The organism is Mycobacterium sp., assembly GCF_046091765.1.
Taxonomy (GTDB): domain Bacteria; phylum Actinomycetota; class Actinomycetes; order Mycobacteriales; family Mycobacteriaceae; genus Mycobacterium.
This window is the reverse complement of record NZ_JBJTCF010000056.1, coordinates 1-51152: the sequence shown is the minus strand read 5'-3', so window position 1 is coordinate 51152 and position 51152 is coordinate 1. Positions and strand designations below refer to the sequence as shown.

Sequence of the window (51152 nt, the reverse complement as noted above, 5' to 3'; positions counted from 1 at the left end):
GGGGGAACCGGGCCGGCCGGGGCGGGCCGGGGGGGGGGGTTGGGGGGGGTCCGTGAGCGGGTGTCGGGGTGGGCTGGAGCGGTCCGGCGGGAGGCCGGTCCTTCGGCTGTCGAAACACTACACCTAGTGGGTGACACCACGAGCCGCTACCAGATATTCCGAATAACAATAGTGAAACTCCCTGGTCGTAAGCCTGCCGGCGGCCCTTTTCCCGGCGTGTCGCGCGTCACAGCGCGCGTCGCCGCTAACCGCGCCGCAGCGCCCGGGTGAACAGCACGTTGACCCGCGTCATCACCCAGCTGTAGGGCAGCCAGGCGTGGCGCTTGAACGCGTACAGCGCCCGGATATCGGCGGAGGTGTAGATCAGGAATCGGTTGCGGGCGACGCCGGCGAGGATCTTCTCGGCGGCCTTCTCCGGAGTGATGGCATGCCCGCTGAACCGGCGGACCCAGCGCTGCACCCCGGGGTCCTCGCGGTCCACCCCGGCGATCTGGACGGTCTGCACCAGCGGGGTGTCCACCGCGCCCGGCACCACCACCGAGACACCGATGCGGTGGCGGGCCAGGTCGAAGCGCAGCACCTCCGAGAGCCCGCGCAAGCCGAACTTGCTCGCGCTGTAGGCGGCATGCCACGGCAGTGCGACCAGCCCAGCCGCCGAGGACACATTGACCAGGTGTCCACCGCGGCCGGCGGCGACCATCGGCGGGACGAAGGTCTCGATGACGTGGATCGGCCCCATCAGATTCACGTCGACCATCGAGCGCCAGTGCCGGTGGGTGAGCCGGTCGACGGTACCCCAGGCCGACACCCCGGCGATGTTCATCACCACGTCCATCGCGGGGTGGCGGGTGTGCACGTCGGCCGCGAAGCCGGCGACCGCGTCGTAGTCGGCGATATCCAGTGCACGATGCTCGGCGACGTCGGCCCCCAGCGACCGGGCCTCGGCGACGGTTCGCGCCAGACCCTCGGCGTTGACATCGGTCAGATAGAGTTCGGCACCCACGCCGGCCAGTCGCAGCGCCACGGCGCGACCGATGCCACTGGCCGCGCCGGTGACCAGGATCCGCCGACGCCTGAAATCCGAGAAGTCGTGTGCCACTACACCACCAGCCACCGAGCCACCAGCCACCGAGCCACCGAGCCGCCTAGCCGTCGGCCGGTCCGCCCCAAAGGGCATGCAGCCATAGCGTTTCCAGCACCCGCACGGCAGCATCGAGGTCACGCTCGGGTCCGACGAACAACGACTCACCGGACAGCGTCATCGCGGTGGCCGCCGCCAGCATCCGGACCAGTCCGCGGACGTCATCGGTGATCGGGTCGGCGGTGCCGTTGGCGATCTCGGCCTCCACGATCGGCACGATCTGATCGATCACCGAGTCGGTGAATCCGTCGAGGATCTCGCGGATCTCGGCGTCGGTGCCCCGGGCCACATTGCACGCCGAGATCACCGGATCGTTGTGCGCGTACACCGCGGCCGCGCTGCCGATCATCCGCCGGGCGAACTGCTCGGGTGTCTCGCCCGCGCCGCGCGGCGCGAAGTCTCCGGTGAGCTCTTCGAGTTCCTCGGCCACCTCGCCGAGGATGTGCGCCAGCACCGCGTACTTGGAGTCGAAGTAGAAGTAGAAGCCTGAGCGGGCCACCCCCGCACGGTCGCTGATGGTGCTCACCGACAACTCGGCGAAAGGCTTCTCGGTGAGCAGTTCGCGCACCGCCCCCACGATCGCCAGACGCTGCCGGTCGCCACGCCGGCGCGGGCCGGACCCCTGCGGAGCGGTCACCTCCCCACCCTGCACCACGCCACGCCGGAACGGAAACTTGACAGGCGTCAAACCCGGCGGTCAAGATAGGTCGCGATGGCCTTCAGCACGCTTGATTACGTCCGCGACCAAGCCCGCCGCCGACTGACCCCGACGCTCAACACCGTGCCGGGCATGGCCGCCGTCGAGCAGCGGTTACGCACCCGGGACTGGCCGCAGTACGTCTTCGCCGACCCGCCCCCCGGCAGCGGTCTGTCCCCGGTCATGGGCGACTCCGGGCTGCCGGTCCTGGGCCATCTGATCGAGCTGTTCCGCGGCGGCCCGGACTACGTGCTGCAGATGTACCGCAAGTACGGACCGCTGCACTACAGCGTGATGCCCGGCCTCAACGCGGTCGGCGCGCTGGGTCCCGACGCCACCCACGCGGTGTTCGCCACCAAGGCCAAGGACTTCTCCCAGCGAGCCTGGCAGCCGGTCATCGGACCGTTCTTCACCCGAGGTCTGATGATGCTGGACTTCGATGAGCACCGCTACCACCGGCGCATCATGCAGGAGGCCTTCACCCGCAGCAGGCTGTCGGGCTACGTCGGGCACATCGACCGGGTCGCCGCCGACGTGGTGTCCCGGGACTGGCCGGCCGACGAGCCGCGGTTCCTGTTCCACCCGGCCGCCAAGGAATTGACCCTGGACATCGCATCGCTGGTGTTCATGGGACACGACCCGGGCACCGACCGCGAGCAGGTACGCCGGGTCAACCGCGCCTTCAGCACCGCCACCCGTTCCGGCGGCGCGATCATCCGTACCGCCGTGCCCCCGTTCAAGTGGTGGCGCGGGCTGAGGGCACGCGCGGTGCTCGAGGAGTACTTCGCCGCGCGGGTCGCTGAACGCCGACGCGCGGAGGGGGCGGACATGCTGACCGTGCTCTGCCACACCACCGATGAGGACGGCAACGGCTTCACCGACGACGACATCGTCAACCACATGATCTTTCTGATGATGGCCGCGCACGACACGTCGACCTCGACGCTGACCACGATGGCCTACTACCTCGCCGCCAACCCGCTGTGGCAGGACCGCTGCCGTGACGAGAGCGCGCGGCTGGGTGACGGGCAGTTGGACCTCGAGGCGCTGGAGAAACTGGAAACCCTCGACCTGGTGATCAACGAGTCCCTGCGCCTGGTCACCCCGCTGCCGTTCACGGTGCGCCAAGCCGTGCGCGACACCGAGATCCTCGGCCACTACATTCCGGCCGGCACGAATGTCACCCTGTGGCCGGGCATGACCCATCGGCTGGCCGAGTTGTGGACCGATCCGGAGCGCTTCGACCCCGACCGGTTCGCCGAACCGCGCTGCGAGCACAAGCGGCACCGCTTCGCCTTCGCGCCCTTCGGCGGTGGGGCGCACAAGTGCATCGGGATGATCTTCGGCCAACTGGAGATCAAAACCGTCATGCACCGGCTTCTGCGGCACTACCGACTGGAGCTGCCCTACCCGGGTTATCAGCCGCGCTATGACCACGCCGGAATGCCGGTGCCGATCGACGGCATGCCGATCACGCTGCGGCCGATCCGGTAGTCGGCGTCAGGCCAGCGAGAGGAACAACTTCTCCAGCTCAGCCTCGGTCATCGGGGCTTTGCCGCTGGCGGCGTCGCCGAGCACGCACTCCCGCAGACCGGTGGCCACGATCTTGAACCCGGCCCGGTCCAGCGCACGCGAGACCGCGGCGAGCTGGGTGACGACGTCCTTGCAGTCCCGGCCCTGCTCGATCATCGAGATCACACCGGCCAACTGGCCCTGCGCTCGGCGCAGACGGTTGAGCACCGCCATGATGGCGTCCTCGTCACCGACCATCGGAACCCTCCTGTCTTGGTGAGGCCAATCTTACCCTGGGGGGTATCACGCCACGACGTAGTGGGCAGATGCCCAGGTGCGCGCAGGCGAACACCACACCGCCGGCCACCGCGGTCAGCGCGCCCACGGTCAGACCGATGCGCACATCGGTTTCCTCGGCCAGCACCACCGCCGCCATGGCCAACACGAACCATCCGAAGGCTTTGCGCAGCACCGCGGGGGCGACGTGACCGCTCAGCACACTCCCGATCACCGCGCCGACCACCGCGGCTGCGGTGACCAGACCGGCCAGCCTCCAGTCGATCGACGTCCCGGCGAGCTGGCCGGCCAACCCGGCGAAGGACTGCAGCGAGATCACCACCAGCGACGTCCCGATGGCCGCCGGCATCGGCAAGCCACTGAGCAGTGCCAGTGCGGGTACGAGCAGAAACCCGCCGCCCGCTCCGACCAGACCGCTGATCATCCCGACCGCCGCGCCCTGCGCGACGATCTTGGCCACTGCCAAGCCCCCCACGGACCGCCCGGCAGGTTCAGAGTCGGCACCGTCGCGGCGCCCGCGCAACATGGCCAGTGCCGCGGCGATCATGAGCACCGCGAAACCGATCAGAAGCACCGAACCGGGCACGAAGATGGCCACTCGGCCCCCGCCGTAGGCGCCGGCCATCGCCGCTGCACCGAACAGAGCGGCCACCCGCCAGTGCACCCGCCCCGCGCGGGCGTGGGCGACCGCCCCGACAGCGCTGGTGACTCCGACCACCAGAAGCGACGTGGCGATCGCCTGCCGGGGTTCCAGGCCGGCGACGTAGGCCAGGAGCGGCACCGTGAGAATTGCCCCGCCGCCGCCGAGCAGGCCCAGGCAGATCCCGACGAGCACGGCCAGGCCCACCGTCATCACCACCATGATACCCATAGGGGTATAGTACACCCATACCCATGGGGGTAATGACACGTCGGGCGTACCCTGACTGCAGACCGAACGGAGAAGGATCTATGTGCTACCCCGTCGAATGTCCGCACTGCCACAAGACCACGTGGGCCGGCTGCGGCGAGCACGTCGATGAGGTCATGCGCACCGTGCCGACCGCCCAGCAGTGCACCTGCACCGCTGCGCGCTGAGGGCCTGGTTAGTCGAGCACGTCCTCGGCGGCCCGCGTCTCGCCGTTCGCGCGCAGCGCCGAGCGCAGGAAGAAGGTCCCGGTCACCTCGTTGAGCACGATCGTGCCGATGATCACCGCTGACAGCAGCGGACCGATCTTGGGGAAATCTTCGGTGACGGTCGCCGCCAGCGCGAGCGCGATGCCCGCCTGGGGAACGAAAGCCCGCCACGCGGATCGCCGGACCGCCGCCGGTTGCCCGGCTGCGGCCATCGCCGCGGTCGAGCCGACCCACAGCCCGAGGATCCGCAACGCCCACAGCGCGACCGCCGAACCGAAGGCCGCCACCAGGGTGTCCACGTGCAACCCGAGGCCCACCAGCGTGAAGAACACCACGTAGGCCCAGGGCGCGAGCCGGTCCAGAAGCTCGGCGAAGGCATCCCGGGCCGGCGAGAAGTTGGCGACCAGCAGTCCGGCGACCGTGGCGACCACCAGCTCCTCGATCTCCGGGTAGACCCCGAACCGGTCTGCTGCCAGCTCCTCCATGGCATTGACGAGCCAGACGGCCAAGCCGGCCAACAGGATGCTCATCACCACGGCCTGCGGGCGGGGTGCTCGTCGCATCACCTGGTCGATCAGCGCGCCCAGGAGTACCCCGCAGACGATGCCCAGAGCCAAGCCGAGGCCGATCGTGCCGGCCACAGTCAGCGGCGACGCTGCTTCGGAACGCCCCAGCAGCACCTTCGCGACCGTGATCGCCACCGCGAACAGCGACACCACGATGACGTCCATGACGACGGTCGTGCCCAGAACGAAGCGGGTGAACGGCCCGGCGGCCCGCACCTCTGACACCACCGCGATCGCGACGGGGGGCGAGAGCGCGAGCAGCACCGAGCCGGCCAGGACCGCCACCGCGAGCCGACCCGCCGCCGGCTGGGAGGAGCCGATCGCGAGGAACAGGTAGATACCGACGACGAGCGGGACACTGATGATCAGGCCGACCGCCTGAAAACTGATCGGCTTGAGTTGCGGCCTGATCTCTCGCCAGATCAGATGACTGCCGGCGATCATGCCGATCAGAACCAGCATGGCCGGGCTGACGACCGGCAGGCCAAGGTCAGCGGCATCGTCAGCCTCGGCGTTGATCACCCCGACGACCGCTCCCACAGCCATGTAGACGGGCAGGCGCGGGATGTGCAGGCGAGCAAGGGCTTCCCCGACCAGATAGGAGACCGCGCAGATAGCCGCGAAAGTAGCGACCTGGTCGTGGTTCACTGCCGTCCACTCCCCCCCGGCTTCGAGCCGGCGGCGAGGGCGTCGTAGATCGGTTCACCACGCAGCAGGTTGGACATCGCGTAGGCACCGAAGCAGGCCGCGAGCATGGGCAGGAAGAGCTGGTAGCAGCCGGTCATCTCCAGGCAGATCACGATGCCGGTGAGCGGGGCGCTGATGGTGGCGGTGAAGAACGCCGCCATCCCGGCCACCGCGAACGCCGCGGGTGAGGGCGCAAGTTCGGGCGAGACCGACTCGAGCAGCGACCCGAACGACGCGCCGGCGAGGGCGCCGAGGGCGATGATCGGCGCGAAGATGCCGCCGGGGGTTCTGGCGGCGTAGCTCAACGGCCCGGTGAGGAAGCGGACGGCGGCGACCGAGACCAGCAGCCACAGCGCCAGATCGCCGGAGAGGACCTCCTCGGTTAGCACATCCCCGCCGGTGACGTCATAGGGCAGGAACCAGCCCACGAGGGCCACGACCGCACCGATGGCGAAGGCGCGCGGCACGGCGGCAATCCGGTTGATCGGGTTGTTCGCACCGTCGAGAGTGAGGATCAGACGGTTGTAGAGGATGCCCAACGCCCCCAGCAGGACTCCCAGCACGACGTAGGCCCACAGGTTTGCGATGGGACCGGCCACGGCGTCGGGTGCGGAGTACTCCTCGTTCATGCCGAAGATCCCCCGCTGCACCCCGGCGGCCGCGACCGATGCCGCGGCGGCAAGGGTGAACGGCAGCGGCGTGGCCTTCCTGAGCACCTCCTCGAGAATGAACACCGTCGCTCCGACCGGGGCGTTGAACGCGGCGGCGACGCCCGCGCTGGAGCCGGCCGCCATCAGCGGCTTCCAGGCGTCCTCCAGTCTCTCGAAGAAGCGTCCGAAGCGATCCCCGATCACCGCACCCATCTGCACCAGCGGCCCTTCCCGGCCAAGGACGAGTCCCGAGGACAGCGCGACCAGGCCGCCGAAGAATTTCACCGGCAGGACCCGGCGGTGATCGGGATGGCCCGAACCCCGCAGGATCCCCTCCACGTAGGGGATGCCGCTGCCGGCCGCATTCGGCGAGAACCGGAGAACCAGCCAGGCGGCGAATGCCGCGCAGCAGCCCGCGGCGGCGGCGAAAAGCGCCAGCCCGACCCCGGTCGGCAGCATCGAGAGCCGGTCGATGAGTCCGAGGCGCAGGTTGTTGCCGGCCTGCAGGCCGCGCATGAACGCGACGCCGACGAATCCGGTGATGGTGCCGATGGCGATGGCTCCAGCGATGAGTGCCAGGGAGTCGCGTGTCCCGGGCGGGAAGTCGTCGGGAAGGGTGACGGGCTCGATCACCGCGGTCGTCCGTCCGCGCTCGCAGTCCGGTGCATCGACTCAGCCGAACGGGCTGTCGCCGGCGGCCACCGCACACCCCAGGCCCATCAGCGTGACCGCCGACGCGTGCAGGCGCTCGCCTGCCTCCCGGCTCGCCCGTCCGGCCAGGTAGCGCACCCAGGTGCCCTCGATCACGACGCCGAGCTTAAGGCAGGCCAACGCCAGGAACCAGTCCACGTGCCCGGTGCGCCGCCCGCCGGCGTCGAGATAGGACTGCAGCAGTTCTTCGCGCGAGGCCAGACCCCCGAGCTCGGCGAGGTATCCGGCCGACCCGAGCGGGTTCGGCTCGGCCGGCCAGCACACCAGCATCCAGCCGAGATCGAGCCGCGGGTCACCGATGGTGCACATCTCCCAGTCCACGAAGGCCGCGACCTCGGGAACCTCGCGGCGCAACATGGTGTTGTTGAGGTGAATGTCGCCGTGTACGATGCCCGGGCGGTCGTCGGGGGGTTGCCGGGCCGCCAACCAGTCACAGAGATCATCCACACCGGGCAGTGAGTCGTGGGCGTAGCCCTCCTGCCGGCGATAACTTGCCACCGCCGAACGCCACTGCGGCACTTGGCGTTCCAGGAAGGAGCCCGGGCGCTTCCAGTCCTCCAGCGCGCTGCCCTCCCATCGGGCCTGACCGAGCCCGGCCACGTCGGCGGCGTAGTTCAGCCCGACCTGATAGCGCATCGCGGGATCGGTGAGGTAGGCCGGGGCGATCTCGTTGCCCGGGTTGAACCCGTCGACCTCCTCCATCAGATAGAAGACCACGCCGAGTACGTCGAGATCTTCGCAGGCGGCCACGATCGGCGGGTGCGGCACCGAACTTCCGGCCAGGGTGCGCAGGACGGCGATCTCACGCTGCATGGTGCGATCGCTGTTGGGCCGCGGGTGCGGGGGTGGTCGGCGCAGCACCAACCGTCTCCCGTCGATCGTCAGCCGCACCACGACGTTCTGCGAACCGCCGGCCAACGGCACGACGTCGGTGACGTTCCGGCCGATGCCCTGCGCGCGCACCCAGGCGGTGAGTGCGACGACCGCGGTGTCGTCGAGCGTCCCGGTGACCCCGGGCACCATCGGCTCCGGCAAGATCAGCAGATTCGCGGAAGTTGTTCGCCCAGTTCGCGTTCGACGACGCGGGTGGTGCCGAACGGGGTGCGCGCGACCACCATGCCGGGATGCTCGGCAACCACCCTGCCGATGATCGCCGCATTCACCCCCTCGGGGCGGGCCTGCACGGCGGCCAGCACCGCGTCGCTGTGGGCGGGGTCGACGAAGGCGACCATCTTGCCCTCGTTGGCGACAACAAGCGGATCGAGCCCCAGGAAACTGCACGCCGAGGCCACCGTCTCGGGCACCGGGACGGCGTGCTCGTCGATCTCCACGCCGACGCCCGAGGCGCGGGCGATCTCCACCGCGGTGGCGACCAGTCCGCCGCGGGTCGGGTCGCGCAGGACGTGGATCGCGTTCGATTCGGCGGTCGCCGCCAGCATCGCGGCCACCAGTCGGTGCAGCGGTGCGCTGTCGGTGGTCACCGTGGTGCCGAAGTCGATGCCCTCACGCACGCTCATGATCGCCACGCCGTGTTCGCCGATGTTGCCCGACACGATGATGTGATCACCCGGGCGCGCCCGTTCGGGTCCGATGTGCACGCCCTCGGGAACGACGCCGACACCGGCGGTGTTGATGAAAAGCCCGTCGGCGCCGCCTTTTCCGACGACCTTGGTGTCGCCGGTGACGATGCCGACACCCGCGTCGGCGGCCGCCTTGCCCATGCTCTGCGCGATCGCGCCGAGGACCTCCAGTTCCAGCCCCTCCTCCAGGATGAAACCGGCGGTCAGCGCGAGCGGCTGCGCACCGCTGCAGGCCAGGTCGTTGATGGTGCCGTTGACCGCCAGGTCGCCGATGTTGCCGCCGGGGAAGAACAGCGGGTTGACGACGTAGGAGTCGGTGGTCAGCGCGATGCGCCCGCCGTGGGCCTGAAGGATCGCGGAGTCGCGCGAGGGGCCGCCCGCCGATCCGAACGCCGGCAGGAAAAGGTTCTCGATGAGTTCCTCGGAGAGGATCCCGCCGCCGCCGTGGCCCAGGACGATGCGTTTGGTCTCGCGCAGCGGCAGCGGGCACACCCAGTTGGCGGGATCCACCGGCAGGTCAGACACTCGCCGAGGACTCCAGCCGACGGAACTGGTAGTAGGCCGCACAGGCGCCCTCGCTGGACACCATGGTGGCGCCCAACGGGGTGCGCGGGGTGCAGGTGGCGCCGAAGGCCGGGCACTGGTTGGGCTTGAGCAGTCCCTGCAACACTTCGCCGCTGCGGCACTCGTCGGACTCCTGCACCTGAAGGTGGCCCACCCCGAACTTGCGCTCGGCGTCGAACTCGGCGTAGCGCGGCGACAGCGTCCATCCCGACCGCGGGATCATCCCGATGCCGCGCCACTGCCGGTCGGTCACCGCGAACACATCGGCCAGCGCCTCCCTGGCGACGGTGTTGCCGACGGCGGTGACCGCCCGCGGGTAGGCGTTGCGCAGTTCGACCCGACCCGATTCGAGCAGCTCGACCACCTGCCGCACACCCTCGAGCAGGTCCAGCGGCTCGAACCCGGTGACCACGATGGGCACGCCGAACTTCTCCACCAGCGGGCCGTATTCCGAAGTCCCCATCACCGTGCAGACGTGGCCGGCGGCCAGGAAGCCCTGCACCCTGTTGGTCGGCGAGCTCAGGATGGCCGTCATCGCCGGGGGCACCAGCACGTGGGACACCAGCATCGAGAAGTTGGTCAGGCCCAGCCGCTGAGCGTGCAGCACCGACATCGCGTTGGCCGGCGCGGTGGTCTCGAAGCCGACGCCGAAGAACACCACCTGCTTGTCGGGGTTCTCCGCGGCGATTCGGGTGGCGTCCAGCGGGGAGTAGACGATCCGCACGTCGCCGCCGCGGGCGCGCACGCCGAACAGGTCCTGGCTGCTGCCCGGCACCCGCAGCATGTCACCGAAGGAGCAGAAGATGACATCCTCGCGGGCGGCGATCGCCAGCGCGCGGTCGATCATCTCCAGTGGTGTGACGCACACCGGACATCCCGGCCCGTGGATGAATTCGACCGCGCCGTCGAGCAGTTGGTCGATGCCGTTGCGGATGATGGAGTGGGTCTGCCCGCCGCAGACCTCCATGACCGTCCAGGTGCGGGTGGCCGTGCGACGGATGGAGTCCACCAGCGCCTTGGCGGCGGTGGGATCGCGGAATTCGTCGAGGTATTTCATGCCGTCTCCAGACCGCCCAGTTCCTCTTCGAGGATGCCGAGGTCGGCGAACATCTGCAGGGTCTCGTTGGCCGACGCCTCGTCGAGCCGGGTGATCGCGAAGCCCGCGTGCACGATGGTGTACTCACCGATCTCCATGTCCGGCAGGTAGGCCAGGCAGACGGTCTTGGTGGTGCCGCCGAAGTCGACGGTGGACATCCGGGTACCCGACTCGTCCCAGATGCCGATCACCTTGCCGGGGATTCCGAGGCACATGCGCCGCTCCTTTCCGCACCCGCCGCCCGCAGTGCGGCGGCGATGGCGGCCTGGCCGAGCGCCAGCCCACCGTCGTTACAGGGAACGATACGGTGACTGAGCACTTCGTATCCACTGTTGGTCAGGGTTTCCCGCAGACCGCCGAGCAGGATGCGGTTGGCGAACACCCCGCCGGTCAGCCCGATCACCGAGAGCCCGGCGGCCTCGGCGCAGTGCCGCGCGGCGTCGGCGGTGGCCCGGATCACCGCCTGGTGGAAGCCGGCGGCCAGGTCCGCGGGGTCGGTCCCGGCCCGCAACCCCGCGACGAGGCCGGCGATCAGCGGATCGGGATCCAGCACCCCGTCGGTCACCGCGAAGTCGACCGGGGCCGGCATCCCGCGGCGGGCCAGGTGCTCGAGTTCGATCGCCGCCTGGCCCTCGTAGCTGACCTGCTGGCAGACCCCCAGCAGGCTGGCGACCGCGTCGAAGAGCCGCCCCATGCTGCTGGTCGGCACACAGCCCACCCCGCGCGGGATCTGCTGGGCCAGCACGCGCAGGCCCGCCTCGCCGACCGCGGCGGCCGGCGGCAGATCAGGGCCCCAGTCCAGTCCGGCGCGGGTGAGCAGGTCCAGGGCGATGCGGGCGGGCTGGCGCACCGCGCCCTCGCCGCCGGGCAGGGCGAAGCTCCCGAGATGCCCGGCGCGGGTGAAGTGAGCCGGGTCGGTGACCGCCAGCAACTCCCCGCCCCAGATGGTGCCGTCGGTTCCGTAGCCGGTGCCGTCATAGGCGATCGCCAGGATCGGGGTGTCCAGCCGCCGGTGGTCGGCCAGCAGCGCCACAGCGTGGGCGTGGTGGTGCTGCACGGCGATCACCGGCCGGCCGTCGGCGTGCCGGGCGGCCCAGGCGGTGGTGGCGTAGCCGGGATGCATGTCGCGGGCGATGACCGCCGGGCGACGGTCGGTCATGAAGGCCAGATGGTCCAGCGCGGCGGTGAAGGCGGTCTGGGTGCGCGAATCGGCCATGTCACCGAGGTGGGCGGACAGGTGCGCGTAGCCGTCGGGCCCCATCAGGGCGAAGGTGGTCTTCAGGTCGCCGCCGGTGGCCAGGATCGTCTCGCCGGGCGGGGGTGACACCGACACCGGCAGCGGCGCGTAGCCGCGCGAGCGCCGCAGCGGTAGCTCGTCGCGCCGGTCGTCGAAGGTGACGACGGAGTCCTCGCACGGCACCCCGATGGGCCGGTCATGGGTCAGCACCGCGTCGGCCAGGCCGGTGATCCAGTCGAGGTCCTCGTCGCGGAAGACGATCGGCGAACCGCCCCGGTTGGCCGAGGTCATGACGAGCGCAAGCGGGCCCAGGCGGTCGAAGAGCAACTGGTGCACCGGCGAGTAGGCCAGCATCACGCCGAGGTCGGCCAGACCGGGTGCCACCGATGCGCTGACGGCATCGTCGGCGGTGTCACCGCGGCGCGCCAGCAGCACGATGGGCGCCGCCGGACTCGTCAGCGCCGCTGCGGCCGGCGCGTCGACCTCGGCGACCGCGCGGGCGGCATCGAGGTCGGCGACCATGACCGCGAAGGGCTTGGCGGGGCGGTCCTTGCGGGCCCGCAGCAGGTCGACCACCCCCGCGTCGTCGGCCCGGCAGGCCAGGTGGAAACCGCCGATGCCCTTGACCGCGACGATCTTTCCCGCCTTCACCGCGGCGGCCGCCGCACCGATCGGGTCACCGGCGTCGCCGGGTCCGCGCCACACCAGCGTGGGGCCGCAGTCCGGGCAGGCGATGGTCTGGGCGTGATAGCGGCGGTCGAGCGGATCGTGGTACTCCGCGGCGCACGCGGTGCACATCGGGAAGCCCGCCATGGTGGTGGCGGGCCGGTCGTAGGGCAGGTCGGTGATGACGGTGTAGCGCGGTCCGCAGTTGGTGCAGGTGATGAAGGCGTGGCCGTACCGGCGGTCGGCGGGGTCGCGCATCTCGCGCCGGCAGTCCGCGCAGATCGCGATGTCGGGGGGCACCAGCGTCCGTGCGGCGTCGGCGGTGCGGCTCTCGGTGATGGCGAAGCCGGTCTCGCCCGTCGGCGGCAGGCTGGTGACCTCGAGGGTGTCGATGCGGGCCATCGGGGGCGGGGTGCTGCGCAGCGCGGACACCGCCGCCGCCACGTCCGCGGCCGGTCCCTCCAACTCCGCGTGCACCGAACCGGCGTCGTTGTACACCCACCCGGCCAGCCCGTGCTCGGCGGCGATCCGGGCCAGGCCGGGCCGGAATCCCACACCCTGCACCACACCGGTGATGTCGAGGCGAACCCGGACGGTCACGCCGCCCACGCTAGACCTAGGGTGACGGTCGATGCATGAACTGTCGCTGTGCCAGGCGATCGCCGGGGTGGTCAAGCCGCACGCGGCCGGCCGCCGGGTGGACGTGGTGCGGGTGCAGATCGGCGCGCTGCGCCAGGTGGTGCCCGAATCGCTGTCGTTCTGCTGGACCCTGGTCCGCGATCACGCCGACATGCCGGGCGCCGAACTGGAACTGGAGTTCGTCACCGCCGAGGTCTGCTGTGGCGGCTGCGGGGAGCAGTCGGAGATCGCGTCGCGGTTCTCGGTCTGCTGCCCGCGGTGCGGCAGTGCTGATGTGACGGTGGTGCATGGCGAGGAGTTTCTAGTGACGTCGGTGGACGTGTCCTGAGGAGGCGAAGAGTTGGGTCGATTCCATCGTCATGACGACGGCACCGTGCACAGCCATGACCACAGCGAGCACGGGCATGAGCACGAGCACGAGCACGGCGACCACAGCGGGTACGCGACCGGCGACCAGCGCATCGAAGTGCTCGAGTCGATCTTCGCCGAGAACGACAACCGGGCCCAGATCAACCGGAAGCTTTTCGAGGACCACCAGATCCGGGCGCTGAACCTGATGAGCTCACCGGGCTCAGGCAAGACCACCCTGCTGGCCGCGACGCTCGACGAGCTGGCCGGCGAACTGGCGGTCGGTGTCGTCGAGGGCGACATCGCCACCGATCTCGACGCCGCCGCACTCGGCGGCCGCGGCGCCCAGATCTCGCTGCTGAACACGAGCAACGGGTTCGGCGGCGAATGCCACCTGGACGCCCCGATGGTCAACCGGGCACTGGCCGGCCTCGAGCTGGGCGCCCTGGATCTGGTGATCATCGAGAACGTGGGAAATCTGGTGTGCCCGGCGGAGTTCGACGTCGGCGAGCACGCCAAGGCGATGGTGTACTCGGTCACCGAGGGCGAGGACAAACCGCTGAAGTACCCGGTGATGTTCCGCTCGGTGGATCTGGTGCTGCTGAACAAGATCGATCTGGTGCCCTATCTCGACGCCGACGTCGCCACCTACGCCGATCGGGTGCGCCAGGTCAATCCGGGCGCCGCAATCCTGCCGGTCAGCGCGCGCACCGGCGAAGGTATGGCCGCCTGGTTCGACTGGATACGCGCCTTCGCCGCCGGCCGGGTGCAGAAGCCGTCGGCTACCTGATCAAGGGATCACGCGGCATACCCAGGATTCGCTCGGCGATCTGGTTGCGCGCCACCTCCGAGGTGCCCCCGGCGATGGCCATGCCGCGCGCACCCATGGCGGCCATGGCCGCCAGTTGCCCCTCGCCGCCCTCGAGCGCGAGATCCGGACCGACCAGCGCGGCGGCGATGGCCCCCTGCTCCTGAAAGTGCTCGGCCAGTTTGAGTTTGGTGATGTTGCCCTCCGGCCCCGGCCCGGCACCCTCGATGCTGCGGGCGGCGCTGCGCAGGTTCAGCAGCCGAAGCGCGTGGTCATCGGCCAGGAAGCGACCGACCCGCTGGCGGGCATCGACGATGCGCGCGCCGCGCGTCGTGGCCAGCTGCATCAGCCACGCGGTGGCCGGTGCGATGCCGCCCGCCCCGCCGCCGATGCTGACGCGCTCGTTGCCGAGGGTGGCGCGAGCGACGGTCCAGCCCGCGTTGGGTTCGCCGACGACGTCCTCGTCAGGCACGAACACATCGTTGAAGAACACCTCGTTGAACTCCGACTCCCCGACGATCTGACGCAGCGGACGGACCTCGATCCCGGGCGCTTTCATGTCGAGGATCACCATCGTGATCCCGGCGTGCTTGGGCGCGTCGACGTCGGTGCGCACCGTCGCCAGGCCGCGGCGGGCGTAGTGCGCGCCGCTGGTCCACACCTTCTGTCCGTTGATCGTCCAGCCCCCCTCGACCCGTGTTGCCCGGGTCTTGACCGCCGCGGCGTCCGAGCCCGCCGACGGCTCGGAGAACAGCTGACACCAGATCTCGTCCTTGCGCAGCGCCGGGTCCACGAAACGCTCGATCTGCGAGGGGGTTCCGTACTGGATCAGGGTCAGGATCACCCAGCCGGTGATTCCGTAGTCCGGTCGCCTCACGCCCGCCGCGGCGAATTCCTCGTCGGCCAGCAGCTGCTCGACCGCGCCGGCGGCCCGGCCCCACGGCTTGGGCCAGTGCGGCATGACGTAGCCGGTGGCGATCAGTTCGTCGAGCTGGACCGCGGCGTCAAGGGCGCCGATGCGCAGCGCCTCGGTCCGGATCTGTTCGCGCAGCGCGTCGGCTTCCGGCGGCAGATCGAGGCTGTTGGCGCGGACGACCCCGGCCGCGGTCAGGTCGAACACGTCGGTCGCCGGACCGTCACCGCCGAGCAGCGCCTGCAGGGTCAGCGCGCGGCGCAGGTGCAGGTGCGCGTCGTGCTCCCAGGTGAAGCCGATCCCGCCGTGCACCTGGATGTTCAGCTCGGCGTTACGCACATAAGCCGGCAGCGCCAGGGTCGCCGCCGCCGCGGCGGCCAGCCGGAAGGGGGCCTCGTCGGGATCGCCGTCCGCACCGCAGGCCCGGGCCGCGTCCCACACGCAGGCCACCGCCGACTCGGCCGCCACCAGCATGTTGGCGCAGTGGTGCTTGACCGCCTGGAAGGTGGCGATGGTGCGGCCGAACTGCTCACGCACCTGGGCGTAGGCGACCGCGGTGTCCACGCAGTCCGACGCGCCGCCGGCGGCTTCGGCGGCGAACAGGGTGCGCGCCCGGGCCAGGGCGCCCGCCCGGGCGCCGGGCAGGCGTGCGGCGGTGACGTCGCGCAGGCTCACCCGTCCCGACCGGCGAGCGCGGTCGAGGCTGCCGGGCATCTGCACCGAGACGCCCTCGGCGGCCCGCTCCACCACCACCATGTCCTCGCCCGCGGCGAGCAGGAACACGTCGGCGAGCCCGGCGCCGAGCACGACACCGGCGTCACCGGACACGTGGGCACCCGAACTCTCCAGCGTCCCGCCGAAACCGATTGCCGCGCAGAGTGTTCCGTCCACCAGCCCCGGGAGCAGCCGCGCCTTGAGGTCGTCGTCACCGTAGGCGTCGAGCACCGCCGAGACCACCACGGTCGGCACGAAGGGACCGGGTGCGGCCACCCGGCCGAGCTCCTCGATCACCACCGCGAGCTCGGGCAGTCCGAAACCCGAACCGCCGTACGTCTCCTCGACGTGCAGCCCCAGCCAGCCGAGTTCGGCCAGCTCCGCCCAGAACGGCGGACGGGTCTCCTCGTCGGCGTCGAGCAGTTCCCGGGCGACCCAGCGCGCCTTCTGGGCGGTCAGGAAGGCCCGGGCCACCTCGCCGAGTTCGCGGTGGTCGTCAGTGAGCGCGATGGGCATCGAAACCTCCTCGGGGGGTCAGCGCCGGGTGTGCGCTTGTCTCCAGCTTCCCATCCGCCGCGGCGGTAGGTTGAGCGGCGTGACCGTTTCCCACAACGCCCGGATGGGCGCCGGTGTGGCGGCGGCCGCGGTCGGTGTCGGGGTGTCCCAGCTGCTGGCCATGTTCTTCTCCCCCGCCGCCGATGTCCGCACCGCCGTGGGGACGGCGGTAATCAACCTCACCCCGGGTCCGGTCAAGGAATGGGCGATCCAGACCTTCGGCACCGCCGACAAGTTGTTCCTGTCGGTGATGGTCCTCGTCGTGATCGCCGCCGTCGCCGCCCTCACCGCCCTCGGGGAGCGCTCCCGCATCCCGCTGGGCAGCCTGGCCATCCTGGCCGGCGGGGCGGCCGGCTGCGCGGCGGTCCTGGGCCGCCCGGGCGCGCGGATCAGCGACCTGATCCCGACGCTGGCCGGGATGGCGTGCGCGGTGGCCGTGCTCCGGCTGCTGACCCGGGACGGGCGCGACCCGCAGGCCGGCGCCCCCGACCCGGACCGCCGCCGCTCGCTGGCCGCTCTCGGCTTCGCCGCCGCCGGCGCGCTCGGCGGCGTCGCCGGGACGGTGCTGACCCGCCGGGCGCGCTCGGTGACCGCCGAACGCGACACCCTGACCCTGCCCACCCCGGCAGTCCCGTCCCCGCCGATCCCCGCCGACGTCACCCCGAAAGGGGTCGACCTGCCCGGATTCATCACCGCCAACGACGAGTTCTACCGCATCGACACCGCGCTGAGCGTGCCGCAGCTGTCCCGCAACGACTGGCAGCTGCGCATCCACGGCATGGTCGAGCGCGAGATCACCTACACCTTCGACGAGCTGTCGACATTCGAACCGGTCGAGAAGACGGTGACCCTGACGTGCGTGTCCAACCCGGTCGGCGGGAACCTGATCTCCAACGCCACCTGGACCGGCTACCGGGTGAAAGACCTGCTGGCCGGTGCGGGAATCGGCTCCGAGGCCGACATGGTGCTGTCGACGTCGGTGGACGGCTTCACGGTCGGCACCCCCGTGCAGGCCCTGACCGACGGGCGCGACGCGCTGCTGGCCATCGGGATGAACGGGGTGGCGCTGCCGGCCGAGCACGGCTATCCCGCGCGGCTGGTGGTGCCGGGCCTGTACGGCTTCGTCTCGGCGACCAAGTGGGTGGTGGACCTCGAGCTGACCCGCTTCGACCGCGCCGAGGCCTACTGGACGAAGCTGGGCTGGGCGGCCCAGGCCCCGATCAAGACGCAGTCCCGCATCGACGTCCCGCGCTCCGGCCAGCGCCTCAGCGCGGGTCGGGTCGGCGTCGGCGGGGTGGCGTGGGCCCAGCACCGCGGCGTCAAGGGCGTCGAGGTGCGCGTCGATGACGGACCCTGGCTGCCCGCCGAGCTGGGGGCGGCCTACTCCGACGACACCTGGCGGCTGTGGAGTCTGGTCTGGGACGCGACCCCGGGCCCGCACACCCTGACCGTGCGGGCGACCGACAACACCGGGGCCGTGCAGACCGGCGACACCGCCGGCGTCATCCCCGACGGGGCGACCGGCTGGCACACGGTGTCGGTCCAGGTCGGCTGAGTCGGGTCTCAGAGGCGGGCGAACTCGGCTTTGCCCCGCGCGAACTCGGCCAGCATGTCGGCGGTCAGCGTCGGTCTGATCTCCCCGATCGCCCGCAGGTAGTCCTCGGTGGTGGCCGGCTGGCCGAGCCCGTCGCGCATCTCGCGTTCGAAGGCCGACTGCGCACCCTTGCGGGCGGCGAACTCGATGTCGGCCGGGGTGAAGAACTCCGAGGCGGACACCAGCCGGTCGGTGTCGATGTGGGCGTTGGTCTCCCCCAGGTAGCGCTGCCACACCGCCTTGCGGGCCGGCTGGTCGGGCGGGCCCACCGGGATCACGTAGTCGAACCGGCCGGGCCGCAGGAACGCCGAGTCCAGCGAGTGCACGGCGTTGGTCGCACAGACCAGCAGTCTGCTGTCGTGCTGGCGGAACGCCGGGATCAGCTTGAGTAGTTCGTTGGTCACGCCCAACTCGGTCGTGGAGGCCCCGGCGCGGGCGGTGGCGATCTCCTCCACCTCGTCGATGAACAGCACGACCTCGTCGAGTTCGGCCAGTTCGGCGAAGGCTTCGCGCAGCGACGTGGCCAGTCCGCCGTTGCCGGTGGCCGCCAGCCGCGACGGGAACAGTTCGACGAACGGCCAGCCCAGCCGCGACGCGATGGCCTTGGCGAAGCTGGTCTTGCCGGTTCCCGGCGGCCCGAACAGGATCACCGCCTTGGGCGGGCGGACCCCGTAGCGCTCGGCGACCGCCGGGTGGGCCAGCGGGTCGACGATGCGCCGCTCGATGATCTGCTTTTCGCTGTCCATGCCCGCCAGCCCCGACCACAGGTCCGGCGGCACGATGATCCCCCCGAGCTCGTCGAGCAGGTTGGCCTGGTCCGGTCCGAGGTGCTCGAGCAGTTCGTAGTAGACCAGTCCGTCTCGCCGGGCGTAACCGGAGTGCTCCAGCGCCGCCGTCCCGGTCACCCCCTCCGGCAGCACCGCACAGATCCGGCGCACGCCCTGCGAGCGCAGCCGCCGTTCCAGGTCGGCGAGCAGCGCGCTGCCGATGCCGCGCTGGCGCCATCGCGAGCCGATCGCGACCAGCAGGATCCAGGCCCGCTCCCCCTTGGTCTGGGCGACGGCCATCCCGACCATCTCCTCGCCCACCTCGGCCACCACGGCCGGCTCGCCGGAGCGGGCGGCCGCCATCACCTCCGCCACGCTGAAGACGGGCTCGGCCGAACCGCGGCTGGCATCCCAGATCACGATGGCCTGGTCGAGGTCTTCGTCGTGGTAGTCGCGCAAGCGCCAGGGCGGCATCGGCGGCACCTCCGTTCGCTCACGGCCGACGGCGAGCGTCGACTTGGTGTGGCGGGCGGGGCGACTCGGCGTTAACAACTCGACGCTCGCGGCCCGATCAATGAAAGTATCGCAGGTTATGGAGATCATCGAGGACACCCGGGACGGGGTCAGCTACCTGCGCACCGATCCGGACCTGCCGCCGGTGGCGGTCATCGACCGTTCCCCGATCTCCACCCGGCACAAGCTCGTCTTCGGGGTCATCGCCCTGCTCGGCGCGACCGCCTGGGCGGTGATCGCCGGTGTGCGCGGGGAGAAGGTCAACGCGGTGTGGTTCGTCATCGCCGCGCTGTGCACCTACATCATCGGCTACCGGTTCTACGCCCGGCTGATCGAGATGAAGATCGTGCGCCCGCGCGACGACCTGGCCACCCCGGCCGAGATCTTCGAGAACGGCGTGGACTACCTGCCCACCGACCGCCGGGTGCTCTTCGGGCATCACTTCGCCGCGATCGCCGGCGCGGGCCCCCTGGTCGGCCCGGTGCTGGCGACCCAGATGGGTTACCTGCCCGGCGCGATCTGGATCATGATCGGGGCGGTCTTCGCCGGCTGCGTGCAGGACTACCTGGTGCTGTCCATCTCCACCCGGCGCCGCGGCCGGTCGCTGGGCCAGATGGCCCGCGACGAGCTGGGCCCGGTCGGCGGGGCGGCGGCGATCATCGGGGTGCTGGTCATCATGGTGATCCTGCTGGCGGTGCTGGCCCTGGTCGTCGTCAATGCCCTCGCCGAGAGCCCGTGGGGGGTCTTCTCCATCGCGATGACGATCCCGATCGCCGTCTTCATGGGCCTGTACCTGCGGTTCATCCGGCCCGGCCAGATCTCCGAGGTGTCCCTGATCGGCGTGGTCCTGTTGCTGGCCGCCGTCGCCGCCGGCGGCTGGATCGCCGAAACCGATTGGGGCGCACAGTGGTTCACCCTGTCCAAGGTGACCCTCTCGTGGTGCATCATCATCTACGGTCTGGCCGCCTCGGTGCTCCCGGTGTGGTTCCTGCTGGCCCCCCGCGACTACCTGTCGACCTTCATGAAGGTCGGCACCATCGCGCTGCTCGCGCTGGGAATCCTGATCGCACGGCCGCTCATGGAGGCACCGGCGATCTCGGAGTTCGCCAAGACCGGTGCCGGGCCGGTGTTCGCCGGATCGCTGTTCCCGTTCCTGTTCATCACCATCGCCTGCGGCGCGCTCTCCGGCTTCCACTCGCTGATCTCCTCGGGGACCACCCCCAAGCTGCTGGAGAAGGAAAGCCAGATGCGCATCATCGGCTACGGCGGCATGCTGACCGAATCTTTCGTCGCAGTGATGGCCCTGGTGACCGCCTCGATCCTCGATCAACACCTGTACTTCGCGATGAACGCCCCGGCCGCCGCGACCGGGGGCAGCGCCGAGAGCGCCGCAACCTACGTCAACGGCCTCGGCCTGGACGGGCCCCCCGCGACCGCGCAGGACTTCACCGACGCCGCCGCCAGCGTCGAGGAGCGCTCGATCGTGTCCCGCACCGGCGGGGCTCCGACGCTGGCCTTCGGGATGTCCAACGTGCTCAGCCAGGCATTCGGCGGGACGGCGTTGAAGGCCTTCTGGTACCACTTCGCGATCATGTTCGAGGCGCTGTTCATCCTGACCACCGTCGACGCCGGCACCCGGGTGGCCCGGTTCATGTTCTCCGACGGCCTGGCCAACCTCGGCGGCCCGCTGAGCCGGCTGCGCGATCCCAGCTGGCGGGTGGGCGCCTGGGTGTGCAGCCTGATCGTGGTGGCCGGCTGGGGCAGCATCCTGCTGATGGGGGTCACCGACCCGCTCGGCGGGATCAACACGCTGTTCCCGCTGTTCGGCATCGCCAATCAGTTGCTGGCCGCGATCGCGCTGACCGTGGTGACCGTCGTGGTGGTCAAGAAGGGTCTGCTGCGGTGGGCCTGGATCCCCGGGGTCCCGCTGCTGTGGGACCTCACGGTGACGCTGACCGCGTCGTGGCAGAAGATCTTCTCCGGCGACCCGAAGCTGGGCTACTGGACCCAGCACTTCCAGTATCGGGAGGCCCGGCAGGCGGGCGAGACCGCGTTCGGTGCGGCCAAGAACGCCGACCAGCTCGATGCCGTCATCCGCAACACCTTCATTCAGGGCACGCTGTCGATCGTGTTCGCGGTGCTGGTGATCATCGTCGTCACCACCGGCCTGATCATGATCCTCCGGTCGGTCCGCGGCGGCGGGCGACCGCTGACCGAGGAGGAACCGATCCCCTCGCGAATCTTCGGACCGTCGGGCCTGGTGGCCACGCCGACCGAGAAGGAGGTGCAACAACAGTGGGACGCCTTATCGGCCTCGTCCGCCAGATCCGTTGGTACGTCGGTGCACTGATGGGCGACAGCCACTACCGCCGCTACCTCGAGCACCACCGCCGCACCCACCCGGGCACCCCGGTGCTCAGCGAGGGCGAGTACTGGCGGATGCGCCATCGGGCGGCCGATGTCAGCCCCAGTCCCCGTTGCTGCTGACTACCCGAACAGGCTCGCCGCCACCGCGTGCAGGGGAGCGAGGGTGACTCCGGAGCGCAGCGCGAACGGGTAGGCCAGCGCCAGCACGACGGCCATCGACAGCGCCGGGATCGCACACCACAGGTAGGCCAGTGTCGGCCGGCGGTAGGTCACCGTCGTGATCCCCACGATGACGCACCCCAGCAGCGCGATGATCGTCAGCAGCCCCGCCAGCGGGCGGGGAATGGCGCGGCTTGCCACCGCCGAGACGGTGGCCGAGGCGCCCTCCAGCGCCGCCGCCGCCGCGCCCAGCGGGGCGACGGCGCGATCGGGTACCTGCGGTCCGTAGGTGTAGGCGTGCAGCGCGTTCTCGAAACGGTCCAGGGCGGCCGTTGACGGGAGTTCGGCGGTCTTTCCCCGGATCAGATAGCGCTCGTCGTCGTTCGCCGCGGTCTGGACGTAGTCCCGCAGTTTCCCGCTCAGGTCGGCGGAGGCCGCGCGGTCGGGAATGTTGTTGAGCTCCCAGACCATCTGCCTGATCGCGGCGGCCTGCTGCTCGACAGCCGACTGCGCCGTCGTCACCGCGCCCCAGGTCACGGTGATGGAGAACCCGACGAAGAAGGCGAAGGTGGCCGCCACGCTGATGAACAGGCTTCTGGCCTGCTCGGCGAGTTCCTCGCGGGCCTCCTCGTCGCGGCGGCGAAGCACGAAAGCACGCGAGAGGTAGGTCACCGCACCGAAGAGGATCAGCAGCACCGCGGCGATCAGCGCCGGCGGCGTCGAGACGACGAGCTCCCTCACGCAGCGCAAACTATCAGTACCGGGCGCGACTAGGATCGAGTGCATGTTGAGCAAGATCACCGGCGCGCTGGGCCAGATCTCCGAGGCGGGCGGCTCGATCGTCGGGATTCGTCACACCGAGGAGCCGTCGTTCACCGTGCAACGCACGGTCGACGGCGTCCAGATCCGCCGCTACGGCCCGCGGCTGGCCGCCGAAACCGTCATCGACGCCGACGAGGAGCCCGCCCGCAACGAGGGCTTCCGGCGGCTGGCCCGCTACATCTTCGGCGGCAACAAGGCCAAGACGAAGATCGCGATGACCGCGCCGGTCGCTCAGCAGCAGGGCGAGAAGATCGCGATGACCGCGCCGGTGGCCGCCCAGCGCGGAGCGGGCGATCAGTGGGTGATCCGGTTCTTCATGCCCGCCGGCAACACCCTGGACACCCTGCCGACCCCCGACGACGAACGGGTGCACCTGGTGGAGGTCCCGGCCGAGACCGTCGCGGTGCTGCGTTTCTCGGGTCTGGCGACGCCCTCGGCGGTGGCCGCACACACCGACGACCTGCTGACCATCCTGCGGACCCACGGTCTGAAGCCGGCCGCCGAGCCGGTCACCTGGTTCTACGACCCGCCCTGGACGATTCCGTTCCGGCGGCGCAACGAAGTGGCCGTCAGCCTGGGCCCTGCGGACTGAGGACCAGCCCGGGTACCGCTAGGACGGCTCGGGGGTCGCGGCCTCGGCCAGCAGCACCGGGTCGGGGGTCGCCGGCGGCGCGGCCTCGGCGGGCAGCACGCCCGGGGCGCTCGGCGCGGTCTGGTCAGGCGTACCGCTCGCCGTGAGGTCGGCCGTCGCCGGCGCCGACGACGCCGGCGGTCCCACCGGACGGCCGGATACGCCGGCCGGCGGCACCGCGTGGGCGTTCATCGGCCGCTGGGTGAGCAGCAGCAGAGCGTCGGCACCGGTCACATCCTGGGTGCGGACCGCGTGCCAGAGGTCGCGCAGGTAGCCCAGTGTGCGGCCCTCAGGGGCCGCCTGGGTGGTACCCGGCGGCAGGTTGTCCGGGCTGGGCAGGTGCGGCACCCCGTCCGGCGGGGCGGCGGACAGGGCCGGTTGGGCCTGCGGGGTGCCGGCCGTCGTCACCGACTCCGGAGCCTCGGCCAGCGCGGGGGTGGCCGCCTCGGCGGGAGGTTCGATCAACTCCATCGGCGCGGCCGGGTCGGCGGGGTCGGCCGGATCGGGATCGGCGCCGGCTATGGGGGCGCCCAGCAGTGCCAGCGCGCACCCCAGGGCACCCAACCCCGCTGCAGCGCGCCGCCAGCCCGCACCGTTCATGCTCCACCCTCCATCGCCCCGCCAACCGCCTGCGCGGCCCACTGCGTGCATCAGATCATGCCTGCCTTTTGTTACGTCCGCCACCCGGGACCGGGGGATCCCGGGGAACAATGCAGGTATGCCCGGATTTCGCCCCCGTGCCGCAGTGGCGGTCTGCCTGGCTCTGCTGGCGCCGGTGGGCACAGCCGGGACCGCCCCGGACGGCGGGGTCCCGCCGGTCAGCCCGCAGGCCCGGGCGGCGGGACTGCTCGACGTGCGCAGCGTGGTCCCCGATGCGGTCGTGGACCTGCGCTACGCCACCGCGGAGAACTTCGTCGGCGTGCCGCTGTATCCCCCCACCGCCCGCTGTCTGGTGCACGAGTCGCTGGCGCCGGGGCTGGCGGCAGCCGCGGCCGCGCTGCGCGCGCAGCGCGCCCGGCTGGTGTTCTGGGACTGCTACCGGCCCCATGAGGTCCAGGTCCGGATGTTCGCCGCGGTGCCCGACCCGGCCTGGGTGGCCAGACCGGGCGACTACGCCCGCAGCCACGAAGCCGGCCGGTCGGTGGACGTCACGATCGCCCGCGACGGGCGCCTGGTCGACATGGGAACCGACTTCGACGATTTCACCCCCCGGGCCACGGCCTTGGCGACCGAGGGAGTCAGTGCCGCCCAGCAGGCCAACCGCGCCCTGCTGCGAACGGCGATGGCCGCCGGCGGGCTGGCGGTCTACCCCGGGGAGTGGTGGCACTTCGACGGGCCCGGGGCGGCCGAGCCCCGCCCCATCCTCGATGTACCCCTCGGATAGGCTGACAGTCTCGGCAGGGGGTTTGCTGTGGATCGACGCAGCCGCTGGTTAGCAGGATCGGTGGCGATTGCTGCTGCGGCCATCACCCTGCCGGTGGGCGTTCCGGTCGGCATCCCCAACCAGCTGGCGGCGACCGCGCTGTACATGGGCGGCACCGACCACCCGCTCAGCATCCCGCAGGACACCCCGGCCTACATCCAGACCTACGTGGACTGGGCCCGCGACGACTTCGTGAGTCCCTCGGGTCTGTGCGTGGGCGGCGATCCCGGCTGCTCGCCGGTCGCGGTGTACACCCCCGAACAGTTCTGGCCGATCACCGGCCTCAGCGACACCCGGTACGACGAGTCCGTCGCGACCGGCCTGAGCAATCTGGCCGACTGCGTGCGCGGCGCGGTGTGCACGGTGACCGACCCCCCCTTCACCTCGACGGGACCCCGCGCGCTCACCGACACCTCCTTCACCGTGTTCGGCTACTCGCAGAGCGGCGCGATCGCCTCGCTGATCAAGAGCGACCTCATCGCGCACCCGCCGGCACCGTCGTCGGTCAGTTTCGTGTTCGTCTCCAACCCCAACCGGCCCAACGGCGGGATCCTGGAGCGTTTCGTCGGCGTTCAACTGCCGCTGCTCGGCGTCACGTTCGACGGCGCGACGGTCACCAACTCCCCGCAGCCGACACCGCTGACGACCGTGGACGCCGCCCACCAGTACGACCCGGTGGCGGATTTCCCGCTCAATCCGCTCAACCTCATCGCCGACCTCAACGCGGCTCTGGGGTTTCTCTACGAGCACCCCGAGGAGGGTGCGGGCACACCCGTGCTGCAGGGCCAGTTCCAGGATTCGACGTACTACCTGATACCGACGGACATCCTTCCGCTGCTGCGGCCGATCGCCGCGCTCCCGGCGGTGGGAACCCTGCTGGCGGTGGTTTTAGACCCGCCGCTGCGGGTACTCGTCGAGACCGGGTACGACCGCACGATCAACCCGGGAGCGCCGACCCCGGCGAAATACCTTTACTTCCCCAACCCGGTCAAGGCCGCCGCCGACTTCCTCACCGCCATTCCCACCGGCTGGGACAACGGTGTCGCCTACCTGACCGCCGACCCGGCCAACCGGCCGTTTCACACCACGCCGCCGGGTCCCTACGGTGTCGGCGGACCGCCCGTCTACGCCGGCGCGGTCGATCCCTACGGCCCGCCCACGCCGGTGGTCGAAGCTCCCGCGCCGACGCGCAGCACGGCGGATCGAGCCGCATCGGCCCTCCCCCGCGCGCACGCCCGCAACCGGGCGGCCGGAGAGGCCGGGAAAACCGGAAAACCTCAGCCGGCCGCTGCACCCGCCCGCGCCGGCGCGCGGTCGACGGTGCCGAACCGCAGAGCGGCGTCGACGACCGAACCCTTGCGCAGCCGCTCGTAGTCCGACCAGTAGTCCATCGCGATCGTCCACGGTCCGCTGCTGCCCTGCCGCGGGAACCCGTCCATCGAGCGCAGCACGAAGCCGGCTGAGAAGTCCAGCAGCGGTCGGCGCTCGATCGTCGGGTCGTCGGCGACCGGCACCACCGAGGAGAACCCGTGCTGGTCCATGTAGGCCAGCAGGCGGCACAGGTGCTCGCAGACCAGATCGACCTTGAGCGTCCACGACGAGTTGGTGTAGCCGATGGCGAAGGCGAAATTGGGGACGCCCGAGAGCATCAGACCCTTGTAGGCCAGGCAGCCCGCCAGGTCCACCGGCGCGCCGTCGACCGTCAGCGCGATACCGCCGAAGGCCAGCAGATTCAGTCCGGTGGCGGTGACGATGATGTCGGCGGCCAATTCCCGGCCGGACTCCAACAGCACGCCGGTCTTGGTGAAGCGGACGATCTTGTCGGTGACCACCGAGGCCTTGCCCCGGGAGATCGCCCGGAACAGGTCGGCGTCGGGCACCGCGCACATCCGCTGATCCCACGGGTTGTAGGCGGGGTTGAAGTGGGTGTCGACGTCGTATCCCTCGGGCAGAGCCTTGACGTTGATCGACCGGATCAGCTTGCGGGCCAGCTGCGGGCGACGCTGGCAGAGGTTGTAAATGAAGCGCTGCTTGCCGATGTTGAACCGGCGGGCGGCGGCGTGGGCGGCCTTCTTCGGTAACACCTTGCGCAGCCCGTTGGCGATCGGGTCCTTGCGCGGTAGCGGCATCACATAGGAGGGCGAGCGCTGCAGCATGGTGATGTGGCCCGCCTTGTCCGCCATCGCCGGGATCAGCGTGACCGCGGTGGCGCCGCTGCCGATGACCACGACCTTCTTTCCGGCGTAGTCGAGGTCCTCGGGCCAGGCCTGCGGATGCACGACGACGCCCTCGAAATCCTCCCGGCCCTCGAAGTGCGGCGTATAGCCCGCCGCATAGTCGTAGTAGCCGGTCGCCGCGAACAGGAAGTCGCAGGTGACCTCCCAGCTGCGGCCGTCGCGCTCCAGGGTCACCGTCCAGCGCGCGGTCTGGGCGGAGTAGTCGGCGCGTAACACCTTGTGGTGCAGATGAATTCGCCGGGCCAGACCGTCCTCGTCGATCGCGTCGTGCAGGTACTCAAGGATCTCGTCGGCGTCGGCGATCGCGTTGTCGGAGGTCCACGGCTTGAACTCGTAGCCGAAGGTCTGTAGGTCGGAGTCCGAGCGGATGCCCGGATAGCGGAACAGATCCCACGTCCCGCCGATCGCGTCGCGCGAGTCGACGATCGCGAACGTCGTGCCCGAAAGTCGGCTGACCAGGTAGTGACCCAGGCCGATCCCGGTGATTCCGGCGCCGACGATGAGTACGTCGACGTGGCCGGTCAGCGGCTCGACCGGGCGGTCTTTGAGCACGGTGCGTTGCGGCTGGTGCGGCGAGGCGGTCATGGGCACTCCCGGGTCGGAACGAGACGCTGTGCTAAACACTAACAATGTTATAGTTTTATCGACAGCTGTCAAGATTCGCCGGAGCCGAAGGATCGCCGATGACCCCGCCCACGACCGAGGTGAGCGCCCCCCGTCGGGCGCCGGTCCAGGCGCGCAGCCGGCAGACGGTGAACCGGATCCTCGACGCGGCCGCCGCCATCGCCGACGAGCAGGGCGTCGACGCCGCCACCACCCGCGCGATCGCCGACCGGGCGGGGGTCTCCTACCCGTCGCTGTACCGGTTCTTCGCCGACCGCGAGGCCATCCTCGACGAGTTGCTCCAGCGGCACTGCGCCGAACTCGACGCCCGCTGCGTGGAGGCCGAGCAGACCTGGGAGATCCGCTCGATCGCCGAACTGCTCAACAACGAGCTCGAACTGCACGTCGCGCACTACCGCCTGCACCCGGGCTCGGCCCGGCTGTGGATGGGCGGGCGCACCTCGCCCACGGTCACCCGGCATGTCCGGGCCCGCATGCGCACCCTCGCCGGCCGCGTTCACGCGATGCTGGTGACCGCCGGACTGATCCCCCCCGACACCGACCCGCGGGCCATGCTGGTCGCGGTCGAGATGGCCGACCGGGTGCTGGAACTGGCGTTCCGCGACGACGAGGGCGCCGGAACCGGCCAGCGCTCCTTCGACCCGGAGATACTCGACATGGGCCGGCGAGCACTCATTGCGTTCGGCCGTGACCTCGCCGGGGACCTTTCCCGGGGCTCGACCACATGATCGCCATCAGGTCCGCACCCGGGGTGGCGTCGACCAATCGGTCGAAGGCCGCCTCGAAGCCGTCGACGATGGTCTCGTGGTCGGGCACCAGCCGGGTGTCGCAGGCGATCCCGACGATCACCGAGCCGTTGTAGCTGGAAATCGTGAAGCTCATCGGCTGGTCGCCGGACACCGGCGCCCACCCGACGATTCCCTCCACCATGCTCCCCGCCAGGTAGACCGGAACCGGGGGTCCGGGCACGTTGGTGAGCGTGCCGACCGTGCGGTTGCTGAAAAGGTCCACCGACGCCTCGTAGAGTCCGCGGCTCAAGCCGGCAATCCCCTCCTGCAGCCGGAACGCCAGCGCGGCCTCGTGACCGTGCTTGATCCGGTCCATCCGCCGCTTGGCGGTGGCCAGCACCCGCGCGGCGTCGGGCTCGTCGGTGGGCAATTCCAGTTGCACCAGGGCGAATTCGTTGCCCAGCGTGTCGGGCAGCGCGAGATCGAGCGGCTTGAGGTTGACCGGCACCATGAAGGTGACCGAGGAGCAGCGGGCGTGGTGGGCTTTGAGGTAGTCGTGCAGCGCGCCCGCCACCGTCGCCACCAACACGTCGTTGACGGTGCAGTTGTTGGCCTTGGCCACCGTCTTGACCGCGTTGAGCGGCAACGAATCCGACCACGCGACCGCCTTGTCCGAGCCCGCGGCACCGGTCCAGATCGTCACGTCGTTGCGGGTTCCCAGCAACAGCTTGCGCGCGGTGTCGACGTCGCCGGGCGCCGCGGAGAGGACGTCGACCACCGAGCCGCCACCGGGCAGCGCGGCGCGCACGGCGGTCGCGATACCCGCCCCCGCCGCCCGGGCGACGGCGACCACCGAGTCCCCGGCGCCCACCGGGTTGCGCAGCGCGAACCGGCCGAGCCGGCCGGCCTGCCGCAGCAGTCCCGGAGCGGTGGCCGCCTCGCCGAGGGTGCCCGACACGCGGGCGGCCGCGGCGGCGGCCCGCCGGCCCGCCTCGGCCGCACCCGAGCGCACCCGGCTCGTCAGCGGCTGGCCGGGCGGGTGCAGATGGGCGCCGTGCTGGCTGACCCCCGGGCCCAGGATCGGCCCGCCCTGCGGGGTCGCGTCGAACAGGCTCATCGCCAGCTGCACCATCCGCATGCCGTCGGCGATCCCGTGATGGCTGCGCAGAATCATCGCGCTGCCCTTGCCGTAGCGCTTGATCCAGATCGCCTGCCACAGCGGATGGTCGAGGGTGAGCATCTCCGAGCGATGCGCGGCCACCAGGGCCTGCAGCGCGCGCGGGTCGTTCGGCTTTTTGAGGCTGACCAGCGCCACGTGCCGGTCGAAGTCGAAGTCCGCGTCGGGCTCCCACCACCAGGAGCCGTCCTCGTCGCGGACCGCCCGGCTGCGGAAGACCGGGTAACGGTCGAGCAGTCGCTCCTCGATCACGCTGCGCAGCCGGGCGAAGTCCAGCGGCTCGGCGGTCCACACCACCGAGTCGACCACCATCGGGTTGTGCGGGCGATCCATCTCCAGCCAGAGTGCGTCCTGTACTCCCAGGCGCCGCCGGGCTGCAGAGTTCATGTGTTTGTTCTACACGCCGTGCCCGCTGCAGGAGCGCCTACCCGGGTTGGCGGTGATAATGATCTTCGATGTCACCGGCTGCCTCACCCCCCTCCGGGTCGGCGACGCGCGCGCCGCTGCGCCGGGCACTGGCTCTGGTCTTCGCCGTCGTCGCGGCTGCCGGGACCGTGCTCACCGCCGCCGGCCGGCAGACCGGGCCGGCTCAGCCCGAGGTGATCACCGGGCCCTACGCCTCGCTTCTGGCCTCCTCGGCCGATCTCGGGCCGGCCCGCGGGGCGAGCGTCCAGATGATCGCCGCCCTGCACGCCCAGGACCGCCCGACGGCGCTGATCGGATGGGCGGACAGCCGCGATCTGTCGGTGCGCTGGCGGCCCGGCGACCGGTGGGCGGTCATCGAGGGCCGGCCCGCCGCGGTCGCCGAGGCTTTCGACGTCGCGGTGCGCGACTACCGGGGCCGGCGGGGCCAGGTGTTCTACGCCTCGCCGCAGCAGCCCGAAGTCCCCGCCCCGCTCGAGGGCGAGGTGGACGCGCTCGGACGGATTCTCGGCTACACCCCGTATCACGAGTCACTGCCGTTCATCTCTCCCCTCGACGTACCCGACCGGGGGCTTTCGCCGACCGCGCTGCTGCGCACCTACAACGCCGAGTCGCTGCGCGAGCGCGGGCATACCGGCAAGGGCGTGACGGTACTGGTGTTCGCCTTCGACGGCTTCGATCAGGTCGATCTCGACATGTTCGCCTCGACTTTCTCCCTGCCGCGGTTCACCCCGGAGGTACTGGGCGGCATGCCGACCCAGCGCAGCGGCGAGGCCACGATGGATCTCGAAGCGATCCACGCCATCGCACCCGACGCCAGGAAGGTCCTCGTCAACGCCCGGCCCACGGTCGAGGGCGACGGCTCCTACGCCAAGATCGGCGCGATGATGGAGGAGGCGGATCGCCGCTATCCCGGCGCGGTATGGAGCTTCTCGATCGGTTGGGGTTGCGACAAACTCATCACCGAAGCCGATCTCGTCCCGGCACGGTCGGCGTTGATCAAGGCGCTGGCCAACGGGACCACCGCCTTCAACGCCAGCGGTGATCTCGCCGGCCTGGAGTGCAAGGGCGGCCATGAATGGTCCGCGCCGCCCGGACCCGACGACGTCGGCCTCGACGCGGTGGCGTCGATCCCGGAGATGACCGACGTGGGCGGCACCACGCTGTCCACCGACGCCGACGGTCGCTGGCTCGCCGAGCAGACCTGGTTCGACGTCCCGCTCTCCCACGGCACCGGCGGCGGGGTGTCGAACCTGTTCGAACGACCCGCCTGGCAGGCACTGCTCGACCTGCCGGTGCCGCCGGGACGGCGTCTGACCCCGGATATCGCGGCGCTCGCCGATCCGACCACCGGTATGCGGATCGTGTTCCGGCAGCAGTTCGCCCTCGGCGGCGGGACGTCGCTGTCGGCACCGATCTGGGCCGGCCTGACGGCATTGATGAACGACTACCTCAGCGCGAATGGCGGACGGCCGATCGGCGACCTCAACCCCCTGCTGTACGAGATCGCCGAGGGCGCCCGGCTGCCCGCCTTCCAGGACATCACCCTGGGCGGCAACGCGGTCGACAACGCCACCCCGGGCTATGACCTGGTGACCGGTTTGGGCACCCCGAATGTGGCGAATCTGGCCGCCAATCTGCTTGCCCTGCAGCGCCGGATCAGCGGACGATGAGCGCCCCGGCTCAGCTGGTGTGCCCGGTCTGCACCGACCGGGTGCCCGTCGGCGTGTTCTGCGGCGCGTGCGGAGCGCACCTCAATCCGCAGCCCGGCGACGGTCCGCCGTGGCTGCGCCCCAGGGCGTTCTGCGTCGCGCCCGAGGAAAACGTGTTCCAGCCGGCACTGACCAGCTCGCTGTTCCCGCATCTGTCCCAGCTGTCGCGCAAACCGTTCCGGCTCGGGCTGCTCGTGATGCTGGCGGTGATGGCGTTGGCCGTCGAGACGCGGGTTTCCGGTGTCCTGGTGGTCACCGCCGTGCTGGGCCTACCGCTGCTCTTCCTGATCTATCGGCAGCAGTCAGGTGTCTACCGGGATCTGCCGCGCTGGGCGGTGATCACCACCGCGGCACTGGGCATCGCCCTGGGCGTGAGCTGGGTGCTGCTGACCGGGGATCTGGTGATCCGCGAAACCGGCGCGCCGTTCGACGCGGGCGCGGCCGGCAGGCGAGTGCTGCGCGACGGGCTGGGCGTCGCCCAGGGCGGTGCGGTCCTGATGCTGCTGCCCGCGGTGGCGGTGCGCCTGCTCACCAGAGCGAACACCCGCAGATCGCTCGACGGTTTCGTGATCGGTGTACTCAGCGTGTTGTCTTTCACCGCCGCGGCGACGTTCACCCGGCTGGCCCCGCAGTTCGCGGCCGGCCCGGTTGCGCGGGGACAACCGGTGGAGTGGCTGTTGGTGGAGGCCGCCGTACGCGGAGTGACGGTACCGATCACCGCGGCCTGCGTGGGCGGGCTCTTCGGTGCAGCCCTGTGGTTCACCCGGGCGTCCGGCGCACGGGGCATTCGCCGCTCGACGCTGGTGGGCGCAGTGGGACTCTTCGGTGCCGGTGCGCTGAGCCTCTACGCCGTTCTGGGCGCAATCGACGTGGCCGGGCTGCCCCAGTTCCAGATGCTGGCCTGGCACGTGGTGCTGATGCTGCTCGCGGTCGTCGCACTGCGGATCGGTCTTCAGCTTGCCGTGCTGCACGAGGACCAGGGCCCCGAACCCGGGGTTCCCATCCTGTGCCTGCACTGCCGAAACGTGGTGCCCGACAGGGCATTCTGCCCGGTGTGCGGCGCCGCCGAATGCGCCTCCTCCGAACAGTCGCGTGCTGAGCGCCGAGGGGTTCGTCCGCTGACTGCCCCGTCTCTGTGCGAACCGGAAGCGCAGATCTGGCCCGGCTACGCCGTCGCCGCAGCACGCTACGAACTCCCGGACTTGTCCCGGATCTCCGGTTCGCGCGTGCTGGGCGCCTGGGGTCTGACCGTTGCGACCATCAGCGCATCGGCGGTGGGCGTCGCGGCGTTCATCGCCCAGCCCGCCGTCACCTACAACTGCCCGCCCGACTGCGGTCGTCCCCCCACCGGGATCCCGGTGACCACCAACCCGAGGTTCGTCTCACCGGGTGGCGACTTCTCGGTCGCCTACCCCGCCGCGGGAACGGCCTATGAGGTCACCACCGGAGCCGACGGCGTCACCGCGCGCCATACCGCCGGAGATCGCGGGGTGATGCGGCTGTGGAGTCAGCCCGCCCGGGGGCGGTCGGCCGCCGAGGTGGTCGCCGACATCATGAGGGACAGCCACCCGAATGCGCGAACCGCCTACGAGGTACCCAACACGATGGTCGGCTACCAGCCGGGCTTCGGGGTGGTCGCCGACATCTGGCCGCAGGACGAGGATGCCCGTTACCGGCATCTGCGGGTGATGCTGCTCGTCGCGGTGCGCAACGACCTCGCCCTGGTCGCCGGGGCGGTCGGTCCCTTCCGCGAGTTCGGCCCCGCCTTCGGGCCCGGGCGACCGTCGGGGGCGAACCTCGAGATCGCCCAGGACCTCGGTCGCTACGTCAACAGCTTCATGTGGCGGGGCGATCCGCCCCGGTGAGTCAGCCGAATTCGAAGTGCTGGTAGTCCACGGGTTCGCGCCAGTGCCCGCCCCATCGCCAGCCGCGGCCGGTGAACGCGACCACCGCGGCGTCGCCGTCGTGCAGCAGACCGAGATCGTCTCGGGTGCGGTCGAGATAGCGCGCGGCGGTCACCGGCTGCAGATCACCCGCGCCGTCCAGGTAGGGGTTGACCAACGGGTTGAGGTCGATCGCTCTTCCATAGGCGTGCTGTGACCAGCGTTGGCTGTCGGGCAGCGTGCGGCAGTTGAACGCCGAGGTGTTGTTGTCGCGCATCGACAGTTCGTCATCGGCTTGCGGGTAGCGATCGACGGTGCGCATCCGTTCAATCGGATAGCGCAGCCGCAGCAGCTCATCGAAGATCGCGGTCACGCTCTCGGCGAGGTCCTCGTGCACGATGAGCTGCCCGCGGTGGATGCGACCGTCGAATCCCAGGTGGTCGACCTCGACTCGGCGCAGCTGCTCGGGACCGACCGGGCAGCCGGGGCGCCAGCTGGCGCCGAGGTCGGCCGCGCTCACCCGAGACACGACCGGCGCGGGCGACGCCCCCGCCCGAGGCGCGTCGGCGGCGGACCACATGCTCGCTGCGAACGGGAACCCAGCGGTCAGCGCGACGGCGACGACAACTCGGACCGGGGCAACCACAATTCCTTGATCACATCACGGACGCGGCGCGGCGCGGCGTAGCGCCACGCGCCGGCGTGCGCGCCGCACCCTTGCCGGCCGGCGCCTCGGCAGACGGCCCGCCCGCCGGCTCGGCGGCGACCCGCCGCGGGCTCACCGCCGCGCGGGCCGGACTTCGGCCGGGACGCGGGGCGGCTGCGGTCGACGAGGCACCTGGCGGCGCAACGGCTTTGGCCGGGTCGTTGCGCGCATACCCGGCGTCGACGATGCGCCGCAGCGGGACCTCGAGCGCCGCGACGGCCGATTCGGGCACCCCGATGTCACGCAACGGTTGGACCAGGGGAAGCCGTTCGGTCGGGATCACGTAGGTGGTGGTGCGCCCGCCCAGGGAGTTGGTCACGGTGGAGATGTTCTGCTCGGGCACGGCCGTCAGGTCCAGTCCGTCCGGCAGCAGTTCGTACCGGCCGTGCACGTAGATCACGCCCAGGAGCGCATTGGCCAGGCTGATCAGATTCCACGGCCGGTCAGGGAAGTCGGCCCACCCGTCGTACTCGCCGGTCACCACGATCGAGTCGTACGGCGTGTCGGGAACCGCGATCGGGGAGAGCCCGAGCACGGGAATCGGGAACGGCAGGAATCGCATGATCCCGCCCGCCGCGGTGGGGTCTCCGACCGTCACGAAGGTGAGTCGGTCGGCTTGCGGGCGCTGCGCCGGCGGGCGATCCATCAGCAACCGCTTCTCGTAGGCCACCGCGATCGCACCCTGGCTGAAGCCCGCCACCACCAGCGGTCCGTCGGTCTCGTCGACCGCCCGTGCGACACCGGCGGCGGCCGTCGCGATCGAGCGGTCCATCCCGAGGATCGCCGCCGGGTAGTCGACGTCGATCACGGCATCGCCCGCGAAGTACTCCGGCAGCAACTGCACCGGTCCGGGGGGCGCGTGACCGATCCGGGTGCCACTGACGGTGATCGCGGTCGCCCCTGAGGCGGCGGCGGCCGTGCCGACCGCCACCAGCGCCGCTGCGGCGATCGCCGTGGCAAACCTATGGACCATCTTTGCCATGATATTCGCGACCCCAAGCAACCACATCCACCGGCAGGTCGCGGTTAGATTCCGTTATGGCGGACCGGCCCAACATCCTGCTGCTCCTGACAGACGAGGAGCGCGAGCGCATATGGTTTCCCGACCACGTCCGATTCCCCAGCCGGGAAAGACTGGCTCAGCGCGGGATGCGGTTTACCAACCACCACGTGCACACTTTTCCGTGCACGCCGAGTCGTGCCAGCATCCTGACCGGCCGTCACGCCGCCGGCACGGCTATGTTCGACAACGTCAATTTCAACTGGCAAAAGCCGTTGGAACCGACGATCCCGACCCTCGGGCATCTGCTGTCACAGGCCGGATATCGGTGCGGATACCTGGGCAAGTGGCACCTCGGCGGCGAGTCCCGCCGACATGGACTGACGCCGTACGGATTCACGGACTGGAAAGCCCCCGATGCTCACGGCACTCCCTATCTCGGACACTTCATCGACGGTCGCACCGCAGCGCAGGCGGCCAAGTGGATCACCGGCCGCACAGGCGAAGACGAACCTTGGGCGCTGGTCTGCTCATTCGTCAACCCGCACGACATCATGCTCTACCCGCGCTTCCGTAAACCCCGCGTGCGCGATCACGGCGCAACCTTGCCACCGAGTTTCAGCGATGATCTCCTCACCAAACCCATCACCCAGCGCTACTGGCGGGTGACCTGCGACATCACCGGTGGGACCATCGTCGGCGAGAAAGCCTGGCGCCGTCTGATCAACGCCTACATTGACCTCAACCTCGAGGTCGATCGGCATATCGGCACGGTGCTGGACGCTCTCGCCGCCTCCGGCGCCGAGTCCGACACCCTGGTGCTGTGCACCTCCGACCACGGCGACCTTGCCGGCGCCCACGGACTGCGCCAGAAGGGTGCCAATCTCTACCGGGAGAACGCCCAGGTACCGCTGACGATGGCCTGGCCCGGCGTGATTCCGGCGGGCGGATCGACCCAGCGGTTGTCCGGCGCTATCGATCTTCTCCCGACCGTATTGTCGGTCGCACAGGCAGCGACGTCGGTGCCGGCGCTGCCCGGACGCGACCTGAGCCAGCTTTGGTCAGACGCCGATCGGGTGGTCCGCGACGAGATCCTGATAACCAGCGACGCGTTCTCCAGCATGGGACCCGCCGGGCCGCACCGCGGATTCCTGCGCGGCATAGTCACTGAGACGCACAAGTACGGTCGCTATTTCCTTCCCGGTGAGCAGCGCCTGGGTCGCGCGGCTGCCGACCTCGAACTCTACGACCGCGCGGCAGATCCCGCCGAGTTATGCAACCTCGCACACCCCGACGTCGGGGGACCGGACGTCGCCTCGCTTGTCGTGGACCTCGATCGCCGTCTGGATGCTGTGATCGCCGCCGAGATCGGTTCCGACGACGTCGACCTACCGTTGCCCAAGAGCAAGCTGGCCGCACTGGGTTACCCGTGGCGGCGTCGGGCCCGAGCCGAGAACGTCGTGTGACTGGAGATGACCATTGACCGTCAAAGTGACCACCGAAGCGCTCCGAATGACGCTGGCCGTGCTGGCGGCGTTGACGGGCGCCTGTAGCGTGACCGGCCCGCCACCGGCCCGCGCGCTGCCCGCCGGGCAGATGGTGTTCATGGTGATGTCCGCCGGCGGCATGGTGCCCCCGGTGCTCTACGCCCTGCAGTCCCCGTCCCTGGTCGTCTACGGCGACGGCCGGGTGCTCAGCGTGGCCAATCGCCTCGCCCGCGATCCGGTTCCGGCGCGATACGACCTCAGCCGCACCGATCCCGGCGCGGTCGCGTCCTTCGCCGCCGAAGCCCAGGCGAAGGGGGTGATCACCGCCGGCACCGATTTCGGCACCCCGCGCTACACCGACCTGGGCACCACGACCGTGCTGCTGCACGGCGACCAGGGCCCCTCGGAGGTGCGGGTCTACGCCCTCAACGAGCGATTCGAGACCAAGCTGAGCGCCGGGCAACGGGCCGCGCGCGCGGCGCTGCGCGAGGTGATCGGCGAAGCCTCCGGTCTGGCGGCGGGCGCGGCGCCGCTGCCCTACTCGCCGGATTCCGTCGTGGTCTACGAGGTCACTCCCGGTCGCTCCAGCGAACCGGCCGCGGTGACGTGGCCGGGCCCGGCCCCGCAGAGCTTCCTGACCGCCTCGGCGAAACGGCGTTCCCTCGCGTGCGGCGTGCTGAGCGGCGACGCCGCCCGCACGGTCTACCAGGCGGCGCTGGACAACCCCGGGGCGGCATGGCTGGTGGACGGTGAGACGAGAATCCTGGCGGTCAATCCCGTGCCGCTCCCCGATTCCTGCCCCTAGCACGCGCTCAGGTCCGCACGACCGAACCGGGACCGACGACCTGTGTTTGGATGGTCGGCGTGGAGAGCGTGTTCAAGTCCCTGCTGGCCCTCACCGAGCGCGGGCTGCTGCCCGATGCGGTCTTCCGCCTGCTGGTCCGCCGGATGTGCCGCGCCTGGGTCGCCACGCTGGAGTGCGGTGGGGACCTCGACGAGCAGGCCTTCTACAAGAAGAAGTACTTCGACAAGCTTCGCGTCAGCGCGGGGGCCACCCACCAGGCGGAGGCGAACATCCAGCACTACGAGGTGCCCACCCGCTTCTTCGAGCTGATGCTCGGCCCCTACCTGAAGTACTCGTGCTGCCTGTTCGCCGGGGCCGACACCGGCCTGGCCGACGCCGAAGTCGCGATGCTGCGGACCTTCCTCGAGGAGCGATTGGGACTCGGCGAGCTCATCCGCACGCGCGGTCCGATCCGCATGCTCGACCTCGGCTGCGGCTGGGGTTCGCACGGTGGCTACGCACTGGACAACTACGACGGGGTGCACGTCACGTTCCTGTCCAACAGCGCCACCCAGCAGGACTTCATCTCGGCGCGAAACCAGCGGCACTCCGGACGGTTCACGACCGTCAAGGCCGATGCCAGCACGTTCGACGACCCATCCTTCGCCGAGGGATTCGACGTCATCGTCTCCTGCGAAATGCTCGAACACATGAAGAACTACGAGGTGGTGCTCAGGCGGGTGAGTTCCTGGCTGAAGCCCGACGGCCGCATGATGGTGCAGATTCTCGGCAACCGCAGGTTCGCCTACGACTTCAAGACCACCGACTGGATGGGGAAGTACTTCTTCGCCGGCGGCACCATGCCCAGCCGGGATCTGTTCGAGAACTTTCTCCCGCCCGAACTCACCCAGACCAGGGTGTGGGACATCGACGGTCGCCAGTACAGCCGGACGCTCGAGGCATGGCTGCGCAGACTCGACGACCGGCGCGCGGAATGCCTGCACGCGCTCGAGGGTGGGCCGACGAGTGCGTCGATCGCCCTGCGTCGGTGGCGGATGTTCATGCTGTTCTGCTCCGAGGTGTTCGGCTACGGCGGGGGCCGGGAGTGGATGGTGTTCCACTATCTGTTCGAGAAGAGCCCGCTGTTCGAGAAGAGCCCGGCCGCAGTCCGGTCCGGCGGGGCGGAATAGCACCGGATGCGCCGTCTCGCCGCTCTGCTCTGCGCGCTCGTGATGCTGAGCGCGGTGTGGGTGACGGCGTGGATGACGGTGGCGGCGCCGGCCCGCGCGGACTCCAGCCCCGACCGGGTCGTCGCCGGTGTGTACATCAACGACATTCAGGAAACCGATCTGGCGTCCAACAGCTTCACCGTCGACTTCTACCTGTGGCTGCGCTGGAAGGATCCGGCGATCGATCCGTCGGCCACGATCGAGGCGATGAATGCCAACTCCAAGGACAACACCACCACCTCCTCGACCGGGGGCGTCGCCGCCAAGCTGCTCTTCGAGACCCCGCTCGACATGCCCGACGGGTCGAAGTACACCGCTCTGCGTTATCAGGGCGTCTTCAGCAAGGAGTACAACCTGGAGACCTTTCCCTTCGACGTGCAGAACCTGCAGATCGTCTTCGAAGACCAGCAGGCCACCGTCGACCTACTCGAATTCGTCCCGGACACCAACCCGGTCACCATCAACGGCGACGTGACGCTGCCCGGCTACCGGGTCGGCACGCCGACCATGACCGTCACTCCGCACCAGTACCCCACGAATTTCGGCGACATCTCCGGCCCGCCCACCGTCACGTACTCGCGGATGGTCATCACCATCCCGATGGAACGCGACGTGCTGCCGTATCTGGTCAAGATCATGCTGCCGATCTTCATCGTGGTGCTGATCACGTCGCTGATCTACATCATCCCGGCGCGTCTCGAGGAAGCCCGGGCGGGCATCGGGGTCACCGCCATGCTCACGATCGTGGCCCTGCAGTGGAGTACCGACAGCAGCCTGCCGTCGGTGGAGTACCTGACCATGCTCGATCTGATCTACATCCTGGCGATGTTCTACATCCTGATCGCGATGGTCTACACGGTGCTGGCCAGCCGGCGAAACCGGCACGAGGTCGCCGAAGCGCTCGCGACCGCGCTGGACCGCCGGGTCGGCATAGCCGCGCTGGGCCTTTATGTGGCACTGACGGCACTGACCATGCTCTTCTACGTGCAGAACTTCCGCTGATCCGCCCCCAGGTCGCGACTCAGGCAGTCCGCGGCGGCCAGACCGGACAGGGCCACCATCGGCAGCCCGCCGCCGGGATGGGCACTGCCGGAGGCGAGATAGAGACCGGGCAGTCCGGCCACCCGGTTGGGCGGGCGTTTGAAGGCGGCCATCCGGTCGTTACTGGCCGCACCGTAGAGCGCGCCGCGGCTGCCGGGGAAGGCGGCCGCCAGATCCGCGGGGGTGCGCCGCCACACCAGCGTGTCGCCGTCGGCCCACAGGCCGGCCTTGCGCACCGCGTGCTCCACCGCGGTCTCCAGGGCGGTCCACACCTGCGGCGACCGCTCGGCGCCGGGCGGCTCGGGCGGGGCGTTGGCCATGACGAAGACCGGCTCGGCCTGCGCCCACCCCGTCAGTCCGTGGCAGCGCTCCTGCGCGCACAGGTACACCGTCGGCGCGGCCGGCGGGCGGTCGTGGTCGACGATGTCGGCGAACTCCGCGTCGTAGTCGGCTGAGAACAGCACCTCGTGCGGAAACCGGTCGGTCCCCCGGGCGGCCCGCAGCACCGCGGTCCAGCCCGACATCGACGGTGCCGCCTCGGCGGGCAGGTGCGCCGCGGCGCCGGGCAGGCCGCCCTCGCGCAGCCAGCCCACGTCGGCGTTGACCACCACCGCACGCCCGCGCCGCTCGCCGCCGCCGGTCAGCGCGACGCCGACCGCCGCGCCGTCCTCGATCAGGACGCGCTCGGCGGCCACCCCGCACTCGATCACCCCGCCGTGCGCCTCGATCGCCGCGACCAGTGCCGCGACCAGCGCGTGGATGCCACCCTGCACGCCGTAGCCGCCCAGCGACAATTCGACGTGGGCGATGCAGTTCAGCGTCGCCGGCGCCCGGCGGGGGTCGCTGCCGTTGTAGGTGGCGTAGCGGCGTAGCAGCAGCCGCAGGTGCGGGTCGCGCACGTGGCGGTCGATGCCTGCCGCCATGCTGCGCAGCGGGTCGATCGCCCCCAGCGCGCGCGGGTGACGCAGCGCGAGACCGGCCATCGCCGGCCAGGTCGGGGCCGGCCCCATCACGAAGTGCGGGGCCGCCGCGTCCCAGATCCGCCCGGCGTAGTCCAGGAAGGCGGCCAGTTCGGCCTCGGCGGCCGGCCCGAGTGCCGCGCGGACGCGTGCGAGCGTGTCCTGCGGATCGTGAGCCACCTCGAGCACGCAGCCGTCGGGATAGTGGTAGCGGAAGCCGGGATCGAGGCGACGCAGGCCGACGACGTCCTCGAGGCGCCGGCCGGCGCGGGAGAACACCTCGGCGAACACCTCCGGAAGGGTCAGCACACTGGGGCCGGTCTCGACCGCGACGCCGTCGATCTGCACGACTGAGGCCTTGCCCCCCGGGCGCGGTGCTGCGTCGAGCACCCGCACCGCAGCCCCGCGGCCCGCCAGCGCCAGCGCTGCCACGAGTCCCCCGACACCGGCACCGAGCACCAGGATCTCCGCGCCGCGCTCAGCCGGCACGGGGTCCGCCTCGGCCGGGAAGCCGCAGCCTCGCCGGCGGCAGCAGCGCGACGAAACCGGGCAGCGGTTCGCGCGGGTGGGTGCGGGCTCGCCGACCGTCGGTCGCCGCCGTGGCGGCGGCGTCGATCACCTCCAGTCCGTCGAGCAGAGCGCTCTCGACTGTCGGCAGCAGCGCCGCGGTGTCCACGCCCACGCCGGGGATCGCGGCGGAGAACCGGACGACCGCCGCCGGGCGGCTGCGTTCCAGAAAGACGTAGTTGATGCTCACCGCCACGAGGTCCACCGGGTTGCGGGCGTGCAGGGTCTGCAGTCCGGGTTTGAGATCCAGCGGCCGAAGATGAGCCGGACGCTGGCGGCCCTGCGGGAAGATCCACAGTCCGCGTCCGGGCCGGTCGAGCAGCGCGGCGCAGTTCTCCAGGCACTGCCGGCTGCGCTCGGGGCTGCTGCGATCCAGTGGCAGGGCGCCCAGCCAACCGAGGAACGGCAGCGTGCGCAGATTGCGGGCGTCCATGACCGCCCAGCCGAGTCCGCCCAGTGCGCGGTCGAGTACCACCAGCAGCAGCGCATCCCACCAGGCGACGTGGTTGGACACGAAGATCAGGGGTCGGTCGGCCAGAGCGGCGCGAGTCTGCTCCAGCCCGGACACCCAGACGCCGTCCAGTTCGCGGGAGACCCGGCGCCGCACGTACCCACGGGCCAGGGCGAGGAAGGCCGGGCGCCGGGTGTCCCCCGCCCGGGCCAGGGCCGCGTGATCGGCCGCGCCCCCACCGGCGTCGGGTCTCACGCAGTCTCCCGCCGGGCGCGCGCGGCGTACGAGCGCCCCCGCCAACGAATGTCGCCGCGTCGGCTCCACCGATAGCTGTCGATCAGGATTCCCATCATCGCCAGCACAGCCACCGGGTGCAGCAGCACACTGAGCAGACTGTGCCCGTGACGCCGGGCCATGATCAGACGCAGACACAGGTTCGCGCCCACTCCGACCGCCGCCGCCGCCGCCAGACCCCAGGCTCTGGCCAGCACCGCGATCGGCAACGCGACGTAGGGCACGACGAAGAGCACCAGGTGCAGCAGCACCACGACGATCAGCGCCCATGGGTTGCCGCCGATTCCCTCGTACATGTTCTTGGCGAACCCCCGCCACAGCGAGGCGCCGTCGGGATACATGCGGCAGTCGGCCATCCGGTCGCCGTCGGCGAACACGACGCGGTAGCCCGCGTCCTTGACCGCGCGGGACAGTGCCATGTCGTCCACCAGCGCCGTGCGCACCCGGCTCCAGCCGCCGACGGCGTCGAGGGCCGAACGGCGCACCATCAGCAGCTGGCCGTTGGCCGCCACCACCCGGGGGTCGCTCGTGCGGTACACCAGCGGCATCGGCAGCCACGCGAGGTAGGACAGGTGCAGCAGCGGCATCATCAACCGCTCGACGAAGCTGCCGCTGTGCTGCCGGGGCACCGCCGTCACCAGCTCGGCGTCCAGTCCGTGCGGGACCTGCCCGGGTGAGCCCAGCAGCGAGAGCAGGCGCAGCACGCCGTCGGGCCGCAGGACGACGTCGGCGTCGATGTTGAGCAGCACCTCACCGCCGGCCGCCGCGCTCAGCCGGTGCAGGGCGTGCGGCTTGCCGACCCACCCGGCCGGCAGCCCCCCGCCGCTCAGCACCCGCAGCCGCGGCACGTCGGCCTGCAGCCGGGCCAGCACCTGCGCGGTTCCGTCGGTGGAGCCGTCATCGTAGACGATGATCTCGGTGATCGGGCCGCGCGCAGCGGCGGCGGCGCGCACGCAACGCTCGATGTTGGCCACCTCGTCGCGCGCCGGAATCAGCACGCTGACACCGCCGGGCGCGGCGTGCGCCGCGGCGGGCAGAGCGCGGCCCCGGGTCCAGAACACCGCGTTGAACGCCACCAGGCCGAGCGGCAGCAGGGCGGGCAGAGCCAGCAGGGCGGCCAGCGCCCGGGATCCGGCACCCTCGAGACTCACGACCGCGCTGTCCCCGACCGGCTCAGCAGTGCGCGCACCCGGCCCGCGCTGTGGCCGCTGAACAGCGGAAGCCACATCGAATTGGGGCCACTGGCCTGGTGCACCCGCATCCGCACCAGCGGACGCAGCAGGTCGCCGTCCACCCGGTCGGGAACCAGGTGCTCACCGATACCCTGCCCGTATTCCTGCCCGTATTCCTGCCCGCAGCGGCCGCGGAGCAGGAAGCGCTGATAGAACGGCCCGTTGTCGAGCAGTGACGCGACCTCGACCGAGACCGGCCGCCCGTCGGGGTCGGCGAAGGTGGCGCTGCCCGGCCAGCGCAGTCCCCACAGACTGCGGCGTCCTCGCCCGGTCTGCAGCCCGGCGTCCTCCCGGGTGCGACAGGAGCCGTCCTCGGCGATCTCGATGACCAGGTCGCGGGGCGCCGCCCCGGTCTCGGCGGGGGTGAGCCGGTAGAAGATGAGGTCGCGGCCGGGCAACGCGATGCGACCCCACCACCAGCTCTGGATTCCCAGCGCGTGCAGGGGCTGGGCGGCACTGTTGCGGTCGTGGTACCCGCGCCCCTCCACCCGCAGCGGGCCCTGGGGGGTCTGTAGCTCCAGACACCCCCGGGCGGCGGCGACGATCGGGGTCCACAGGTGGCTGCTCGCCGCCGGTGCGGCGGGCTGCCGGCCGGGCGCATCGCGCCGAAGCGGGCCGGACAGCCACAGTTTTCCGGTGGCCCGCCCGCCGGTGGGCAGGGCGAGGTCGAGGGTTCCCTGCAGGGTGCGGGTCGGGGACGCTCCCGCCGGACCCTCATCGGTGTCAGTCCAGCTGAACGAGCTCTCCCCCAGCCGCCAGGTGCGACCGTCCTCGCCCCAGGCGCACTCCTCGGCGGGCAGTTCGGATAGCAGGTAGAAGCGCTCGCGGAAGTCTTCGTAGACGACGACGTTGAGGCTGGGACGGTTGATCGGTTGCTCGGGCCGCCCGATCCGCGCGGCCCGGGCGTAGCCGGGCAGGAACGGCAGCCCCCAGGACCAGATCAGGGTCGCGCCACCGCCCCGCCCGTCCACCAGGTCGACATAAAACCAGGTGAACCCGCCCGGGCTGGACAGCACGGCGGGGTCGGGCGCAAGCTCGGCCGAGCACAGCGAGATCAGGAGGCCTCCCACGTCGATCGATCACGTTTGCAATCACGCTTGCAGATGTCGTTCCGGGTGACAGGGTATAAGCAATGCAGGCCGGGATAGCCGTGAAGGTGGTCGGGGTCGCCCATGCCGAGGATCGCTCACGTGGCGGGCGCCGCCGCCGTCTGGATCTCGTTCGCGGCCTGGATCCTCACCGGCCCGCAACCCGGAGCCGTCCGGACCGTTGACAACCTGCTGTTCGGGCTGCTCGCGCTGGCCAACCTCGTTCTCGCGGCCACCGCGGCACGCTCCGCGGCCGCACGGCTACGGAGCGCCTGGACCCTGCTGGCCATCGGCGCGGCGGGCTGGGCTCTCGGCAATGTGCTGCTGGGGTACTACGACATCTCCCGCGGGCTTCCCCGGCCGTCGTGGGCCGATCTGGCCTACCTCTCGTTCCCCCTCGCCGCCTGCGCGGCGCTGCTGCTGTTTCCCAGCGCCCGGACCGGTCAGAGTCGCAGCCGGCTGATCCTCGACGGCGCGCTGGTGGCGGGTTCCTTCCTGCTGATCTCCTGGCTGGCCGTCATGCACCCGATCCTGTCTTCCGGGGAGATGACCCCGGCCGAAATCGCTGTCTCGCTGGCCTGTCCGATCGCCGCCGTTCTGCTCCTCACCGTGGGATCGATCGTTCTGTTTCGCGCGAGGCGAGACCTGCGTCCGACGCTCACCCCGCTGGTCGCCGCGCTGTTCTGCGTGGCCATCGCCGACAGCGCGTTCGTCTACGTCTCGGAGATCGGGGCCGAGTACCTGGTCTTTGTGGATATCGCGAACTTCACCTGGATGCTGCTGTTGGCGGTCGCCATCACCGTCGGCGGCCACCTCGAACCCGACCGCGACGACGCCGCCGCGCCGGCGCTGCCCGGGCGGGTGTCGCTGTGGCTGCCCTACCTGCCGCTGCTGATCGCCGCGGGTGCGGTGGCACTCGCGCCCCGCGACGTCATCACCGAAGCGCCCGTGCTCATCGTCGGCGCCGGCCTGATCGTCATCGCCCTGGCCCGCCAATTCGTCGAGGCCTGGTCGAGCCGCCGGCTGTTGATCGACGTCGCCGAGCAGGGTGCGCGCGACCCGCTGACCGGCCTGGCCAACCGAACCCAGTTCAACGACCGGCTGAGCCGGGCACTGCGCCGGGCGCCGGTCGGCGTGATCGCACTCGACCTGGAGCACTTCAAGGCCGTCAACGACAGCCTCGGCCATCAGGCCGGAGACGACCTGCTGCGCGCGGTGGGCGCCCGGATCCGCGACTGCGTGCGCGCCGGTGACACGGTGGCCCGAACCGGGGGCGACGAATTCGGCGTCGTCGTCGAAGGCGGGGCCGGCGCGACCTATCGGATCGCCGACCGGATCCAGCGGGCCTTCGAGCAGCCCTTCGCCGTCGCCGAGGGTCAACTGCCCATCCGCCCGAGCATCGGAATCGCAATCGCCGACGACCTCCCGCGCCCGTCGGCGGAGCAACTCCTGGCCCGTGCCGATCTGGCCATGTACGCCGCGAAGCGGTCGCGATCGGGCGGCATCCATACCTACTCCCCGGAAACCGAACTGATCGGGCATGCCGAGCCGCAGGCGATGACGACCGACTCCCCCGCGCGCGTCGCGGATATCTCCCTGCTCGCCGAGCTGCGCCTGGCCATCACACACTCCGCGCTCGACATGCTCTACCAGCCGATGATCGACCTTCGAACCGGTGAGGTCACCGGCGTCGAAGCACTGCTGCGGTGGAATTATCCCCGACGCGGCGTCCTCGACCCCGACAGCTTCCTGCCGCTGGTGCGCGACCACGGGCTGATGGGAGCGGTGACCGACTTCGCCGTGAACAGAGCACTCGACGACGCCACGCGGTGGCTCAGCGGCGGCACGGGTCCCTACGTGGCGGTCAATGTTTTCGCGGCGCTGCTGGAAGATACCGCTCTGCCCGGGCGCATCGACCGCGCTCTGGCCGCTCGGGGTCTGCCCGGAGGTTCGTTGACCCTGGAGATCTCCGAGGACGGCGTGTTCGGCAAGACCCCTGCGAGTCGCACGGCGCTGGAAGAGCTGCGCCGACGCGGCGTTCGCGTCTCGATCGACGACTTCGGGACGGGTCACTCCGACCTGTCCTCGCTGCGGGAGCTGCGCGTGGACGAGGTCAAGATCGACCGCGACTTCATCGCCGCCATGACCACCGATTCGCGCTCGCATGCGATCGTGCGCACCCTTGTCGGGCTCGCCCACGAGCTGGGCCTGGTGGCGGTCGCCGAGGGCGTCGAGGACGCGGCCACCGCCGAAGCGCTGCGCAGCAGCGGATGCGACCTGGCCCAGGGTTTCCATTTCAGCGCACCGTTGAGCCTCGATCAGCTGCTCGACCTGATCGGCTCGCAGCAGCCAGGCCAGGCTACGGCCCGTAACCGCCGCGGCTGATCCCGGCGATCCAGAACTGCTCGAGGTTGCGCAGCGCCTGCATGAGGGAGGCGAAATCCTTACCCTTCAGGTTGGTGCGCGCCAACGCGTCGACATGACGGGCGAACACAGCGTCGAGTGACTTGTGCAATTTCAGACCTGATGCGGTCAGCTTGATGTGCACCGCGCGGCGGTCGTGGGGGCTGGGGGTTTGGGAAACGTACTTGTTCTCCACCAGCTTCTTGAGGTTGTAGGTCACATTGGTGCCGAGGTAGTAGCCGCGCTGAGTGAGCTCGCCGACGGTCAGTTGGTCCTCGCCGATGTGATAGAGGATCAGCGCCTGCACGTTGTTGATGTTGCGCGCACCGATCCGGTCGAGCTCCAGCTTGACGATTTCCAGAAACTGCCGGTGCAGCCGCTCGATCAGCGACACCGAATCGAGGTAGTCCTCTTTCACCGACACTCTGGCCAACCCCTTGCGCGCGACAGAGAACAACCGGTCACCCAGCAAGCTACCCGACGACGGCCCGATTCAGCCGACCAAAACGCATGCGGCCGCCGGGGTCTACCGCTTGGGGCGGCGCGGTTTGGCGATGAATTCCTGCTCGGGACGTCCGGTGGCGCCGTAGCGCAGTTCGACCTCGACCTCACCGCCGGTGGCCAGGCCCGACAGGTAGCGCTGGGCGGTCGCCCGCGACACCCCGATCGCGGCGGCGACCTCGGCCGCCGACATCGGCGACGACGCGTCGGTGAGCACCTCCATGATCCGGTCCTTCGTGGGTGATGCCGCCGGGCCCGAGGGCTGCTGGGCCACCGCATGGGGGCGCAGCGCGTCCAGTGCGGCGTCGATCGCACGCTGATCGAGGTTGCCGCCGGCCAGGATTCGCCGGTAGCGGGCGTAGCCGGACAACCGCGCCGCCAACTCGGTCGGAGCGAACGGTTTGACCAGGTAGCTCAGCGCGCCGGCCGACACCGCGGCACGGACCGTCTCGGTCTCGGTCGCCGCACTCAACACGAAGCTGTCGCACCGCAGGTCCCGGATCAGGTCGATGCCGGATCCGTCCGGCAGGTACACGTCGACCAGGGCCAGGTCGACCGGTTCCGCCTTGCGCGCGGCGGCCACGGTGGAGGCGGTCGCGCTGACCGTGAAGCCGGGCAGCGCGGAGACGATACCGGCATGCATATTGGCGACACGGAAGTCGTCTTCGACCACCAGGACCCTCAACTCGGCGCCGCTCACAACTCGGCCCTCGCCATCACGCCCGGCAGTCGGGCGATGAATTCCGCGCCGCAGAGTTCGGCGTCGGCGTTGCCGGGACTGCAGAGCCGGACGTCGCCGCCCAGGCCCCGGGCGATCTGCCGGGACAGCGCCAAGCCGACGCCGCGCCCGCCGGGCAGGTCGGACTGCTCCTTGGTCGAGGTGCCCTCGAGGAAAACCTGATCGACGAAATCCGAGCGCACGCCGTCACCGCTGTCGGCGACCGTGATGTGCAGGGTCGAGTCGTCCTGCAACAGTTCGACGTCGACGAGCTTGACGGCTCTGCCACTGGTGCGCACGGCGTCGATGGCGTTGTCGAGCAGGTTTCCTATCACCGTGGTGACGTCGACGGGCAGCGTGAGCCGACCGGGAGCCCACGAGTTCGCACCGACCCGCAGCGTCGCCCCGGCCTCCCGGGCCGCCGCCGCTTTCGCCGCCAGGAACGCCTGCAGGAACGGGTCGCGGATGGTCTCGATGTTGGGCAGTGCGGAGCTGAGCGGGCCGGAACCGAGCAGCTCTTCGAGGTAGCGGATGGCCTCTTCGGTGTTCCCGTTGTGCAGCAGCCCGTTGAGCAGATGCAGCCGGTTGGCGAACTCGTGTCGCTGCGCGCGCAGCACGGTGCTCATCAGCTTGACCGCATCGAGCTGGCGGGTGAGCAGTTCGACGTCGGTGCGGTCGCGAACGACCAGCACGGTTCCCAGTTCGCGGCCCTCCCGCGACACCGGCCGGGCCGACACCACCAGGACGCGATCACCCACGGTGGCCAGCGTCGGTGTCGGATCGCTGGACCGCAGCACGTCGAGCACCCGGGGCGTCAGCCCGATCTGATCGGCCCGACGGCCGGTGCCGGAGGTGATCTCGAGCAGTCGGCATGCTTCGTCGTTGACGAACGTCGTATTGCCGTCGGTGTCGGTGGCCAGCACGCCCTCGCCGATACCGTGCAGCACCGCCTCCTGGGTGCGCACCAGTTCGGTCATCTCGGGAGGCTGCAGATCCAGCGTCTGCCGGCGCCAGCGGCGCGCCAGCAGCACGGAGAGCACCACGCCGGTGAGCAGCGCGGGACCGCCGGTGAGGGTGGCCAGCCGCTGTTCGCTGCGCAGCAGGTCATAGACCGACGACGTGGACATCCCCACGCTGACCTGACCGGCGACCTTGGTGGAATCCGGCACCAGGACGGGCACTTTCGCCCGGATGGAAGGCCCCATGGTGCCGGTCTGCTCGACGACCTCCTCGCGACCGGACAACGCCGCGGACGGGTCTGTGCTCACCCGCTTACCGAGTTCGCCGGTATTGGGGTGACTGAGCCGGATGCCGCGGTTGTTCGTGATCACCACGAAGAGGACGCCGGTGCCTTGGCGTACCTGGGAGGCGAGTCGCTGCAGCGGGCCCTGGGCAAGCTCATCGGCCGGCGGCGTCGCGTCGTCGTAGCCGGCGACCTCGGAACGCACGTTGGGGGCGGCGGCAACCACCTGGGCGATGGCCAGGCAGCGATTGCCGTACTCGTCGATCAGCCGGTGGTGGTAGATCAGGGCCAGCAGCCCGTAGGCGATGCCCAGGGTGACGGCGACCACGGCCAGCTGAAACAGCAGGATCTGCGTCGCGAGCCGCACGTCGATGCGGCGCTTGCTGGACACCCGGCGAGCTTAACCGGGAGCGGCTCGGGGAAAGAGGAGACCGACCGGAGGTGGTTCTCCGGTCGGTCTCATCCCTCCTGTGCCGTGCGGGGGTTTAGGCGGCTTGGCGCCAGTGGCCTCGCTCGGCGATGGTCTCGAACGCTGTTTTGAGCGCCGAGAGGTAGCGCTCCACGGAGGCGCGCGCTTCGGGGTTGTCGGGGAACATCACCGTGATCGCGGTCTCCTCGGCCACCCGGGCGACCCAGATCGAGAGCTGGTAGGAGTAGCGGCCATCGCCGTACACCCCGACGTTCATGGTGCCCAGATCCGCGGTCAGCAGCGCCGAGAGCGGCGCGGTGCCGGCATCGAGGAAGTTGATCACCGGGAAGTTGGGCCGCGGCCCCCGCAACTCGGGCTCAAGCTCCAACACCCGATCCAACGGCACCGCCGCCAGCTTCTTGCCCTCATCGAAGGACTCCTGAGCCGCGCGCGCCGCCTCAGCGAAGGACTTGCCCGCCACCGGCACCGTCACCGGGCTCAACCCGGTGAACCAGCCCAGCGTCATCGCATCCGACGCCTTACGGCGGGTATCACGCGGGGTCAACCCGTGATAGGTCGACGCCCCGGTCAACTCGTACTCCGCCTGAGCGAAACACGCGAACACCCCACCGATGAACCGCGCACCGGCATCCACACACGCCGACTCAAACCGCGCCATCTGCTCGTTGTCCATGATCGACATCGTCACCATCTCCGAACCCGAGGGCACCGAGGCATCACCAAGGCTCAACGGGAAATCCGGATAACTGTTCTGATTGCCCTCCATGAACGCCTTCCACGACCGGATCTCCGGGGACTGGGCATCCAGCGACATCGCATACTCAAAACGCTGCTCACAGAACTGCGCATAACTGCCCGCCTCGGGCAGACTCAACGGCCCACCACCAGCCACCAGCGCGTTGTAGGTCATATAAAACTCCAACAACGTCACCGTCACGATCGTGGCATCCAAATGCACATGGTCCACACTGGCCCACAACGTGAACTTGTCCTGACCCTGGATCACCCCGAACCGGAAACAATCCCAATTCAGCGGATCCGGCGTGGACACCACCAGATCCCGAATCTCATCCAACGTCAACTCACCCTCACGCACCGGGCGGAACTCGATGTCATTGGCGTCCTCCATCGTGCGCCGCACGATCTGACCACCCTCGCGATACTCAAACCACGACCGATACGTGTCCTGACGGCGCAAATGAGCATTGATCACATACGTCATCGCCCGCTCATCACACTGACCCGGGAACTCACAACTGACCACCATCAACCGCGAATAATCCAAACCCTTCGCGCGCTGCTCACAAATCCCACGAATGTGCTGAGCCTGCATAAACCCCACCGGCACCGAACTCACCGGAGCCGCCGCAGCACGCTCCAACGACCGCGCCGAAGGCTGCCAGGACGTCACAACACCATCAACCGGCTTCCACTGGTCGATCGAACCAATCTCCAACGGGCC

45 protein-coding genes are annotated in these 51152 nt (G+C 70.2%); 18 read left to right on the top strand and 27 right to left on the bottom strand.

Translation table 11 applies throughout. From position 1 onward, the window contains the following. Window positions 1–244: 244 nt before the first annotated feature. Entirely contained in the window at window positions 245–1099 is an 855-nt protein-coding gene (locus tag ACKOB8_RS05765; RefSeq protein ID WP_526376260.1) for an SDR family oxidoreductase, read from the bottom strand. A gap of 46 nt (window positions 1100–1145) precedes the next feature. After that, window positions 1146–1778 (bottom strand): TetR/AcrR family transcriptional regulator, encoded by a 633-nt coding sequence (locus tag ACKOB8_RS05760; protein ID WP_526376256.1) that lies wholly within the window; start codon window positions 1776–1778, stop codon window positions 1146–1148. Between the two features lie 75 nt (window positions 1779–1853). On the opposite strand from ACKOB8_RS05760, the gene ACKOB8_RS05755 reads away from it, so the two are divergent. Beyond that, on the top strand, window positions 1854–3332 hold the full coding sequence (locus ACKOB8_RS05755; RefSeq protein WP_526376255.1) for a cytochrome P450: 1479 nt from the start codon (window positions 1854–1856) through the stop codon (window positions 3330–3332). Between the two features lie 6 nt (window positions 3333–3338). Here ACKOB8_RS05755 and ACKOB8_RS05750 read toward each other — a convergent pair whose 3' ends face one another. Both ACKOB8_RS05750 and ACKOB8_RS05745 read right to left on the bottom strand, forming a co-directional pair. Next, window positions 3339–3608: a metal-sensitive transcriptional regulator gene (locus ACKOB8_RS05750; protein WP_526376254.1), complete on the bottom strand. Its 270-nt coding sequence runs from the start codon at window positions 3606–3608 to the stop codon at window positions 3339–3341. Beyond that, window positions 3598–4509, bottom strand: coding sequence for a sulfite exporter TauE/SafE family protein (locus tag ACKOB8_RS05745; protein ID WP_526376259.1), 912 nt, complete (start codon window positions 4507–4509; stop codon window positions 3598–3600). The genes ACKOB8_RS05750 and ACKOB8_RS05745 overlap by 11 nt, the downstream gene beginning before the upstream one ends. An 89-nt stretch (window positions 4510–4598) precedes the next feature. Between ACKOB8_RS05745 and ACKOB8_RS05740 the strand changes: the two genes are divergently transcribed. Continuing rightward, window positions 4599–4724, top strand: coding sequence for a DUF8730 family Cys-rich protein (locus ACKOB8_RS05740; RefSeq protein ID WP_526376253.1), 126 nt, complete (start codon window positions 4599–4601; stop codon window positions 4722–4724). An 8-nt stretch (window positions 4725–4732) separates the two neighbouring features. Here ACKOB8_RS05740 and ACKOB8_RS05735 read toward each other — a convergent pair whose 3' ends face one another. From ACKOB8_RS05735 to hypF, 7 genes are read right to left on the bottom strand one after another with little or no spacing between them, the layout of a single operon-like run. Further along, entirely contained in the window at window positions 4733–5977 is a 1245-nt protein-coding gene (locus tag ACKOB8_RS05735; protein ID WP_526376252.1) for a cation:proton antiporter, read from the bottom strand. Continuing rightward, window positions 5974–7299, bottom strand: coding sequence for a H(+)/Cl(-) exchange transporter ClcA (clcA, locus tag ACKOB8_RS05730; protein WP_526376251.1), 1326 nt, complete (start codon window positions 7297–7299; stop codon window positions 5974–5976). The genes ACKOB8_RS05735 and clcA overlap by 4 nt, the downstream gene beginning before the upstream one ends. A gap of 39 nt (window positions 7300–7338) precedes the next feature. Beyond that, on the bottom strand, window positions 7339–8400 hold the full coding sequence (locus ACKOB8_RS05725) for a phosphotransferase family protein (RefSeq protein ID WP_526376258.1): 1062 nt from the start codon (window positions 8398–8400) through the stop codon (window positions 7339–7341). A gap of 14 nt (window positions 8401–8414) precedes the next feature. Continuing rightward, complete coding sequence (gene hypE / locus ACKOB8_RS05720; protein WP_526376250.1) at window positions 8415–9482, bottom strand: hydrogenase expression/formation protein HypE; 1068 nt, start codon at window positions 9480–9482, stop codon at window positions 8415–8417. Next, window positions 9475–10578 (bottom strand): hydrogenase formation protein HypD, encoded by a 1104-nt coding sequence (hypD, locus tag ACKOB8_RS05715; RefSeq protein ID WP_526376249.1) that lies wholly within the window; start codon window positions 10576–10578, stop codon window positions 9475–9477. The genes hypE and hypD overlap by 8 nt, the downstream gene beginning before the upstream one ends. Beyond that, window positions 10575–10832: a HypC/HybG/HupF family hydrogenase formation chaperone gene (locus tag ACKOB8_RS05710; protein WP_526376248.1), complete on the bottom strand. Its 258-nt coding sequence runs from the start codon at window positions 10830–10832 to the stop codon at window positions 10575–10577. Before ACKOB8_RS05710 ends, hypD begins: the two co-directional genes overlap by 4 nt. Continuing rightward, window positions 10805–13120: a carbamoyltransferase HypF gene (hypF, locus tag ACKOB8_RS05705; protein ID WP_526376247.1), complete on the bottom strand. Its 2316-nt coding sequence runs from the start codon at window positions 13118–13120 to the stop codon at window positions 10805–10807. The genes ACKOB8_RS05710 and hypF overlap by 28 nt, the downstream gene beginning before the upstream one ends. Window positions 13121–13151: 31 nt before the next feature. Here hypF and ACKOB8_RS05700 point away from each other — a divergent pair, with 31 nt between their 5' ends. Both ACKOB8_RS05700 and hypB read left to right on the top strand, forming a co-directional pair. Then, window positions 13152–13487: a hydrogenase maturation nickel metallochaperone HypA/HybF gene (locus tag ACKOB8_RS05700; RefSeq protein ID WP_526291314.1), complete on the top strand. Its 336-nt coding sequence runs from the start codon at window positions 13152–13154 to the stop codon at window positions 13485–13487. 12 nt (window positions 13488–13499) lie between these two features. Beyond that, window positions 13500–14297, top strand: a complete 798-nt coding sequence (gene hypB / locus ACKOB8_RS05695) for a hydrogenase nickel incorporation protein HypB (protein ID WP_526291312.1) — start codon at window positions 13500–13502, stop codon at window positions 14295–14297. On the opposite strand, the gene ACKOB8_RS05690 is transcribed toward hypB, so the two are convergent. Continuing rightward, window positions 14290–16458: an acyl-CoA dehydrogenase family protein gene (locus ACKOB8_RS05690; RefSeq protein ID WP_526376246.1), complete on the bottom strand. Its 2169-nt coding sequence runs from the start codon at window positions 16456–16458 to the stop codon at window positions 14290–14292. The two genes, hypB and ACKOB8_RS05690, sit on opposite strands and share 8 nt — an antisense overlap. Before the next feature lie 103 nt (window positions 16459–16561). On the opposite strand from ACKOB8_RS05690, the gene ACKOB8_RS05685 reads away from it, so the two are divergent. Then, on the top strand, window positions 16562–18052 hold the full coding sequence (locus tag ACKOB8_RS05685; RefSeq protein ID WP_526376257.1) for a molybdopterin-dependent oxidoreductase: 1491 nt from the start codon (window positions 16562–16564) through the stop codon (window positions 18050–18052). 8 nt (window positions 18053–18060) lie between these two features. Here ACKOB8_RS05685 and ACKOB8_RS05680 read toward each other — a convergent pair whose 3' ends face one another. Next, window positions 18061–19332 (bottom strand): ATP-binding protein, encoded by a 1272-nt coding sequence (locus ACKOB8_RS05680; protein ID WP_526376245.1) that lies wholly within the window; start codon window positions 19330–19332, stop codon window positions 18061–18063. A 118-nt stretch (window positions 19333–19450) separates the two neighbouring features. Between ACKOB8_RS05680 and ACKOB8_RS05675 the strand changes: the two genes are divergently transcribed. Further along, a complete protein-coding gene (locus ACKOB8_RS05675; protein WP_526376244.1) occupies window positions 19451–21721 on the top strand; it encodes a carbon starvation CstA family protein in 2271 nt (756 codons plus the stop codon). Next, on the top strand, window positions 21721–21858 hold the full coding sequence (locus tag ACKOB8_RS05670) for a CstA-like transporter-associated (seleno)protein (protein ID WP_526376243.1): 138 nt from the start codon (window positions 21721–21723) through the stop codon (window positions 21856–21858). Before ACKOB8_RS05675 ends, ACKOB8_RS05670 begins: the two co-directional genes overlap by 1 nt. Here ACKOB8_RS05670 and ACKOB8_RS05665 read toward each other — a convergent pair whose 3' ends face one another. Continuing rightward, window positions 21859–22638 (bottom strand): bestrophin-like domain, encoded by a 780-nt coding sequence (locus tag ACKOB8_RS05665; RefSeq protein ID WP_526376242.1) that lies wholly within the window; start codon window positions 22636–22638, stop codon window positions 21859–21861. It abuts the gene before it with no gap. A 43-nt stretch (window positions 22639–22681) separates the two neighbouring features. On the opposite strand from ACKOB8_RS05665, the gene ACKOB8_RS05660 reads away from it, so the two are divergent. Further along, window positions 22682–23311 carry a heme-binding protein gene (locus ACKOB8_RS05660; protein ID WP_526376241.1) on the top strand — a complete coding sequence of 210 codons (630 nt, stop codon included), beginning with the start codon at window positions 22682–22684 and terminating at the stop codon, window positions 23309–23311. 18 nt (window positions 23312–23329) lie between these two features. On the opposite strand, the gene ACKOB8_RS05655 is transcribed toward ACKOB8_RS05660, so the two are convergent. Then, entirely contained in the window at window positions 23330–23950 is a 621-nt protein-coding gene (locus ACKOB8_RS05655; protein ID WP_526376240.1) for a hypothetical protein, read from the bottom strand. A 118-nt stretch (window positions 23951–24068) separates the two neighbouring features. Here ACKOB8_RS05655 and ACKOB8_RS05650 point away from each other — a divergent pair, with 118 nt between their 5' ends. Together ACKOB8_RS05650 and ACKOB8_RS05645 are read left to right on the top strand one after the other, a co-directional pair. Next, a complete protein-coding gene (locus tag ACKOB8_RS05650; protein WP_526376239.1) occupies window positions 24069–24734 on the top strand; it encodes a M15 family metallopeptidase in 666 nt (221 codons plus the stop codon). A 60-nt stretch (window positions 24735–24794) separates the two neighbouring features. After that, a complete protein-coding gene (locus ACKOB8_RS05645) occupies window positions 24795–26147 on the top strand; it encodes a PE-PPE domain-containing protein (RefSeq protein WP_526376238.1) in 1353 nt (450 codons plus the stop codon). On the opposite strand, the gene ACKOB8_RS05640 is transcribed toward ACKOB8_RS05645, so the two are convergent. Further along, entirely contained in the window at window positions 26051–27595 is a 1545-nt protein-coding gene (locus ACKOB8_RS05640; protein WP_526376237.1) for a flavin-containing monooxygenase, read from the bottom strand. The two genes, ACKOB8_RS05645 and ACKOB8_RS05640, sit on opposite strands and share 97 nt — an antisense overlap. A gap of 98 nt (window positions 27596–27693) precedes the next feature. On the opposite strand from ACKOB8_RS05640, the gene ACKOB8_RS05635 reads away from it, so the two are divergent. Further along, entirely contained in the window at window positions 27694–28362 is a 669-nt protein-coding gene (locus ACKOB8_RS05635; RefSeq protein WP_526376236.1) for a TetR/AcrR family transcriptional regulator, read from the top strand. On the opposite strand, the gene ACKOB8_RS05630 is transcribed toward ACKOB8_RS05635, so the two are convergent. Beyond that, complete coding sequence (locus ACKOB8_RS05630; protein ID WP_526376235.1) at window positions 28307–29926, bottom strand: WS/DGAT domain-containing protein; 1620 nt, start codon at window positions 29924–29926, stop codon at window positions 28307–28309. The two genes, ACKOB8_RS05635 and ACKOB8_RS05630, sit on opposite strands and share 56 nt — an antisense overlap. A 68-nt stretch (window positions 29927–29994) precedes the next feature. On the opposite strand from ACKOB8_RS05630, the gene ACKOB8_RS05625 reads away from it, so the two are divergent. Continuing rightward, window positions 29995–31635: a S53 family peptidase gene (locus ACKOB8_RS05625; protein WP_526376234.1), complete on the top strand. Its 1641-nt coding sequence runs from the start codon at window positions 29995–29997 to the stop codon at window positions 31633–31635. Next, complete coding sequence (locus ACKOB8_RS05620) at window positions 31632–33539, top strand: zinc ribbon domain-containing protein (protein ID WP_526376233.1); 1908 nt, start codon at window positions 31632–31634, stop codon at window positions 33537–33539. Before ACKOB8_RS05625 ends, ACKOB8_RS05620 begins: the two co-directional genes overlap by 4 nt. A 1-nt stretch (window position 33540) precedes the next feature. Here the strand turns inward: ACKOB8_RS05620 and ACKOB8_RS05615 are convergent, their stop codons facing one another. Both ACKOB8_RS05615 and ACKOB8_RS05610 read right to left on the bottom strand, forming a co-directional pair. Then, on the bottom strand, window positions 33541–34137 hold the full coding sequence (locus ACKOB8_RS05615) for a M15 family metallopeptidase (protein WP_526376232.1): 597 nt from the start codon (window positions 34135–34137) through the stop codon (window positions 33541–33543). A gap of 76 nt (window positions 34138–34213) precedes the next feature. After that, window positions 34214–35236 (bottom strand): PE-PPE domain-containing protein, encoded by a 1023-nt coding sequence (locus ACKOB8_RS05610; RefSeq protein ID WP_526376231.1) that lies wholly within the window; start codon window positions 35234–35236, stop codon window positions 34214–34216. 65 nt (window positions 35237–35301) lie between these two features. On the opposite strand from ACKOB8_RS05610, the gene ACKOB8_RS05605 reads away from it, so the two are divergent. The 4 genes from ACKOB8_RS05605 to ACKOB8_RS05590 are packed head-to-tail and all read left to right on the top strand — an operon-like array spanning window position 35302 to window position 39765. Next, window positions 35302–36729, top strand: coding sequence for a sulfatase-like hydrolase/transferase (locus tag ACKOB8_RS05605; protein WP_526376230.1), 1428 nt, complete (start codon window positions 35302–35304; stop codon window positions 36727–36729). Between the two features lie 46 nt (window positions 36730–36775). Beyond that, the gene (locus ACKOB8_RS05600; protein WP_526376229.1) at window positions 36776–37555 is read left to right on the top strand and encodes a hypothetical protein; all 780 of its coding nucleotides are present in this window, start codon (window positions 36776–36778) and stop codon (window positions 37553–37555) included. Window positions 37556–37614: 59 nt separating this feature from the next. After that, window positions 37615–38724: an SAM-dependent methyltransferase gene (locus ACKOB8_RS05595; RefSeq protein WP_526376228.1), complete on the top strand. Its 1110-nt coding sequence runs from the start codon at window positions 37615–37617 to the stop codon at window positions 38722–38724. Window positions 38725–38730: 6 nt separating this feature from the next. Further along, complete coding sequence (locus tag ACKOB8_RS05590) at window positions 38731–39765, top strand: ligand-gated ion channel (RefSeq protein WP_526376227.1); 1035 nt, start codon at window positions 38731–38733, stop codon at window positions 39763–39765. Here the strand turns inward: ACKOB8_RS05590 and ACKOB8_RS05585 are convergent. From ACKOB8_RS05585 to ACKOB8_RS05570, 4 genes are read right to left on the bottom strand one after another with little or no spacing between them, the layout of a single operon-like run. Next, the gene (locus tag ACKOB8_RS05585) at window positions 39744–41252 is read right to left on the bottom strand and encodes a phytoene desaturase family protein (protein WP_526376226.1); all 1509 of its coding nucleotides are present in this window, start codon (window positions 41250–41252) and stop codon (window positions 39744–39746) included. The two genes, ACKOB8_RS05590 and ACKOB8_RS05585, sit on opposite strands and share 22 nt — an antisense overlap. Next, window positions 41242–42036 (bottom strand): lysophospholipid acyltransferase family protein, encoded by a 795-nt coding sequence (locus ACKOB8_RS05580; protein ID WP_526376225.1) that lies wholly within the window; start codon window positions 42034–42036, stop codon window positions 41242–41244. Before ACKOB8_RS05580 ends, ACKOB8_RS05585 begins: the two co-directional genes overlap by 11 nt. Further along, window positions 42033–43226 (bottom strand): glycosyltransferase family 2 protein, encoded by a 1194-nt coding sequence (locus ACKOB8_RS05575; RefSeq protein WP_526376224.1) that lies wholly within the window; start codon window positions 43224–43226, stop codon window positions 42033–42035. Before ACKOB8_RS05575 ends, ACKOB8_RS05580 begins: the two co-directional genes overlap by 4 nt. Then, complete coding sequence (locus tag ACKOB8_RS05570) at window positions 43223–44377, bottom strand: carotenoid 1,2-hydratase family protein (protein WP_526376223.1); 1155 nt, start codon at window positions 44375–44377, stop codon at window positions 43223–43225. The genes ACKOB8_RS05575 and ACKOB8_RS05570 overlap by 4 nt, the downstream gene beginning before the upstream one ends. Before the next feature lie 120 nt (window positions 44378–44497). Between ACKOB8_RS05570 and ACKOB8_RS05565 the strand changes: the two genes are divergently transcribed. Further along, window positions 44498–46780, top strand: a complete 2283-nt coding sequence (locus tag ACKOB8_RS05565) for a putative bifunctional diguanylate cyclase/phosphodiesterase (protein ID WP_526376222.1) — start codon at window positions 44498–44500, stop codon at window positions 46778–46780. Here ACKOB8_RS05565 and ACKOB8_RS05560 read toward each other — a convergent pair. From ACKOB8_RS05560 to ACKOB8_RS05545, 4 genes are all read right to left on the bottom strand, one after another. Beyond that, entirely contained in the window at window positions 46755–47192 is a 438-nt protein-coding gene (locus ACKOB8_RS05560; protein WP_526376221.1) for a MarR family winged helix-turn-helix transcriptional regulator, read from the bottom strand. The genes ACKOB8_RS05565 and ACKOB8_RS05560 overlap by 26 nt on opposite strands. A 132-nt stretch (window positions 47193–47324) precedes the next feature. Then, on the bottom strand, window positions 47325–47999 hold the full coding sequence (locus ACKOB8_RS05555) for a response regulator (RefSeq protein WP_526376220.1): 675 nt from the start codon (window positions 47997–47999) through the stop codon (window positions 47325–47327). Beyond that, window positions 47996–49651, bottom strand: coding sequence for a sensor histidine kinase (locus ACKOB8_RS05550; protein ID WP_526376219.1), 1656 nt, complete (start codon window positions 49649–49651; stop codon window positions 47996–47998). The genes ACKOB8_RS05555 and ACKOB8_RS05550 overlap by 4 nt, the downstream gene beginning before the upstream one ends. 94 nt (window positions 49652–49745) lie before the next feature. Beyond that, the coding region (locus ACKOB8_RS05545; protein ID WP_526376218.1) for a condensation domain-containing protein at window positions 49746–51152 on the bottom strand (1407 nt) is incomplete at its 5' end.

Coding starts and splice junctions, on each gene's coding strand:
- ACKOB8_RS05600 (WP_526376229.1), top strand. CDS start 36,776: ATGACGCTGGCCGTGCTGGCGGCGTTGACGGGCGCCTGTAGCGTGACC.
- ACKOB8_RS05635 (WP_526376236.1), top strand. CDS start 27,694: ATGACCCCGCCCACGACCGAGGTGAGCGCCCCCCGTCGGGCGCCGGTC.
- ACKOB8_RS05680 (WP_526376245.1), bottom strand. CDS start 19,332: ATGCCGCCCTGGCGCTTGCGCGACTACCACGACGAAGACCTCGACCAG.
- ACKOB8_RS05745 (WP_526376259.1), bottom strand. CDS start 4,509: ATGGTGGTGATGACGGTGGGCCTGGCCGTGCTCGTCGGGATCTGCCTG.
- ACKOB8_RS05605 (WP_526376230.1), top strand. CDS start 35,302: ATGGCGGACCGGCCCAACATCCTGCTGCTCCTGACAGACGAGGAGCGC.
- ACKOB8_RS05755 (WP_526376255.1), top strand. CDS start 1,854: ATGGCCTTCAGCACGCTTGATTACGTCCGCGACCAAGCCCGCCGCCGA.
- ACKOB8_RS05700 (WP_526291314.1), top strand. CDS start 13,152: ATGCATGAACTGTCGCTGTGCCAGGCGATCGCCGGGGTGGTCAAGCCG.
- ACKOB8_RS05620 (WP_526376233.1), top strand. CDS start 31,632: ATGAGCGCCCCGGCTCAGCTGGTGTGCCCGGTCTGCACCGACCGGGTG.
- ACKOB8_RS05610 (WP_526376231.1), bottom strand. CDS start 35,236: ATGGTCCATAGGTTTGCCACGGCGATCGCCGCAGCGGCGCTGGTGGCG.
- ACKOB8_RS05670 (WP_526376243.1), top strand. CDS start 21,721: ATGGGCGACAGCCACTACCGCCGCTACCTCGAGCACCACCGCCGCACC.
- ACKOB8_RS05690 (WP_526376246.1), bottom strand. CDS start 16,458: ATGCCCATCGCGCTCACTGACGACCACCGCGAACTCGGCGAGGTGGCC.
- ACKOB8_RS05590 (WP_526376227.1), top strand. CDS start 38,731: ATGCGCCGTCTCGCCGCTCTGCTCTGCGCGCTCGTGATGCTGAGCGCG.
- ACKOB8_RS05625 (WP_526376234.1), top strand. CDS start 29,995: ATGTCACCGGCTGCCTCACCCCCCTCCGGGTCGGCGACGCGCGCGCCG.
- ACKOB8_RS05675 (WP_526376244.1), top strand. CDS start 19,451: ATGGAGATCATCGAGGACACCCGGGACGGGGTCAGCTACCTGCGCACC.
- ACKOB8_RS05630 (WP_526376235.1), bottom strand. CDS start 29,926: ATGAACTCTGCAGCCCGGCGGCGCCTGGGAGTACAGGACGCACTCTGG.
- ACKOB8_RS05640 (WP_526376237.1), bottom strand. CDS start 27,595: ATGACCGCCTCGCCGCACCAGCCGCAACGCACCGTGCTCAAAGACCGC.
- ACKOB8_RS05710 (WP_526376248.1), bottom strand. CDS start 10,832: ATGTGCCTCGGAATCCCCGGCAAGGTGATCGGCATCTGGGACGAGTCG.
- ACKOB8_RS05685 (WP_526376257.1), top strand. CDS start 16,562: ATGGGCGCCGGTGTGGCGGCGGCCGCGGTCGGTGTCGGGGTGTCCCAG.
- ACKOB8_RS05750 (WP_526376254.1), bottom strand. CDS start 3,608: ATGGTCGGTGACGAGGACGCCATCATGGCGGTGCTCAACCGTCTGCGC.
- hypD (WP_526376249.1), bottom strand. CDS start 10,578: ATGAAATACCTCGACGAATTCCGCGATCCCACCGCCGCCAAGGCGCTG.
- ACKOB8_RS05650 (WP_526376239.1), top strand. CDS start 24,069: ATGCCCGGATTTCGCCCCCGTGCCGCAGTGGCGGTCTGCCTGGCTCTG.
- ACKOB8_RS05655 (WP_526376240.1), bottom strand. CDS start 23,950: ATGAACGGTGCGGGCTGGCGGCGCGCTGCAGCGGGGTTGGGTGCCCTG.
- ACKOB8_RS05725 (WP_526376258.1), bottom strand. CDS start 8,400: ATGGTGCCCGGGGTCACCGGGACGCTCGACGACACCGCGGTCGTCGCA.
- ACKOB8_RS05615 (WP_526376232.1), bottom strand. CDS start 34,137: ATGTGGTCCGCCGCCGACGCGCCTCGGGCGGGGGCGTCGCCCGCGCCG.
- ACKOB8_RS05740 (WP_526376253.1), top strand. CDS start 4,599: ATGTGCTACCCCGTCGAATGTCCGCACTGCCACAAGACCACGTGGGCC.
- ACKOB8_RS05660 (WP_526376241.1), top strand. CDS start 22,682: ATGTTGAGCAAGATCACCGGCGCGCTGGGCCAGATCTCCGAGGCGGGC.